57 protein-coding genes and 1 pseudogene (2 of these 58 cut by a window edge) are annotated in these 54,420 nt (G+C 67.9%); 22 read left to right on the top strand and 36 right to left on the bottom strand.

Features of this window, described 5'->3' with window-relative positions; translation table 11 throughout:
* Window positions 1-314: the 5' portion of a GNAT family N-acetyltransferase gene (locus ACO2SS_RS16010; RefSeq protein ID WP_423278711.1), read on the bottom strand. It extends 142 nt beyond the left edge of the window; only the first 314 of its 456 coding nucleotides appear in the window; its start codon is at window positions 312-314; its stop codon lies off the left edge, out of view.
* 226 nt (window positions 315-540) lie between these two features.
* On the opposite strand from ACO2SS_RS16010, the gene ACO2SS_RS16005 reads away from it, so the two are divergent.
* Window positions 541-1,788: a Glu/Leu/Phe/Val family dehydrogenase gene (locus ACO2SS_RS16005; RefSeq protein WP_423278857.1), complete on the top strand. Its 1,248-nt coding sequence runs from the start codon at window positions 541-543 to the stop codon at window positions 1,786-1,788.
* A gap of 14 nt (window positions 1,789-1,802) precedes the next feature.
* On the top strand, window positions 1,803-2,702 hold the full coding sequence (locus tag ACO2SS_RS16000) for a pseudouridine synthase (RefSeq protein WP_423278709.1): 900 nt from the start codon (window positions 1,803-1,805) through the stop codon (window positions 2,700-2,702).
* 30 nt (window positions 2,703-2,732) lie between these two features.
* Here ACO2SS_RS16000 and recQ read toward each other — a convergent pair whose 3' ends face one another.
* Window positions 2,733-4,547 carry a DNA helicase RecQ gene (gene recQ / locus ACO2SS_RS15995; protein ID WP_423278856.1) on the bottom strand — a complete coding sequence of 605 codons (1,815 nt, stop codon included), beginning with the start codon at window positions 4,545-4,547 and terminating at the stop codon, window positions 2,733-2,735.
* A gap of 253 nt (window positions 4,548-4,800) precedes the next feature.
* On the opposite strand from recQ, the gene ACO2SS_RS15990 reads away from it, so the two are divergent.
* The 4 genes from ACO2SS_RS15990 (at window position 4,801) to ACO2SS_RS15975 (ending at window position 8,277) form a co-directional block, all read left to right on the top strand.
* Entirely contained in the window at window positions 4,801-5,646 is an 846-nt protein-coding gene (locus ACO2SS_RS15990; RefSeq protein WP_423278707.1) for a hypothetical protein, read from the top strand.
* Between the two features lie 168 nt (window positions 5,647-5,814).
* On the top strand, window positions 5,815-6,582 hold the full coding sequence (locus ACO2SS_RS15985; RefSeq protein ID WP_423278855.1) for an adenylyl-sulfate kinase: 768 nt from the start codon (window positions 5,815-5,817) through the stop codon (window positions 6,580-6,582).
* Between the two features lie 18 nt (window positions 6,583-6,600).
* Complete coding sequence (locus ACO2SS_RS15980) at window positions 6,601-7,689, top strand: hypothetical protein (protein WP_423278705.1); 1,089 nt, start codon at window positions 6,601-6,603, stop codon at window positions 7,687-7,689.
* Window positions 7,690-7,914: 225 nt separating this feature from the next.
* Entirely contained in the window at window positions 7,915-8,277 is a 363-nt protein-coding gene (locus tag ACO2SS_RS15975) for a hypothetical protein (protein WP_423278703.1), read from the top strand.
* A 32-nt stretch (window positions 8,278-8,309) separates the two neighbouring features.
* On the opposite strand, the gene ACO2SS_RS15970 is transcribed toward ACO2SS_RS15975, so the two are convergent.
* The 21 genes and pseudogenes from ACO2SS_RS15970 to ACO2SS_RS15870 form a co-directional block, all read right to left on the bottom strand.
* Window positions 8,310-9,062, bottom strand: coding sequence for an ABC transporter ATP-binding protein (locus ACO2SS_RS15970; RefSeq protein WP_423278701.1), 753 nt, complete (start codon window positions 9,060-9,062; stop codon window positions 8,310-8,312).
* Window positions 9,059-10,039 (bottom strand): FecCD family ABC transporter permease, encoded by a 981-nt coding sequence (locus ACO2SS_RS15965; RefSeq protein WP_423278699.1) that lies wholly within the window; start codon window positions 10,037-10,039, stop codon window positions 9,059-9,061. The genes ACO2SS_RS15970 and ACO2SS_RS15965 overlap by 4 nt, the downstream gene beginning before the upstream one ends.
* Window positions 10,036-10,923 carry an ABC transporter substrate-binding protein gene (locus ACO2SS_RS15960; protein WP_423278697.1) on the bottom strand — a complete coding sequence of 296 codons (888 nt, stop codon included), beginning with the start codon at window positions 10,921-10,923 and terminating at the stop codon, window positions 10,036-10,038. Before ACO2SS_RS15960 ends, ACO2SS_RS15965 begins: the two co-directional genes overlap by 4 nt.
* Before the next feature lie 3 nt (window positions 10,924-10,926).
* Window positions 10,927-13,092 carry a TonB-dependent receptor gene (locus tag ACO2SS_RS15955; protein ID WP_423278695.1) on the bottom strand — a complete coding sequence of 722 codons (2,166 nt, stop codon included), beginning with the start codon at window positions 13,090-13,092 and terminating at the stop codon, window positions 10,927-10,929.
* Window positions 13,089-13,835, bottom strand: a complete 747-nt coding sequence (locus tag ACO2SS_RS15950) for a class I SAM-dependent methyltransferase (RefSeq protein ID WP_423278693.1) — start codon at window positions 13,833-13,835, stop codon at window positions 13,089-13,091. The genes ACO2SS_RS15955 and ACO2SS_RS15950 overlap by 4 nt, the downstream gene beginning before the upstream one ends.
* A 147-nt stretch (window positions 13,836-13,982) precedes the next feature.
* Window positions 13,983-14,678 carry a nitrile hydratase subunit alpha gene (locus ACO2SS_RS15945; protein ID WP_423278691.1) on the bottom strand — a complete coding sequence of 232 codons (696 nt, stop codon included), beginning with the start codon at window positions 14,676-14,678 and terminating at the stop codon, window positions 13,983-13,985.
* Between the two features lie 12 nt (window positions 14,679-14,690).
* Window positions 14,691-14,996, bottom strand: a complete 306-nt coding sequence (locus ACO2SS_RS15940) for an SH3-like domain-containing protein (RefSeq protein WP_423278689.1) — start codon at window positions 14,994-14,996, stop codon at window positions 14,691-14,693.
* Entirely contained in the window at window positions 14,993-15,328 is a 336-nt protein-coding gene (locus ACO2SS_RS15935) for a hypothetical protein (protein WP_423278687.1), read from the bottom strand. Before ACO2SS_RS15935 ends, ACO2SS_RS15940 begins: the two co-directional genes overlap by 4 nt.
* Window positions 15,325-16,425 carry an ABC transporter ATP-binding protein gene (locus tag ACO2SS_RS15930; protein WP_423278685.1) on the bottom strand — a complete coding sequence of 367 codons (1,101 nt, stop codon included), beginning with the start codon at window positions 16,423-16,425 and terminating at the stop codon, window positions 15,325-15,327. The genes ACO2SS_RS15935 and ACO2SS_RS15930 overlap by 4 nt, the downstream gene beginning before the upstream one ends.
* Window positions 16,426-16,432: 7 nt before the next feature.
* Window positions 16,433-17,233, bottom strand: a complete 801-nt coding sequence (locus tag ACO2SS_RS15925; protein WP_423278683.1) for an ABC transporter permease — start codon at window positions 17,231-17,233, stop codon at window positions 16,433-16,435.
* The gene (locus ACO2SS_RS15920; RefSeq protein ID WP_423278681.1) at window positions 17,226-18,122 is read right to left on the bottom strand and encodes an ABC transporter permease; all 897 of its coding nucleotides are present in this window, start codon (window positions 18,120-18,122) and stop codon (window positions 17,226-17,228) included. Before ACO2SS_RS15920 ends, ACO2SS_RS15925 begins: the two co-directional genes overlap by 8 nt.
* Before the next feature lie 9 nt (window positions 18,123-18,131).
* Window positions 18,132-18,650: an extracellular solute-binding protein gene (locus tag ACO2SS_RS15915; RefSeq protein ID WP_423278679.1), complete on the bottom strand. Its 519-nt coding sequence runs from the start codon at window positions 18,648-18,650 to the stop codon at window positions 18,132-18,134.
* Between the two features lie 37 nt (window positions 18,651-18,687).
* Window positions 18,688-19,218 (bottom strand): annotated as a pseudogene (locus ACO2SS_RS15910) (extracellular solute-binding protein); the annotation flags it as partial.
* A gap of 369 nt (window positions 19,219-19,587) precedes the next feature.
* Window positions 19,588-20,358, bottom strand: coding sequence for a sulfur oxidation c-type cytochrome SoxA (gene soxA, locus ACO2SS_RS15905; RefSeq protein WP_423278677.1), 771 nt, complete (start codon window positions 20,356-20,358; stop codon window positions 19,588-19,590).
* Window positions 20,355-20,675 (bottom strand): thiosulfate oxidation carrier complex protein SoxZ, encoded by a 321-nt coding sequence (gene soxZ, locus ACO2SS_RS15900; RefSeq protein WP_423278675.1) that lies wholly within the window; start codon window positions 20,673-20,675, stop codon window positions 20,355-20,357. The genes soxA and soxZ overlap by 4 nt, the downstream gene beginning before the upstream one ends.
* A gap of 1 nt (window position 20,676) precedes the next feature.
* On the bottom strand, window positions 20,677-21,129 hold the full coding sequence (locus ACO2SS_RS15895) for a SoxY-related AACIE arm protein (protein WP_423278673.1): 453 nt from the start codon (window positions 21,127-21,129) through the stop codon (window positions 20,677-20,679).
* A gap of 10 nt (window positions 21,130-21,139) precedes the next feature.
* Window positions 21,140-21,577, bottom strand: coding sequence for a sulfur oxidation c-type cytochrome SoxX (gene soxX / locus ACO2SS_RS15890; RefSeq protein WP_423278854.1), 438 nt, complete (start codon window positions 21,575-21,577; stop codon window positions 21,140-21,142).
* Window positions 21,578-21,579: 2 nt separating this feature from the next.
* On the bottom strand, window positions 21,580-22,878 hold the full coding sequence (locus ACO2SS_RS15885; protein ID WP_423278671.1) for an FAD-dependent oxidoreductase: 1,299 nt from the start codon (window positions 22,876-22,878) through the stop codon (window positions 21,580-21,582).
* Window positions 22,875-23,159 (bottom strand): c-type cytochrome, encoded by a 285-nt coding sequence (locus ACO2SS_RS15880; RefSeq protein WP_423278853.1) that lies wholly within the window; start codon window positions 23,157-23,159, stop codon window positions 22,875-22,877. The genes ACO2SS_RS15885 and ACO2SS_RS15880 overlap by 4 nt, the downstream gene beginning before the upstream one ends.
* Complete coding sequence (locus tag ACO2SS_RS15875) at window positions 23,159-25,351, bottom strand: molybdopterin cofactor-binding domain-containing protein (RefSeq protein WP_423278669.1); 2,193 nt, start codon at window positions 25,349-25,351, stop codon at window positions 23,159-23,161. The genes ACO2SS_RS15880 and ACO2SS_RS15875 overlap by 1 nt, the downstream gene beginning before the upstream one ends.
* An 11-nt stretch (window positions 25,352-25,362) precedes the next feature.
* On the bottom strand, window positions 25,363-25,830 hold the full coding sequence (locus ACO2SS_RS15870) for a (2Fe-2S)-binding protein (protein WP_423278667.1): 468 nt from the start codon (window positions 25,828-25,830) through the stop codon (window positions 25,363-25,365).
* Window positions 25,831-26,191: 361 nt separating this feature from the next.
* On the opposite strand from ACO2SS_RS15870, the gene mdcA reads away from it, so the two are divergent.
* Genes mdcA through ACO2SS_RS15830 form a run of 8 tightly spaced genes read left to right on the top strand, consistent with a single transcriptional unit; the run spans window position 26,192 to window position 33,245 of the window.
* Window positions 26,192-27,838: a malonate decarboxylase subunit alpha gene (mdcA, locus tag ACO2SS_RS15865; protein WP_423278665.1), complete on the top strand. Its 1,647-nt coding sequence runs from the start codon at window positions 26,192-26,194 to the stop codon at window positions 27,836-27,838.
* A 14-nt stretch (window positions 27,839-27,852) separates the two neighbouring features.
* The gene (gene mdcC, locus ACO2SS_RS15860; RefSeq protein ID WP_423278663.1) at window positions 27,853-28,167 is read left to right on the top strand and encodes a malonate decarboxylase acyl carrier protein; all 315 of its coding nucleotides are present in this window, start codon (window positions 27,853-27,855) and stop codon (window positions 28,165-28,167) included.
* On the top strand, window positions 28,164-29,108 hold the full coding sequence (locus ACO2SS_RS15855) for a biotin-independent malonate decarboxylase subunit beta (protein ID WP_423278661.1): 945 nt from the start codon (window positions 28,164-28,166) through the stop codon (window positions 29,106-29,108). Before mdcC ends, ACO2SS_RS15855 begins: the two co-directional genes overlap by 4 nt.
* Window positions 29,095-29,817: a biotin-independent malonate decarboxylase subunit gamma gene (gene mdcE, locus ACO2SS_RS15850; protein ID WP_423278659.1), complete on the top strand. Its 723-nt coding sequence runs from the start codon at window positions 29,095-29,097 to the stop codon at window positions 29,815-29,817. The genes ACO2SS_RS15855 and mdcE overlap by 14 nt, the downstream gene beginning before the upstream one ends.
* Window positions 29,792-30,472: a malonate decarboxylase holo-[acyl-carrier-protein] synthase gene (gene mdcG, locus ACO2SS_RS15845; protein ID WP_423278658.1), complete on the top strand. Its 681-nt coding sequence runs from the start codon at window positions 29,792-29,794 to the stop codon at window positions 30,470-30,472. The genes mdcE and mdcG overlap by 26 nt, the downstream gene beginning before the upstream one ends.
* Complete coding sequence (gene mdcB, locus ACO2SS_RS15840; RefSeq protein ID WP_423278657.1) at window positions 30,469-31,347, top strand: triphosphoribosyl-dephospho-CoA synthase MdcB; 879 nt, start codon at window positions 30,469-30,471, stop codon at window positions 31,345-31,347. Before mdcG ends, mdcB begins: the two co-directional genes overlap by 4 nt.
* Window positions 31,344-32,297, top strand: a complete 954-nt coding sequence (locus tag ACO2SS_RS15835; protein WP_423278656.1) for an AEC family transporter — start codon at window positions 31,344-31,346, stop codon at window positions 32,295-32,297. Before mdcB ends, ACO2SS_RS15835 begins: the two co-directional genes overlap by 4 nt.
* Window positions 32,298-32,306: 9 nt before the next feature.
* Window positions 32,307-33,245 carry a malonate decarboxylase subunit epsilon gene (locus ACO2SS_RS15830; RefSeq protein WP_423278655.1) on the top strand — a complete coding sequence of 313 codons (939 nt, stop codon included), beginning with the start codon at window positions 32,307-32,309 and terminating at the stop codon, window positions 33,243-33,245.
* A gap of 50 nt (window positions 33,246-33,295) precedes the next feature.
* Here the strand turns inward: ACO2SS_RS15830 and ACO2SS_RS15825 are convergent, their stop codons facing one another.
* The 5 genes from ACO2SS_RS15825 to ACO2SS_RS15805 all read right to left on the bottom strand — a co-directional run bounded on the left by ACO2SS_RS15825 (window position 33,296) and on the right by ACO2SS_RS15805 (window position 38,278).
* Window positions 33,296-34,144, bottom strand: coding sequence for a helix-turn-helix transcriptional regulator (locus tag ACO2SS_RS15825; protein ID WP_423278654.1), 849 nt, complete (start codon window positions 34,142-34,144; stop codon window positions 33,296-33,298).
* 220 nt (window positions 34,145-34,364) lie between these two features.
* Window positions 34,365-34,748, bottom strand: a complete 384-nt coding sequence (locus tag ACO2SS_RS15820) for a response regulator transcription factor (RefSeq protein ID WP_423278653.1) — start codon at window positions 34,746-34,748, stop codon at window positions 34,365-34,367.
* Between the two features lie 101 nt (window positions 34,749-34,849).
* On the bottom strand, window positions 34,850-35,515 hold the full coding sequence (locus ACO2SS_RS15815) for a response regulator transcription factor (RefSeq protein WP_423278652.1): 666 nt from the start codon (window positions 35,513-35,515) through the stop codon (window positions 34,850-34,852).
* Window positions 35,516-35,530: 15 nt separating this feature from the next.
* The gene (locus ACO2SS_RS15810; protein ID WP_423278651.1) at window positions 35,531-37,393 is read right to left on the bottom strand and encodes a PAS domain-containing sensor histidine kinase; all 1,863 of its coding nucleotides are present in this window, start codon (window positions 37,391-37,393) and stop codon (window positions 35,531-35,533) included.
* Window positions 37,394-37,543: 150 nt separating this feature from the next.
* Window positions 37,544-38,278, bottom strand: coding sequence for a sensor histidine kinase (locus ACO2SS_RS15805; RefSeq protein ID WP_423278650.1), 735 nt, complete (start codon window positions 38,276-38,278; stop codon window positions 37,544-37,546).
* A gap of 217 nt (window positions 38,279-38,495) precedes the next feature.
* Between ACO2SS_RS15805 and ACO2SS_RS15800 the strand changes: the two genes are divergently transcribed.
* Entirely contained in the window at window positions 38,496-38,774 is a 279-nt protein-coding gene (locus ACO2SS_RS15800) for a hypothetical protein (protein ID WP_423278649.1), read from the top strand.
* Window positions 38,775-38,844: 70 nt separating this feature from the next.
* Here ACO2SS_RS15800 and ACO2SS_RS15795 read toward each other — a convergent pair whose 3' ends face one another.
* The 4 genes from ACO2SS_RS15795 to ACO2SS_RS15780 all read right to left on the bottom strand — a co-directional run bounded on the left by ACO2SS_RS15795 (window position 38,845) and on the right by ACO2SS_RS15780 (window position 42,430).
* A complete protein-coding gene (locus ACO2SS_RS15795) occupies window positions 38,845-40,095 on the bottom strand; it encodes a cupin domain-containing protein (RefSeq protein ID WP_423278648.1) in 1,251 nt (416 codons plus the stop codon).
* 121 nt (window positions 40,096-40,216) lie between these two features.
* A complete protein-coding gene (locus ACO2SS_RS15790) occupies window positions 40,217-41,152 on the bottom strand; it encodes an HlyD family secretion protein (RefSeq protein WP_423278647.1) in 936 nt (311 codons plus the stop codon).
* 1 nt (window position 41,153) lies between these two features.
* Window positions 41,154-41,363, bottom strand: a complete 210-nt coding sequence (locus ACO2SS_RS15785; protein ID WP_423278646.1) for a hypothetical protein — start codon at window positions 41,361-41,363, stop codon at window positions 41,154-41,156.
* Window positions 41,363-42,430: an FUSC family protein gene (locus tag ACO2SS_RS15780; protein WP_423278645.1), complete on the bottom strand. Its 1,068-nt coding sequence runs from the start codon at window positions 42,428-42,430 to the stop codon at window positions 41,363-41,365. The genes ACO2SS_RS15785 and ACO2SS_RS15780 overlap by 1 nt, the downstream gene beginning before the upstream one ends.
* A 320-nt stretch (window positions 42,431-42,750) precedes the next feature.
* Here ACO2SS_RS15780 and ACO2SS_RS15775 point away from each other — a divergent pair, with 320 nt between their 5' ends.
* Both ACO2SS_RS15775 and ACO2SS_RS15770 read left to right on the top strand, forming a co-directional pair.
* On the top strand, window positions 42,751-43,806 hold the full coding sequence (locus ACO2SS_RS15775; protein ID WP_423278644.1) for a type III polyketide synthase: 1,056 nt from the start codon (window positions 42,751-42,753) through the stop codon (window positions 43,804-43,806).
* Window positions 43,803-44,303 (top strand): isoprenylcysteine carboxyl methyltransferase family protein, encoded by a 501-nt coding sequence (locus ACO2SS_RS15770; RefSeq protein WP_423278643.1) that lies wholly within the window; start codon window positions 43,803-43,805, stop codon window positions 44,301-44,303. The genes ACO2SS_RS15775 and ACO2SS_RS15770 overlap by 4 nt, the downstream gene beginning before the upstream one ends.
* Here ACO2SS_RS15770 and ACO2SS_RS15765 read toward each other — a convergent pair.
* On the bottom strand, window positions 44,239-45,849 hold the full coding sequence (locus ACO2SS_RS15765) for a DHA2 family efflux MFS transporter permease subunit (protein ID WP_423278642.1): 1,611 nt from the start codon (window positions 45,847-45,849) through the stop codon (window positions 44,239-44,241). The genes ACO2SS_RS15770 and ACO2SS_RS15765 overlap by 65 nt on opposite strands.
* Before the next feature lie 219 nt (window positions 45,850-46,068).
* On the opposite strand from ACO2SS_RS15765, the gene ACO2SS_RS15760 reads away from it, so the two are divergent.
* The gene (locus tag ACO2SS_RS15760) at window positions 46,069-46,284 is read left to right on the top strand and encodes a hypothetical protein (protein WP_423278641.1); all 216 of its coding nucleotides are present in this window, start codon (window positions 46,069-46,071) and stop codon (window positions 46,282-46,284) included.
* Between the two features lie 37 nt (window positions 46,285-46,321).
* Complete coding sequence (locus ACO2SS_RS15755) at window positions 46,322-46,699, top strand: hypothetical protein (RefSeq protein ID WP_423278640.1); 378 nt, start codon at window positions 46,322-46,324, stop codon at window positions 46,697-46,699.
* Here ACO2SS_RS15755 and ACO2SS_RS15750 read toward each other — a convergent pair.
* Together ACO2SS_RS15750 and ACO2SS_RS15745 are read right to left on the bottom strand one after the other, a co-directional pair.
* Window positions 46,689-47,225 (bottom strand): response regulator, encoded by a 537-nt coding sequence (locus ACO2SS_RS15750; RefSeq protein ID WP_423278639.1) that lies wholly within the window; start codon window positions 47,223-47,225, stop codon window positions 46,689-46,691. The genes ACO2SS_RS15755 and ACO2SS_RS15750 overlap by 11 nt on opposite strands.
* The gene (locus ACO2SS_RS15745; RefSeq protein WP_423278638.1) at window positions 47,176-48,852 is read right to left on the bottom strand and encodes an ATP-binding protein; all 1,677 of its coding nucleotides are present in this window, start codon (window positions 48,850-48,852) and stop codon (window positions 47,176-47,178) included. The genes ACO2SS_RS15750 and ACO2SS_RS15745 overlap by 50 nt, the downstream gene beginning before the upstream one ends.
* A gap of 177 nt (window positions 48,853-49,029) precedes the next feature.
* Here ACO2SS_RS15745 and ACO2SS_RS15740 point away from each other — a divergent pair, with 177 nt between their 5' ends.
* From ACO2SS_RS15740 to ACO2SS_RS15730, 3 genes are all read left to right on the top strand, one after another.
* Window positions 49,030-50,211, top strand: coding sequence for an efflux RND transporter periplasmic adaptor subunit (locus ACO2SS_RS15740; RefSeq protein WP_423278637.1), 1,182 nt, complete (start codon window positions 49,030-49,032; stop codon window positions 50,209-50,211).
* Window positions 50,208-53,315 carry an efflux RND transporter permease subunit gene (locus tag ACO2SS_RS15735; RefSeq protein WP_423278636.1) on the top strand — a complete coding sequence of 1,036 codons (3,108 nt, stop codon included), beginning with the start codon at window positions 50,208-50,210 and terminating at the stop codon, window positions 53,313-53,315. Before ACO2SS_RS15740 ends, ACO2SS_RS15735 begins: the two co-directional genes overlap by 4 nt.
* 167 nt (window positions 53,316-53,482) lie before the next feature.
* Window positions 53,483-53,812 (top strand): hypothetical protein, encoded by a 330-nt coding sequence (locus ACO2SS_RS15730; protein ID WP_423278635.1) that lies wholly within the window; start codon window positions 53,483-53,485, stop codon window positions 53,810-53,812.
* Window positions 53,813-54,343: 531 nt separating this feature from the next.
* Here ACO2SS_RS15730 and ACO2SS_RS15725 read toward each other — a convergent pair.
* On the bottom strand, window positions 54,344-54,420 hold the 3' portion of the coding sequence (locus ACO2SS_RS15725; protein WP_423278634.1) for a hypothetical protein. It continues 310 nt past the right edge of the window; only the last 77 of its 387 coding nucleotides appear in the window; the start codon falls outside the window, past its right edge — the gene reads right to left on this strand; its stop codon occupies window positions 54,344-54,346.

Below are 54,420 nucleotides of genomic sequence, written 5' to 3'. Positions count from 1 at the left end.
TTCGGGAGCCCGGCCGAGGCTGCGCAAGCAGCGATGCGGGCGACGATGGCTGATCCTGCGCCGCTTCCCCTCGCCTCGGGCAGCAGCGCAACATCGTGGACGTGAAGGGTCGTCGGCCGCTCTGGCAACTCGCCGAGGAGCGAGTTGAGCCGCGGCGGCTCCCCGAAAAGCCAAGGATGGCTCAACGCGTAGCCGATCAACCGCCCGGCGTCGCAAAGGGCGAAGCAGCCCTGCGGGAACAAGGCCAGGCGCTCTGCAAAGACGGAGAAATCCTCCGGGTAGTCCGGATGGACGATGGAAGCGAGGACCGCCACCGCGTCCAGGTCCCCCGCCCCCAGGAGCCTCCAGCTCCGGCCGGCCCCAGCCCTATCGCCTCGGCTTCCTGCTTCTCTCGAACCCAATCTCCCACTCCCATCGCGATCAGAAATCGGGAGCGCGGCGTCGCTCCGCGTTGCGCCATCCTCCGCAAGGCGCCATACGTCCCCGCTTTGCATGAGACATATCTACCACTAGGAGTAAGATAGATTGCATTCAGGTTCCATGCTGGATCAGGCGCTGACCCGGCTAGATGAAGCAGCCAGGCATCTCGAACTGGACGCCGACGTCCTCGAAAAGCTGAAATACCCCCGCGAGACAACCAAGGTTCGTCTGCTTATCCGCATGGACGACGGTTCGCGGAAGTCCTTCATGGCCTGGCGGTGCCGATACGACGATACACGCGGGCCGACCAAGGGCGGTATTCGCTTTCATCCGGATTCCACAGACGAGGAAGTCGAGACGCTCGCCTTCTGGATGACATTCAAATGCGCCGTGATGAACCTGCCCTATGGGGGTGGTAAGGGCGCCGTCCGTGTGGACCCGCATACCCTGTCCAAGTCGGAGCTGGAGCGGCTGTCGCGGGCCTATATCCAGGCCTTCTCGAAGATCATCGGGCCCGACCGGGATATCCCCGCGCCGGACGTCTATACGAATTCGATGATCATGGGCTGGATGGCCGATGAATATGCCTCGATCGTCGGCGAATCCACGCCGGCCGTAATCACCGGGAAGCCCATAGCTCTGGGCGGATCCCTCGGCCGGGACGATGCGACCGCGCGGGGCGGCTTCTACCTCGTCCGCCATCTCGCCGAGAAGCTCGGGCTGGCGCCGGGTGGCCGGGTCGCCATCCAGGGTTTCGGCAATGCCGGCCAGCATATCGCGCGGCTGCTCGCCTCCGACGGGTACAAGATCGTCGCCGTGTCGGATTCGGGCGGAGCGATCTCCTGCCCGTCCGGCCTGGATCTGGAGAGGCTCTTCGCCGCGAAGCGGACAGGCTCGGTGACAAGCCTCGCGGGCTCCAATGGTGTCACGGCACTACCCGGCGACGAGATCGTCTCGGTCGAATGCGACCTTCTCGTGCCTGCTGCCCTGGAGGACATGATCCACGCGGAGAACGCGGCGAGCGTCCGCGCGCGCGTCGTGCTCGAACTCGCGAACGGCCCGGTGACGCCCGAGGCGGATGCCATCCTGGCCCGGAAGGGCGTGGTCGTGCTTCCCGATATCCTGGCGAATGCCGGCGGTGTGACGGTCTCGTATTTCGAGTGGGTACAGAACCGGCAGGGCTATTACTGGCCGGTCGAGGACGTCCATGCTCGACTGAAGACCGCGATGGAGCGCGAAGGCGAAGCGATCTGGGAAATGGCCGCGAAGCACGCGACGACCCTTCGGAGCGCCGCCTACGTCCACGCGCTTTCGCGCCTGGCGCAGGCCATCGAGGCGCACGGCACGCAGCAGTTCTTCGCAAGCTAGCCTCTTCGCATATCGTGAGACGACCTTCGCCGGCCCGGGCAAATGTCCGGGCCGTTGTCAGCCTGCCGCGCGCGCTGTCGAAACTCGGCTTCTGCTCGCGCCGCGAAGCCGAGAGGCTGATCCTGGCCGGCCGGGTGCGGGTCGACGGCCGCCCTGCGGGCAGCCTCGCGCTCCGGGTCGATCCCGACTTGTCCCGGATCGAGGTGGACGGTGAAGCCGTCCGGGGCACGCGGAAGCTGTACCTGGTGGTCAACAAGCCGCGCGGCCTCGTCACCACGCGGGACGACCCTCAGGAGCGAGCGACCGTCTACGATTGCCTCGCCGGAACGGATCTGCCCTTCCTGTCGCCTGTCGGGCGGCTGGACAAGGCCAGCGAGGGGCTCCTCCTGATGACCAACGACACGCAATGGGCTCAGCGGCTCCTGGACCCGGCCTCGAACGTCGAGAAGGTCTACCATGTCCAGGTGAGAGCCGCGCCGGACGATGCCGCGCTCTCGCTCTTGCGTGCGGGAATCGTCGACGGTGGCGAGCGGCTGACCGCCCGGCGCGTCGAAGTCACCCGCCAGGGGCCCCGGACCGCATGGCTCGAGATCGTGCTGACCGAAGGGAGAAACCGGCAGATCCGCCGCATGGCGGAGGCCGCGGGTTTGAGCGTGGAGCGCCTCGTCCGGGTCGGGATCGCGGGGTTGCAACTGGGCGATCTCGGGAAGGGCGAGTTCAGGGAGCTCTCGGCCGCCGAGAAGACGCTGGTCGATCAGGCCTTGCCCGAGGCGAGCCGGACTTCCCGCGCTGTGCCGTCCGGCGAACCATCGGTGCGCCGCGACGGCAAGCCGGCAGGTCACCTGCAGCCTCGCCCGCCGCGATCGGGACGGGTCCAACCGCCACGGGCTCGGCGAGGGCGCTCCCTTGCTTGAAATGCGCTTCTCAGCCCGATCGAACTCGCGTCACGTGTGCTGCGTGATCACGTCGAGGAATGCCTCGCCGTAGGCGGCGAGCTTGCGGTCGCCGACGCCCTGGACGCGGCGCAGCTCGTCCAGGGTCGTCGGCCGCTGCTCCGCCATCTCGATCAGCGTGCGGTCGGGGAAGATGATGTAGGCCGCCACGCCTTCGTCCCGCGCGATGCTAAGGCGGACTGCCCGCAACGCCTCGAACAGCGCGGTCGTGGCCTCGTCGAGCCCTTGGAACCGGGCGTTGCGCGCCTGGCGACGGTCGCGACGCTCGGCAGGCGGCCGCGCCGGCGGTGGCCGCAGCGCGATGCGCTCGCGCCCGAACAGGATGGCCTCGCCCTTCTCGGTCAGGCAGAAGCCGCCATGCTCCTCGCTCGCCTCCGCGAGAGCCCCGGCGGCATAGAGCTGGCGGATGGTGGTGCTCCAGGCGCGTTTGTCCCGGTCGCGTCCGACGCCGAACGTCTTGATCTTGTCGTGGCCGTGGCGCGTCACGGCATCCGTCGCCTCACCGCACAGCACGGCCGTGAGATGTCCCGTCCCGAAGCGCTGGCCGGTGCGGGCGACGGCCGAGAGCACCTTCTGCGCCGCCTCCGTCGCATCCACGGCCTCGATCCTGCCGGTGCAGAGATCGCAACGGCCGCACGGCCCGGATTCCTCCCCGAAATAGGCGAGCAGCGACTGGCGGCGGCAGAGGGCCACCTCGCAGAGGTCGGTCATCGCGGCGAGGCGGCGATGCTCGATGCGACGACGCTCGTCGCTGATCTCCTTCTCGTCGATCTGGCGCCGGCGCAGCATCATGTCGTCGATGCCGTAGAGCGTCAGCGTCTCGGCCGGGAGCCCATCGCGGCCGGCCCGGCCGATCTCCTGGTAATAGCTCTCGATGCCGCCGGGCATGTCGGCGTGGACCACGAACCGGACGTCCGGCTTGTTGATGCCCATGCCGAACGCCACGGTCGCAACCATCACGATCCCGTCCTCCTGGAGGAAGCGATCCTGGTGGCGACTGCGCTGCGCCGGGTCCATGCCAGCGTGGTAGGCGAGCGCGTTGTGGCCCCGCTCCGAGAGGGCCGTTGCAAGGCGCTCGGTCGAGTTGCGCGAGGCTGCGTAGATCACGCCGCTTGCGCCGCGGTGACGGCGCAGGAAGGTCTCGATCTGGTCCCGCGGCCGATCCTTCGCCTCGAAGCGCAGCTCGATATTCGGCCGGTTGAAGCTGTGCACGACGACGCGCGGCGGATTGGGAAAGAGCTGGGCCGCGATATCGGCCCGCGTCGTCCTGTCGGCCGTCGCCGTGAAGGCGATCACCTGCACGTCGCCCAAGGTCTCGCGAACGCGCGCGAGCTGGCGGTATTCCGGCCGGAAGTCGTGCCCCCATTGGGAGACGCAATGGGCCTCGTCGATGGCCAGGCGCCGGGTGCCGGCCTGGCGCAGGCGCGCCGAAAGGGATCCGGCAGCCAGCCGCTCCGGCGAGACGAAGAGCAGGCTCAGCTTGCCGGCATCCAGCCGCGCGAGCGTGTCGAGCCGGCTCTCGTCATCCTCCGAGGAATTCAGGCTCGCCGCCGCGACCCCGAGCGCCCGCATCTGGCGGACCTGGTCTCGCATGAGGGCGATCAGGGGCGAGACCACGACCGTCAGGCCGCCATCGACCAGGGCGGGCAGCTGGTAGCACATGGACTTGCCGCTGCCGGTCGGCATCACGGCGAAGACGTCCTCGCCAGCCAGGACGGCCTCGACGATCTCGCGCTGACCCGGCCGAAAATCGTCGTAGCCGAAAACCTGCTTCAGGACGGCGCGCGCCCGATCGGCCACGATCATAGGCCCCACGGTCGCGGGCGCCTTGGAGCGAGCCCGCGCCGCTGCCGGGTGGACTCATCCAGGTTCAGCATGGGGGCGGGCTACCGAACCGGCCCGGACCGGTCAATGCGCCTCCCGGTCCCCCCGACCCGCCCGCAACGGGTTGCGGCCAAGTGTGCGGCGGCCTTGCCCGCATTCTCCGTCGCGTTCAAAGCCCTCGTAGCGTCCGGCTTGGAAGGCCGGCCGAGACGCAATCCTATCCGGGGCTGAGCAGGTGGCAGAACTCATTGTCGCGCTGGGCGACACGCGATTTCGCGTGGAACGCCCGTTTGGATCGTGGCCGGCAAACTCCGGCTTCGTGACGGACGTGACCGCCGATCCGCGCGGGCACGTGTTCGTGATGCTGCGCCATGATCCGTTGGTTCACCCAAACGACCCGCGCATCGTCGAGCTTTCGCCGGAGGGCGACTACATCCGCGGCTTCGGGGGAGACGCGATCGCCGACGCGCACTACCTGCATGCCGGCCCGGACGGCCGGCTCTGGGCCGTCGACCGCGATATGCACGAGGTCGTCATCCTCTCCGCGGCGGGCGAGCGAGTGGGCGGCCTCGGCACCCGCGGCGGCCCGCTCGCGCCTTTCAATCATCCGGCCGACGTCCATGTATCGGCCTGGGGCGACATCTATGTGGCGGACGGCTACGCCGCCTCCCTCGTCCATCGCTTCGCGGCAGACGGCACGCCGCTCGGGTCGTGGGGCGGCCTCGGCAGCCGCGAGGGCGAGTTCGGCTGGCCGCACGCCCTCTGGACGTTCGCCGACGGCCGCGTGGTCGTCGTGGACCGGACACATGACCGCGTGCAGGTCTTCGACCGCGAGGGCCGGCATCTCCAGACCTGGGGCGACTTCCTGCAGCCGGTCGCGATCTGGGGGGACCCGGAAGGCCGGAGCTACATCACCGACCTCGTGCCGAACCTCCATCTCATCGACGCCGACGGACGCCGGATCGGGCGCTGCCGCCCCATGCTCAACGGCGCGCACGGGATCTGGGGACTGCCGAACGGCGACGTTCTTCTGGCGGAGGTCAATCCGAGCCGGGTGACCCGCCTCAGACGGATATCCTAGCTGCTGAGGAGGGCGGCGGGAGGGCGGACACCAGGGCGGAGGGCCCGGACAACTGCGAAGGTCCTCGATCGGACAGTCCCCAGCCCTGCCCGGCACCCGCAACCGATTGCAGCTACATTGTGCGGGGGGTCTGACACCGGCGGCGAAGGACCCGAGACGTTGAAAAAGATGCTGATCATGGGCCTGCCTGGAGCGGGCAAGACGACGCTTGCTGGGCTCGTCGCCAAGCGGCTGAACGCGGTTCACTTCAATGCCGACGAGGTTCGCCGGCACGTCAATCGCGATCTTGGCTTCTCGGAGGAGGACCGGGTCGAGCATGCCCGCAGGATGGGCTGGCTCTGCGACCAGGTCACGAAGACGGGCGGCTTCGCTGTGGCAGACTTCATCTGCCCAACTCCCTCGACACGGGCTGCGTTCCAGGAGGGCGGGGAGGCATTCATCGTCTGGCTCGACCGGATCAAGGCGGGACGGTTCGAGGATACCAACAGGCTGTTCGAGCCTCCCGGACGGCACGACGTCCGGGTCACGGAGGAAGGCGCCCCGGAGCTTTGGGCCGAGCGGGTGTGCAGCCTGGTCCGCCCCGTCTTCGACCCCAAGGCACCGACAGCTCTCTTCATCGGCCGGTACCAGCCCTTTCACGACGGGCACCGGCAACTCATCATCGAGGGGCTCAAGCGCGTCGGGCAGGTCTGCGTCGCGATCCGCGACACGGGTGGAACGGACGCAAAGAACCCGTTCTCCTTCGAGCAGGTGCGCGCCCGCATCGAGCACGGGCTGCGCGAGTTCGAGGGCCGCTTCGTGGTGGTGCCGCTGCCGAACATCACAAACGTCTTCTATGGCCGGGATGTCGGCTACGAGGTCGCCCGGATCGACCTCGGCCAGGACGCCGAAGGGATCTCGGCCACGCGCGTCCGGCAGAGGCTCGGGCTCTCCTAGCCGGGCAGAGGTGCCGAGATGGGCCGCGCTGTCATTCACATCGGCCTGCCCCGAACCGGTACGACGACGTTTCAGGCGATTCTGGCCGACCACCGGGACGTCCTTGCCCGCAATGGCGTGCTCTATCCCGAGCTGACGCCGCGTTCGGCTACGGGGACGCCGCCTCACATCAGCCATCAGCACCTCGGGGAGACGCTGGACTGGCGGCGCCCGCGGGCCGAGCGACGCGAACTGACAGGAGCGCTCGCGGAGCAGGTCCGGGCCGCCAGGCCGGAAGTCGTCTTGATCTCGTATGAGCGGCTGGCGCTGCTTCGGCCATGGCACCGCGGACCGGCGATCTTCCGCGAGCTCTTCGCGGCCCTCGGATACAAGATCGAGGTGCTGATGACGGTTCGCCCGCAAGACGGGGCGATCAACTCGCAATATGCGTGGCGCGCGCAGTTTCTGCGCGAGGCGCGCCCGTTCAAGATCGCCTTCCAGCGAGACCTGCGCGACCAACGATACGACTACGCGCGCATCCTCGAGCCCTGGGCAGCCATCGCCCACACCCGACCCGAGGTGGTCCCGCTGCAGGATGCTCGATCCGGGGCGCCTCTCGTCGAGCGTCTCCTCGACGCCGTCCGCCTCGGCCACCTGAAGGGAGAACTGGTCGACGGCGCTGTGCCGCCGCAGCTGGAGAACCGTAGCCCCGGCCCCTTTGCGGTGGAGATATCGCGCCGGCTCCGGGCGGAGTGTGGGCCGCTCGGACTGGAAAACCGGGCCGCCAGGCAGCTGACCGAGGAGATCTCCACGCTCCTGCGAAAGCGAGATCTGGACGCGGAGTCCTTCCGCGGGCTGGACGACGGAGCTCGTGCTCGCGCGCGGGAGGCGTTCGGGAGAGCGAACGACGCTTTTGCCCATGCCGTCTGGGGCGAGCCGTGGGACGCATGCGTCGCGTCCGAGCCGGGCCGCCCCCCGAACGATCTCCAAAGAACCGCGACAGAGCGGGATGAAGCCATCATCGCGGAGATCATGACGGACCTGCGCGGCCGCTACCCGATCCAAGCGCGCGGCAGCGCCCGACTGCTGGCTCGGGCGAAGGAGGCGATCGCACGCCCCTTCCGCTGACCGACGGGCCTTCACCCGCAGGGAGACGAGCGCCTCACATGGGGTGCCCGCCCTCCTCGCAGCGGCCGCAAGTTCTGACAGTGCCCGTCGCCACGCCGGGCCGGTAGAAGCCGGGGCTCCTTCCGGGCGGCACAGGACGCAGGCTGCTGCAGGAAGCCCAAGAGCGGCAGAACCAGCCCAACGGCAACCTGAGCGCTCCGCCACTTCCTGCAATGGAGGCACGACATGAGCCGGCTAGCCCACCTCGCAAGCGCAGCGCTCCTCTCCGCCGGTTTCTGCGGCGGCGCGCTTGCGCAAGCCGGGCCGACCTTCACCCCGGGCGAAACCGGCAATCGCTATGACCTCTGCTATCCCGTCGCGGCCACCGGCCGTCCAATCGTGAGCTCGATCCCGGATTCCGCATGCAAGCTTCTGGAATTCGACCGCGAGGATTGCGAGGCGATCGTGCGCGCCTCCAACCAGCCCGTCGTAAACCAGCCCCCCTGTTTCGCTTTCAGACAGGAAGACGTCCGGCCCAAGCCGGCCTCCTCCATCGCCGCCGCGATTGCCGCCGCGCATCCCGGGTATGCGCCAGGCGAGCTGCAGTAGCGGGCTCTAACGTCAGTTCCGTTTGGCCCAGTCTAACGACCGATGCCCAGAACGAGCGGGACGGCATCGCCGCGAGCCGCATCCAGCCGCTCGAACGTGACTCCGAACACCTGGTCAAGGACCGGGCTCGTCGCCGCATGGGTCGCGTGAGCATCGAGCGCTACGCGGCCGCCATCCAGCACGATCAGGCGGTCGCAGAAGCGCAGCGCCAGGTCGAGTTCGTGGAGGACGACGGCGGCGGTTCCGCACTCCGCGTAGGATCTGAGCCGGCGGAGTGCCGCGTGGCGGTGCCGCACGTCGAGGCTCGCCCCCGGCTCGTCGGCGAGAAGGATCGGCGGGCGCGTTACCGTCACGGACGCCAGCAGCGCGCGGGCACGCTCGCCTCCGGAGAGGCTCGACCAGCGCCGGTCGAGCAGCGGCTCGAGTTCGTTCTCCTCGACGGCAGTCGCGCGGGCGCCAGGAGGTGCCATCGCGCGCGAAACGCCCATGTCGAGCACCTCCCGAACGCTGTAATCCCAGGCCGGCTCGAAGCGCTGCGGCACGTAGCCGATGAGGCGCGCCCGCTCCGGGCTCGACAACGACCGCACGGGGACGCCGCCTGCCAGGACATCTCCGTTCTCCGGGAGGATCAGCCCGGCGAGGCAACGCAGCAGGGTCGACTTCCCCGCCCCGTTCGGCCCCACGATGCCGACCAGTTCGCCCGGCCGCAAGCAGAGCGTGACGCCGTCGAGAAGCGCCCGTCCGCCGCGCCGAACGGAAAGGTCCTTGGCCGCCAGCGCCGTCACGCCCGGAGTCTCCGGACCAGCACCAGGAGGAAGAAGGGTCCGCCGAGCGCTGCCGTGATGAGGCCGAGCGGCACCTCCGCCGGCGGCAGCGCGGCGCGCGCCACCCCATCGCAGACGAGCACGAGCGCTGCCCCGATCCCGGCGCTCACGGGCAGCAATGCGCGATGGCGGGGCCCGACCCACCACCGCCCGATGTGAGGCGCGATCAGCCCCACGAAGGCGACGAGCCCGCCATAGGACACAGCGACGGCCACCACGGCGGCCCCGACCAGAACCGCAATCCCGACGAAACGGCCAGGATCGAGCCCGAAGCCATGCGCGACCTCGTCCCCGAGCCCGAGAAGATCGAGCCCGCGTGCAAGCCGCATGGCCAGCAGCATGCACGCGCTCACCAGCCCGGCCAGGACCGCGAGCCCGGTCCAGCCCGGCGTCTGGATGCCACCGAGCGTCCAGCTCAGCACGATCTGCAGGCTGACCGTCTCGTCCGACAGCGCAAGCATCAGGAAGGAGCGGACAGCGCCGAGCACGGCGGCGACCGCGATGCCTGCGAGCAGCAGTCCCGCGGCGTCGATCGTACCCGCGAGCCGCCCGACCGCGAGCACCAGCGCCGTCGCGCCCCAGGCGCCTCCGAACGAGAGGAGCGCAAGCGCATAGCCGGACGGGACGCCGAGGGGTACGAGGAGCGCGACCGTCGCCCCGATCGCGGCTCCACCGGCGGAGCCGAGGAGGTAAGGCTCGGCGAGCGGGTTGCGAAACACGCCCTGGAAGATCGCCCCGCCCAGACCGAGCAGCGCGCCGACGAGCCCGGCCGCCAGGACGCGCGGCAGCCGCCATTCCAGGAGAAGCCTGCTGCGCAGGGACTCCTCTCCTGCGAGCGCCCGCAGGAGATCGGCCGGCGTCGCCCAGTCGTGTCCCGCGGAGGCGGACAAGACGGCCGACACGACGATCACGGCGGCGAGACCGAGCGGCGGTTTCACGGCATTCCCCGCAGGGTTCTGGCCAGAGTCTCGATCCCGTCCACCGTTCGCGGTCCGGGGATCAGGAACTGCGCGCGCTCGACCGTGAAGGCCCGGCCGGCCCTGACGGCGCGCATGTCGCGAAAGCCCGGCCGGGCAATGAGCTCGGCGAGGCCCTGCTGCGAGCCCGCGAAGAGCAGCACATCGGGATCGGAGGCGAGCACGGCTTCAGGCGAGACCTGCGGGACGGCGCCTCGCCCGGCCAGCGCGAAGCAGGCACCCGACCGGACCATCGCATCGCCCGTATAGGTGTCGGGGCGCGCGGCGAGGAGCAGCCCGTTGCCGAGCTGCCCGGTGACCATCACGGCGCTCGGACAGGGACGCCCTGCCCCGCCGGCGGCGACGACTTCGAGCCGGCGCGCAAGCGAAGCGGCCACGGCCTCCCCCTTCTCCGGCGCACCGAGCGCCTGACCAAGCAGGCGCAGATTGCCGAGAACCTCCTCCATGGACCTCGCGAGGAGGACGATCACGGGGATGCCGAGCCGCTCCATGGGATCGAGCAGCTGGTGCATCGCCTGGCGGGACGGCGTGACGATCACGAGATCCGGCCGCTGCGCCGCGACCGCGTCGACCGAGAAGCCCAACCTGCCGCCGACACGCGGCCGCGACAGCACCTCGGGTGGGAAGCGCGTGTAATCCTCGATCCCGACGATCCGATCCGCGAGCCCGAGCGCCGCCACCAGCTCGACGTTGGAGGCGAAGATGGGCACGATCCGCATGGGTGGCGCCGCGATCTCGACTGTCCGGCCCACCGCGTCCGACACGGAGACGGGCCCCGCTGCGGCCGACGGCGGAACAGCGGCTCCGCCGAGCAGGGCCGCGAGCGCGAGGAGCGGGACGCGCACCGGTCAGAAGCGCGCCTGCACGCCGACCTGGACGTCGCGGCCGGGCATCGAGGTGCCGATCCCCCCGTTGTAGAAGCGCAGATCGGCAACCACTGCGCCCTTATCGTTCGCGATGAAGAGCGGATGGTTGTTGACGTCGAAGACGTTGTTCACCGCCAGGTAGAGCTGGACGCCTTCATCCAGCTGAACCTCGCCGCGAACGTTCCAGATCGCGAACGGGCTCTTTTTCCAGATGTACTCGCGATACGGCTCCACCTCAGGCACGAGCAGGTTCTCTTCGGTGTTGTAGTAGACCGGGCCGCGGATGATGCTCTGGACCTGGATGGTCCAGTCATGCGCGGTGCCGATCGAACCAAATCGTGTCCCGAGCGCCGCTTGGTACCGATACACGCGCTCGACATTGTGCGTATTCGCCGTCGCGACCGTCAGCGAGCCCTTGTCCTTCATGTCGAAATTGTAGCTGCCGTTGGCATAGAACTGCCATCGCCAAGCATCGGATTGCCGACCGATCAGCGCCAGCATGTCCTGGTCGTATTGCAGCTCGATTCCCCTGATCAGCACGTCGCCAGGGTTGTTCACGTAGTCGGACGTATTCGCGACGCCCGGGCGCAACCGCGTAGTGATCCGGTCCTGGATCACGTTCTGGAACAGGGCAGCGTCGAGGCGCCAGCCGGGCCCGGCGAACGTCGCCCCAACCTCGATCTGGTCGCTGGTCTCAGGCTTCAGATTGGGGTTGCCAAACGTGCGCCCTCCCCCGAGTGCGGTGAAATCCGCCGCGAGTTCCGTCGCGGTGGGCGCACGGAAGCCGGACGAGGCGCCGACCCGCAGCGCCAGCCAGTCGCTGGCGGTCCAGGCCGCCCCGGCCGAATAGGTCAGCGCGTCATAGGGGTTCGAGGCCGGCCGTTGCGCGGCGAGATACGGTGTCTGCTGGAAGTACGTGCGGCCCCAGGTCTGACGGAGACCGCCGCGCAAAGTCACCCTGTTGTCGAAGAGCTTCTGGATGTTTTCGAAGTAGATCGCCTGGCTGCGGTCGGTCTGGTTGTTGTCGTAGGGTGGGACCTGCGCCAGCACGTTGCCCGGCACGCCGATCCGGTAGCGATGCGAGCGCAGGACGCTCTCCTCCCAGTCGTGGCCGATCAGCAGTTCGTTGCCTTCCCAAAGGGTGAAGCGCGGTTGCAGGCGCGTTCCCGCGATGTCGAGCCCACGCTTGTTGTAGTCGGAGGAAGTTCCCGGCGCGGGCAGACTGCCGCTCCGCACGACGGGCGAAGCCCATTTGAACTGGTCGACATCCCGCACCGCGTAGAACTGCGCGAAAAGGTTCGCGCCGCCATCCAGCGCCACCCCGGAATAGGAAGCGTCGAACGAGGCGTTGAAGCGGTTGTCGCGGCTCAGATAGTTCGCGCTCGATCCCCGGAAGCCGGAATCGTAGATCCCGTCCGTGCGGAAGGTGAAGTCGAACCGGTGGTCCGGGTGAACCTGGAAACCGAAGGCGCCCGTCAGACCGTTCCGCTTCCACGAGGTGTTGATCTGGCGCCGGCCGCCGCCGGCGTCGTAATCGCCGCGCCGGCTGCCCGACACGCCGAGGTAATAGTCAACCCCCTCGACCGTGCCGCCGGTCTGCGCCCGGCCCTGCGCGAGTTCCCATAGTCCCGTGGTGCCTTCGATCAGGCTGCCCGGTGCCGTCCTGCCGGTCTTGAGGATGATGTTGATCACGCCGCCGATGTTCTGGCTGCCATAGATCACCGAGGCAGGTCCGCGCACGATCTCGATGCGCTCGACATCGGCGACGGAGAGCTTGGAGAGGTTTGCCGTGCCGGCGCGGCGCCCGTTGATGAGGACGAGCACCTGGCCCTTGAAGTCTCGCCCCTGGCCGTCGGTCGCGCCGCCCCGGATGTTGATGGAGGTTTGGCCCGGGGCCCATTCCGAGAGGAAGCCAGCAGCGTTCTCGGCCAGGAGGTCGGTCAGCGACTTGGCGCTGGAATGCCCGATCTTCTCGCGGTCGATGACCTGCGTGGTCGCGGCGACCTCGCTCTGCCGGGTCGGAATGCCGGTCGCGGTCACCACGATCTCGTCCAGGCTGGTCGGGGCCGGGAGGCCCGGCTGCGCGAGAGCCGTAGCCGTGGCGGCGAAGCCGGCCAGGGCGAGAACGGCGGGCAGGGCGAGTCTCATCTCGCCCCCCAGACCAGGATGGCGGACTCACGCGGGACGGTGAGACGGAAGCCGTCATCCACCGCCTCGGCCGCGGCGGAGAGGTGCGCGGCGAGGGCGGGGCGGCGTGGATCTTCCCCGTCCCAGCCTAGCCGGCCGGCGAGATAGGTGGCGATGGCGGGAACGCTGCGGACATGCAGCGAGAAGCACCAGGAGCTTTTCAAAACCACTTCCGGGTGGCTAGCCGGTGGGAGTTGCCCGAGCACGATGTCCACGCCGGGCGTTTCGTCCTCGCCATGCCATTCACGCGGGAGGCAGCCCGCGAGGCAAAGCCCGCGGGGCCCGTTCTGGGCCGGCACGACCCAGACGATCGAGGCCCGCGTCCAAGCCCGGCACCGGGCCAGGAATTCGGATGCGGAGGTCAGCGGCGCAGGCATGTTCGCCGCCAGCACGGTGTCGAAGCCGCCCGCCGGGAGCCGTGCTTCGGTCCACTCGACGGGAATGACTTGGGGTGGCGCCGGAAGACGACCCAGGCGGGCCAGCATCGTCGGGGACGGTTCGACAGCCGTCCATTCCGCGCCTGACATGCGCAGGGAAGCGCCGAGCTGCCCCCCACCTGCGCCGATGTCGAGAAGGTGCCCCCTGCTCGGCAGAACCTGTCGGATCAGCGGCGCGACACGTGCCACGTAGTCTGAGGTGTCGATCCCGGACGCGTAGAGCTCGAGGGGATCAATCGCGGCTTCGCCGCCTTCGGGGGTCTGCATCACCGCTCGATACGTTACGTTGTAACATTACACAAGAACAAAGGGGACGCGACGGGTCCGCCGCGCGACTGAGCCGCGCGGCCTCCCCCCGCCGGCGCCTTTGCCCGCGGGGTTCGACGCCTACTGACGCCTAGCCTTTGGAAGTCGCTACGCGCTCTGCCCCGAAGCGGTCCCCGGGAGTTCCGGACGCGTAACCCCGATCATGCAGTCCCGCGTGACGAGGGCGGCGAGAGACTCCAGGTCCCAACCTTCCGTCCCCGCAGGGCGCTCCGGGATCACCAGGTAGCGAAGGTCCGCCGTGCTGTCGTGAACGCGGATCTCCGTCTCCGCGTCCAATTCCAGCCCGAACTCGGCCAGGACCGCACGCGGCTCACGAACCACCCGCGCGCGGTAGTCCGGTGCCTTGTACCAGGCCGGCGGGATGCCGAGCAGCATGCGCGGGTAGCAGGAGCAGAGCGTGCAGACGACGACGTTGTGGATCCCGGGCTCGTTCTCGACGACCCGCAGGTCCGGCATGCCGGCGACGATCATCCCGATGCCGGTTTCCCTTTCGAGCGTCTTGAGCGGACTGGCGATCAGCTCCCGCTTGAAGGTCTCGTCGGTCCAGGCCCTTGCGACGACCTTCGCGCCGAGTGCCGGATTGCGGCTGTCCATGGTGTCGATCTGACGCTGGACCAACTGGGCGCTGATGACGCCTTTCTCGATCAGCAGCTCCCGAAGGGCCTGTTCGAGAAGCCGGGCTTCGGTCGGCGGCGCAGGATCGTCGGCGGCCGGAGCGTGGGGGTGATCGTGGTCATGATCGTGGTCATGCCCGTGATGATGATCGTCGTGGTCGTCGTGCACGGTCGAAGCTCCTTACGCCGCGCGAGTCTCGGCCGTCACCGGGGTGAGCCAGTGCTCGTAGAGATCGGCAAGCAGTATGTCCTTGGGTCCCTGGTAGCTGGGCCAGAGATCGGCCTGGCGGAAGCTGACCCGGTAGAGCCGGCGGCAAGGGAGGCCAGGCTTATGGAAGGCGAGCAGCGAGGGATCATGGAACGTCCCGACTTCCGCCAGAACCGTCCCGACCCTGCCGCGAAGATACGACGGGGTGCGGCAGTGCCGCTCCGGCGGGCCGGGCCGAACCACCACGCGCGTGCCGGGAAGGAGTGTGGAGGTGGTCACGCCGCAACGCCCCCCTGTGCGGCTGCGCGCAGAGCGCTGATGCGCGCTTCGATCTCGGCCGGGGCGAGGACCTCCTGCTCCACCAGCAGGTCGCGCACCGCATAGAGCCACTTCTCGTAGTAGCCGCGGCTGGCGTACGTCTCCGGCGAGTTCGCCTCGATGGCGCGGCGGAGAGCATCGACCCGGAAGGCGCCGATCGACGGGTTCGTCATCAGCATCACGAGGGCATCGACGCGCTTCTCGAACAGCGTCAGGGGATGCTCGTGGCGATCGACAGGCCCACCGTCTAACCCACCCAGGTCGTTGACGGCTCTTTCCGGGATTCCGCTCACTGCTTCACTCCTTCCGCCGGGCTCGGCTTCGCGGGATAGACGAGGATGCTGCCCGGTGGGAACCGGGCCCACACCTCGGAGCCCGGTGCAAAGCGCTGCTCGATGCCTGGCTCCGTGATCGAGATCTGAGCCCTCACCGAGAAGCCCGGATTGTCGACATAGACATCCGCCACCGGCCCCTTGAAGACGATCTGGTTGATGCGGCCGCGCACGGCGTTCTGCTCCGGCTGCTCTCCGGTGGACAGCGCAATCTTCTCCGGACGGAGCGCTAGCAGGACCTCGGCGCCCGCAGGGGCGTCGATTCCAGGGCCGGACAGCACGATCCCGCCATCGACCCGGTAGCCGGTATCGCGTCCGCTCCGCTCCACCTTCGCCCGGATGACCGAGCTCGCGCCGAGGAAGTCCATCGCCCGGGCACTCCGCGGCTTCTCGTAGAGGCTCCCCGGGCGGCCGATCTCCGCGATGTCGCCATCGAACATGAGCGCGATCCGGGAGGCGAGCGAGAGCGCCTCCTCCTGGTCGTGCGTCACGATGATGGACGTGATCCCGAGATTCGCCTGCAGGCGCTTTAGTTCGAACTGCATCTCGTCCCGCAGCTTGCGGTCGAGAGCGCCGAGCGGCTCGTCGAGGAGCAGGATGTCGGGCTCGATCACCAGGGCCCGCGCGAGCGCCACACGCTGGCGCTGGCCACCGGACAGGGCGAGCGGATAGCGCTCGGCGAAGCGCTCCAGCCGCACCATCCGAAGGGCCTCGGCGACGCGCCCGGCGATCTCGCTCTTGCCGACGCCGCGCCGGCGGAGGCCATAGGCGATGTTGTCCGCCACCGTCATATGCGGAAACAGGGCGTATTCCTGGAACACCAGCCCGATGTTCCGCTTGTGCGGGGGCAGTTCGGAGATGTTCCGCCCGTCGATCCTGATCGATCCGGAGGTCGGCCGAGCGAACCCGGCGACCGAGCGGAGCGTCGTCGTCTTCCCGCAGCCGGACGGGCCGAGGAGCGCGACGCATTCCCCATCCGCGACGTCCAGGGACAGGTCCGGGATCACGCGCACCGGCCCGTAGGAGACGGCGAGATGCTCAATTTCGAGGCGAGCCATGGCGATCCTAGCGGGGCAAAGCCAGTGAGATGATGCGGAAGCGCTTCTCGGCCAGCGCGATGATCAGCGTCACGACGACGATGTAGACCGAGGAGAACGCGGCCGGGGTCGGGTCCAGGTTCTGGTTGATGTAGTTGAACAGCTCGATCGGCATCGTCGTGTACTCGCCACGGACGAGGAAGAGGCTGATCGGATAGTTGTCGAACGAGATCAGGAACGCGAACAGGAAACCCGAGACGAGGCCCGGCGCTATCTGGGCCAGGGTGACGGTGAAGAAGACCACGATCGGGGTTGCACCAAGCGAGGCGGCTGCCTGCTCCTGCGTCCTGTCCGAGAGAACCAGCGCCGAGACGATCGTCCGGAGCGGATAGGCGAGGACGAGCACCACGTGGCCGATGATCAGGCTGGTCAGCGAAAAGGCCATGCCCGACATGATGAAGAACTGGATGAGCGCCATGCCGATCGCCACCATCGGCAGCGCCGCCGGGGAGGCCAGCAGCGCCGCGATCGCGGAGCCGAACGGCACCCCGCCCCGGACGATCGCGAGCGCGGCTCCGGTTGCGAAGAGAGTCGCGAGCGTTCCGGAGATGAGCGCCACCTTGAAACTGGTCAGGGTGGCTTCCCCGATCCGCGCGATCGACCCGATCTCGCCGTACCAGTGGAGGGACAATCCGGTCGGCGGGAAGGCGATGAAGCTCGACTTCTCGAACGACCCCACCATCGTCACGACGACGGGGAAGACCAGGAAGGCGAGCCCGAGCGCCGCCAAACCCGAGAGAACGACCGTGTAGGAGCGGGACTCAAACACGGGCGACCCCTATCCGGCGGACCGAGAAGGTATAGGCGGCGAGCGCCGCGAAGGTGCACACGGTCAGCACCACCACGATCGCCGCCCCACGCGCGAAGTTCAGCTGGACGAGCATCTCGTCGGCCGCCACCTGGGACACGAAGGCCGTCGATGGGGCGCCCAGCATCAGGGGCGTGACGAAGGCGCTCGTTGCGATCGCGAACGTAAGGCTGACACCGCCATAGATGCCCGACATCGACAGCGGCAGGACGACCGTTCGCAGCGCCGTCACCGGCGAGGCGCCCAGGGATTGCGCGGCCTCCCAGGTCGACGGACTGAGGCGAACCAGGGAACCGTATATCGGCAGGATCATGAAGGGCAGCGCGTAGTGCACGAGGCCCACGAGGACTGCGCCCTCGCTATACGCCATCCGGACGGGCGCCTCGAAAATCCCGAGTGCCAGCATCAACTGGTTCACGGGTCCCGCATCCGCCAGGACGATGAGCCAGCCATAGTTCCGGACGATGAGGCTCGCCGCCAGGGAGGCGAAGGTCACCACGAGGATCGCGGTTCGCAACCTGCGGCCGCAGCCGATGAGGAACAGCGCGATCGGGTAGGCGATCAGGAAGGTGATCGCGGTGGTTGCCACCGACAGCCGCATCGTGCGCTCGAGCGCGGTGAGGACACGCCGGCTCGAGAGAGCCGACGCGTAATGGCCGAGTGTCAGCGAGCCGGCCTGGTCAAGAACGCTGCCCGCGAAGAGGTTCGCCAGGGGCGCGAAGTAGAACGCGGCCATGAAGGCGACCGCGGGCACGATCAGCAGCCCATTGCGGCCGAGCTTGAGCGTCCAGGCGGGCCAGGCGAACCCGCCTGGCGCCTGACCCGGCATCGTTTGCGCGATGCTTGCCATCGTCGGATGTCAGCCGAAGATGTCGTTCCACTTTTCCGCGATCTTGGGCCGCTCCTTGGCCAGGAAGGCCCAGTCGGCATAGAACGTCTTGTCGAGCGATCCGATGAGCTTCAAGGTTTCAGCAGACGGCTCGACGTCCTTGTGGCCGCAGCGCGCGCCGAGAACCTTGTCGATCTTCGTCTGGAAGTCCTTCGACAGCGACATGTCGACGTATTTCTGGGCCAGTTCCACGTTGCGAGCGTTGAGCGGCATGTTCAGCCCCACGATCTCGCCGTGCATGCCCTCCTTGAGATCGACGACCGGGGCGATGTTGGCGCCGGAGGCGATCACCGGATTGATGAAGCAGCCATAGAACGGCACGACCGGCACCTGGCCGCTCTGCAGCATCTGGATGGCCTGCGGCGCACCCGTGTAGACGACCGCACCGTTCTGCTTGAGCTTCGCGAGATGGGCGAGGCCCGCGTCGAGGTCGTACTGCGCGTCCTTGAACGGCTTGCCGGTCGCGACCTGGGCGGCCGTCGTGATCATGCGAGACGCCGTTGTTCCACGAGATCGGCGGGATCGCGATCTTCCCCTTGTAGGCGGGCTCCCACATGGCAGCCCAGCTATCGGGCCGGTCCTTGATGCGCTGCGTGTTCACGTGGAGCGTGTTCATCGCGTCGATGCAGCCGGCGGAGAAGTCGTCCGCGAAATTGAACTCCGGCCGGAGGTTGGCGAAGTTCGGGATCTTGCTCCGATCGTGCTGCTTCAGGAGCCCCTCTGCCCGGGCGAGCAGGACGCCCGCATCGGAGAACTGCATCAGGTCGGGCGGATTGTCCTTCTGCGTCTTGAGCATCCCCAGCATTGCGGCCGTGGCGGATTGCTGGACGATGACCTTGGCGCCCGTCTCCTTTTCGAAGAGGGGATTGAGCTCGTCGATCCAGAGCTTCGCGAGCAGGCCGTTGTTGAGAATGACGTTGATCTGCCCGGCAGCGCGCGCCTTCGTGGTGACCCACGGCGCGGCAAGCGCGACGGAGGACACAGCCAAGAGCTTCGTCAGGGCGCCACGGCGAGTGTCGCCCGTGGCCGGCGCGTTTACGTCGTCCCGTTTCGTCATCTTCGACCCCTCTTTATGCCTGCCTTGGTGGCAGCTTTGACGCCCTGGACGGCCAAGTGGCCGGCTGGATCGGAGAGCCTGTTCCAATCCGCCCGAACCGGTCCCGATGGCTCCGGCGCTTCTGAGGCGCCGGACCTATCGCCAGGAGACGGTCCTGCTCCGTCCATGTCCTGCAGGTTGCGCAATCCGCGTGCCACCGGAACGCGCCTCCTGTGGAGAGGAGAGATATGTCAGCAATCCTGACCTGAAGCACGCTACGAAACGTTTCACACCGTCACATGAAACGCGCGTCGGAGGATTCCAGCGCGGTCGAGCCAATCTGGTGATCGTCGGGCGGCTGCTCCGTCATGCCTCACGGGAACAGCAGACTCACGGCCGGACTGCGGGAGTTTCGATCGCCAGGCCGGCCGCGCGCTGCATGAGGAAGGCCTCGAGCTCGATGTATTCGGGCGCATCGAACGGATAAGGCTCCGCCCGGACGCCGCTCATGCAGTTGCGGAAGCGACGTTGCAGGGAGCCGACCGACTGCCATTCCAGCCGGTAGATCGGATAGCCGACCGGGTGGGCCTGCGGGATTGGCGCGCCCGCGAGCCGGCGTCCCCAATTGTCATCGTGGCAGGCGGCGCAAGATAGGTCCAGTTGGCCCATGCGGGCCGAGAACAGCTTGCGCCCGCGCTCGCGGACCGCTGCCATGTCAGATCCCCCGGGGGGCGTGATCGGCATCCCGCGGGACTGGTGCGATACGAAGGCCGTGACGGCTAGGCGTTCCGGGCTTTCAGGCTGCCAGGCTTGCGCCCCCTGGCGCTCGCTTCGGCACAGGTCGATCTGGCCGGCGAGGTCGAGGGGCGCCTTTCGGTCGCCGCTCCAGGCCGGATATCGCGCGGCGACGCCCTTCATCGAACTCCTCGCGTCGCCGTGGCAATCGGCGCAGGATTTCGCGGCCGATCCGGCCCGCACACCCCAGAGCGCCTCGCCGTCCAGGACCGCGAGCATGCCCGGATTGGCCATGTCGTCGGTCTGCATGGCCCGGGTTTCCGGGCTCATCCGCTCGAAGTCGGAGCGGCGATCCCCCGGCTTTATCTCGGCCCCCAGGGGTAGGGCGACGAGACAGACGAGCAGCGTGAGAGCAAGACGCCTCACGCCACCTCGATCGAGGCCGTCTCGGTCTGTCTGAAGCCGTTATCGCCCGTCCAGGTGAGCGTGATGGTGCCGCTCTCGGTCGCAACGGTCGTGAAGACCAGATACGGGTTGGCCGACATCGCGGGATGAAGCTCGGCGCTGAAGACCTCGACGCCATTATAGGCGCAGGCGAAGCGCGTGATGATGTCCCGCGGCAGGATCGTGCCGTTCGGGCCGGGCCGGTAGCCGGTCTCCATCGGGTGGGAGATCAGCGTCCGGATCTCGATCACCTCGCCGCGCCTGGCGGTCTTTGGGACATTGATGAGCGCGCGCGCCATGTCACGAGCCCTCGATGCAGGCGGCGAGCGTGACGATCACGTCCGCGGTGCCGGACCAGAACGACCCGTCGTTCATCTCCGCAACGGCCGTGATCCGCTGCGAATTGGCGAGCCGGATGCGGGTCGCGAGGGTGGCGCGGCCGGAGCGCGGCCCGAGATGGGCCGTGATGACGTTCGGCTGCGGGTTCTTCTCGTTGAACACGGCGATGCGGCGGACATGGTCCGCCTCGATCATCGGGCTCTCGACCGCCACGGTGAGCGGCGCCGCGTTGCCGTTCTCGACCAGAGGCGGCAGGTCGAGCTTCACCCGGCCCGGCTTCACCTCCGCCCCTCCGGTGAAATGCCGGACGGCGCCGGCCATCTCCTCGGGCGTGGCGAGGGCCGGCACAGTGAGGACAAGCGACGCAGCACCGCCGGCGAGCAGGGCTTCACGCCGGGTCGGGCCTAGCGGCATAGAGTGCTCCTCACGGCTCTCCCCTGAGGGTGACGAGATAGGCCACGATATCCTCGATGTCCTGCGGCTCCAGCACCGATCTTCCACGCCAAGCGGGCGCGACACGGTTGAAGCCGTCGCGGCGGAGATAGGACGGCATGATCGTGTCCGGATTGAGCCGGTGCGCATCCGCCACGCGGAGCCGCAACTGGCCTTCCGACCAGCGCGCGCCAGCCCCCGCGAGGGGCGGCGCGAGATCGCCCTGGAAGCGCTCCTCCGGGATCGGGGCTGAATGGCACAGCAGGCAAAGCCCGCGCGTGCGGTCGGCCACGATGGCGCGCCCCCGCGTTGCATTTCCCGGTACGCCGGTCAGCGAGTTCGGCATCGCGTCCCCGATCACCTCCTGGGCGACCGAGAAGCCGGATCCCACGAAGAGCGCCAGCACCACCGCTCCGAAGCCACGCCACATCGTCACCCGAACACTTCGGACGTGATGGTCCGGAACCAGTCTGCCGCATAGGCCGCCTCGAGTTTCCGGGTCTCCGGCGGCGCGTCGAGCGGGCTGACGCCGCCCGCACCTTCCACATCGGCCAGCACGCCGCTCTGCGGCCGGTACACGCCCGCGATCGATATGCCGTAATCCGGCGCCACCAGGCTGTAGCAGGTGTTGATGAGCTTCGGCGCCGTGGGGTCGCGGCCCGCGAGGAGCTCCGCCACAGCGGCCGCGCAAACCTTCGCCTGGGCGTTGGCGGAAAAAGCGGATTTCGGCATGCCGCCCGCGATGATGGCATCTCCGACGAGATGGATGTTCGGCCGGAGCCGCGACTCGAAGGTCACCGGATCGACGGGGCACCAGCCGGAACGATCCGCCACGCCCGCGATCTGGGCGATCGAACCCGCCCGCTGGGGTGGAATAACATTGGCGACCGAAGCGCTCTGCCGGCCGAAATCCGTCACGAAGGTTCGGGTGGACGGCTCGACACCCGTCACCTGCCCTCCCGCGGCGAGCGGCACCCACTCGAGATGGTCGGGGTAGAGGGCCTTCCAGCCCTGCTCGAACAGGCGCTGCTTGGAGAATGTGTCCTTCGCGTCGAGCACGATGAGCTTCGAGCGAGGTTTCCGGGTCTTGAGGTAATGCGCGATCAGGCTCGCCCGCTCATAGGGCCCGGGCGGGCAGCGATAGGGGTTCGCCGGCACGGACATCACCACCGTCCCGCCATCCTCCATGGCGTCGAGCTGACGCTGGAGAAGGAGTGTCTGCGGGCCTGCCTTCCAGGCGTGCGGCATCGCCTCGGCCGCATCCTCGCCGTAGCCTCGGAGCGCATCGAAGCGGAGATCGATCCCGGGCGCGAGGACGAGCCGATCATAGGTCAGCCTGGCGCCGTCGCCGAGCGTCACGCGCCGTGCCGTTGCATCCACCCCGGTCGCACTCGCATGGACGACGTCGATCCCCTCGGCTCGCACGCCGTCATACCCGAAATGCTGCGCCGTCATGGGCCGCAGGCCGGCGATCACCTCGTTAGAGAACGGGCAGGCCGCATAGACCGGATTGGCCTCGACCAGAATGACGTCCGCACCGGCGCGCTTCAACTCACGCGCCGCTGTCGCGCCACCAAATCCGCCCCCGATCACGACGACCTTCGGTCGGGCCTGGGCGATCGCGGGTCGGGGGATCGCCGCCGCGAGGGTCGAGCCGGCGAGGCCCGCGAGAACGGTGCGGCGCCGCGGGTGAGAGTCATTCCGGGAGGAGCAAGCGCGAAAACCTCTCACCGCTGCCGCTCCAGCCATTCGGCAATCGCGAGCGTCTCCTCGGGAGAGAAGCCACGGGCGATCGGGGTCATGACGGTCCCGGGCCGCTCACCAGCCCGGAAGGCGGCCATGGCCTCGGTGATCTCAGGGGCCGGCCTGCCGGCGATCGGCGGCATGACAGCGCCCTGCCCGGGATGCGGCGCATGACACCCGCTGCAGGACGAAGCCCCGGGCGGAGCACTCTGCGCCTTCACGGCGACGGACATCGCCGCGATGGCGCAGAGCAGCCAGACGGGCCGCATCACGCGCGGCGCAGATCCGTGTTCTTGATCGGGATCTGCCGGACGCGCTTGCCGGTGGCCGCGAAGATCGCGTTGAGGACCGCCGGGGCCGCCACCGCGATGGTGGGTTCGCCGACCCCACCCCAGAACCCGCCGGACGGCATCACGATCGTCTCCACCTTCGGCATCTCGTCGAGGCGCAGCACCTGGTAGCTGTCGAAGTTCTGCTCCACGATCTTGCCGTCCTGCACCGTGCACTCGCCATAGAGCGCTGCGGACAGGCCATAGACGAACGAGCCCTCCACCTGCGCCTCGATCTGCTGCGGGTTCACGGCGTAGCCGGGATCGGTCGCGGCGACGATGCGGTGGATCTTGAGCACGCCGCCGTCGCTCACGGACACCTCCGCGACCGCCGCCGTGTAGCTGCCGAAGCCCATGATCTGCGCGATGCCGCGCCCGCTCCCGGCCGGCATCGGCTTGCCCCAGCCGGCACGCTCGGCGACGGCGTTCAGCACGGCGAGGTGCTTCGGGTGCTTCGTCATCAGCTTGCGCCGGAACTCGAGCGGGTCCTGCCCGGCCGCATGGGCGAGTTCGTCCATGAAGCTCTCGAGGTAGATCGCGTTCGGGTTCGTGTTCACGCCGCGCCAGAAGCCCGGCGGCACGTGCGGGTTGCGCATGGCGTGGTCGATCAGGATGTTCGGCACCGTATAGCCGATCGCCGCCTCCGCCCCGCTCGGGTTGAGACCCTGGAAAGTGACCGGGTCGCGCCCGTTCTGCAGGTTCTGCGGCAGCAGCCCGGCCAGGATCGACTGGCCCGAGATGCGCATGTGCAGCCCGACGAGACCGCCCTTGTCGTCCAGCCCGCCGACCAGCTTGCACTGCGTGATCGGGTGGTACTTGCCGTGGACCATGTCCTCTTCGCGGGACCAGATCAGTTTCACGGGCGTGCCCGGCATCTCCTTGGCGATGAGCACGACCTGGCGCACCCAGTCATGCGCCGCGCCGCGCCGGCCGAAGCCGCCGCCGAGATGGATCTTGTAGACGTCGCACTTGCTTGCGGGCAGGCCCGCCGCCTCCGAGGTCGCGGCCAGCGCCGCCTCGCCGTTCTGGGTAGGCGTCCAGAGCTCGCACCGGTCCGGCGTCCAGATCGCAGTGGCGTTCATCACCTCCATCGTGGCGTGGTTCTGGAAGGGATAGCCGTAGACGGCCTCCACCTTCTTCGCCGCGCCGGCAATCGCACCGGCCGCGTCGCCGCTCTGGTTGCCGATGAAGGCCTCCTTGGCGTCAAGCCCCTCCTTTAGGGTCGCCATGATGGTCTCGCTCGAGACCTTGGCGTTCGGGCCCTCGTCCCAGGTGACGGGAAGCGCATCGAGCGCCGTCTTCGCCCGCCACCAGGTGTCGGCGACCACCGCGACCGCCGTGTCCCCGACCTGGAGGACCTTCTTCACCCCGGACATCCCCTCGACGGCCTTGGCGTCGAAGCTCGCGACCTTGCCGCCGAAGACAGGGCAATCCTTGATGGCGGCGTTCAGCATGTCCGGCAGCTTCAGGTCCATGCCGTAGACCTGCTTGCCGGTGAGCTTCTCGGCCGTGTCGAGCCGCGGCAGCGGCTTGCCGGCGATCGTCCAGTCCTTCGGGTCCTTGAGCTTGATCTCCTTGGGCGGCTCGATCTTCGCCGCCGCCTCGGCGACCTTGCCGTAGGTCGTCGTACGCCCGGAGCCCGGATGCGAGATGACGCCCTTCTGCACCCGGCACTCGGCTGCCGGCACGCCCCAGCCATTCGCGGCTGCCTGGACCAGCATGATGCGCGCCGCCGCGCCGCCCTGGCGCATGTACTCGTGCGATTCGCGCACCCCGCGGCTGCCGCCGGTCGAGAAGTTTCCCCATACGCGGTTGCGCGCGAGGCTCTGGCCGGGCGTCGGGTACTCGGTCGTGACCTTCGACCAGTCGCATTCCAGCTCCTCGGCCACGAGCTGTGCGAGGCCGGTGAGCGTGCCCTGCCCCATCTCGGACCGCGCGACGCGGACCACGACCGTCTCGTCCGGGCGGATTACCACCCAGGCATTCACCTCGGGGGAGCCCGGGATGGTCTGCGCCGCCGCCTCGTCGAGCGGCAGGTGGAAGCCGAGGCTGAGGCCGCCGGCCACGGCGGCCGTGCTGGCCAGGAAGCCGCGCCGGGAGAGCGCGCCGGCGGATGCGTGAAGCTCGGTCATCTCGCCCTCCCTCAGCCGCGGCCGACCTCGCCGCCTTCGGCGGCGAGCTTCACCCCTGCGAGGACCCGGTTGTAGGTCCCGCAGCGGCAGATATTCGTGATCTCCGAGCGGATCTGCTCGTCGGTGGGCTTGGGCGTCTGGGCCAGCAGCGCCGAGGCCGCCATGATCATGCCCGGCTGGCAGAAGCCGCATTGCGGTACGTCCAGCGCGAGCCACGCCTTCTGGACAGGGTGCGAGCCGTCCGGCGACAGGCCTTCGATCGTGACGATTTTCTGGTCCTCGGTGATCGCCGAGACCGGCATGGTGCAGGCGCGGATGGCGGCGCCGTCGATATGCACCGTGCAGGCACCGCATTGCGCGACGCCGCAGCCGTACTTGGTGCCCGTGAGCCCGATCTGCTCGCGAATGACCCAGAGAAGCGGCGTGTCCGGCTCCACCTCGATGTCCCGAACGGTCCCGTTGACGTTCAATCGCGGCATTCGGCGTCTCCTCAGGTCTCGGGGATCATCAGTTGGATTTGGACGAAGTCAAATCCGAGTTGTGGCGACGGCGAGGCACGGGCGAAGGATCGTCGCCCCGGGCGAGCCGGATCCGGGATCCCCGGCTCCGTAGAGCTCCGCGCAAATCGCGCTCTGCACCATCGGCGTAGTGCGAACCGGCAATCAGAGTTCCATTGCACAAAACAAGCCGCGTCCCGCGCCCCAGATCTCGCTGCGTGAGCACCGGGAGCCCGGCGATGACGGCCTTCAGACCTGACCTTGCGGACACGGCCTGTACCCCGCCGACCTCTCCGGCGGAGCACCGGGGGATCGTCGTCTCGCGCGCCTCAGGAGCAGCAGCATGAGCATCTGGAACCAGCGCCGCGTCGAGCGGGATGCCCGCCTCGAGGCGGGTTCGAAGGTCGCGCAGGGCAAGATCGTTGCAGCTGAGGACAGGACCCTGCTTCTCGAAGCGGTCCTGCGTCCGGGCGATCGCGTCTGCCTCGAAGGCGACAACCAGAAGCAGGCGGACCTCCTCAGCAGCGCCCTACTCGCGGTCAATCTCGCGAAAGTGAACAACCTGCACATGGTGCAGTCCGGGGTGGTGCTGCCCGACCACCTCGATCTCTTCGAGCGCGGCGTCGCCAAGAAGCTCGACTACGCCTATTCCGGCCCGCAATCGGCGCGCATCGCGGCGATGCTCTTCGGCGGCAAGATCGAGCTCGGCGCCGTCCATACCTACCTCGAGCTCTTCGCTCGCTACTTCGTCGACCTCACGCCGAACGTCGCCCTGATCGCGGCCGTCAGCGCCGACCGGGACGGCAACCTCTATACGGGCCCGAATACCGAAGACACGCCGACTGTGGTCGAGGCGACGGCCTTCAAGGATGGCATCGTCATCGCGCAGGTGAACGAACTCGTCGGTCGGGTTCCGCGCGTCGATATCCCCGGTGACCGGGTGCATTTCGTCGTGCAGGCGAAGAAGCCGTTCTTCGTCGAGCCGCTCTTCACCCGGGATCCGGCGGCGATAACCGAGACGCAGATCCTCACCGCCATGCTGGCGCTCAAGGGGATCTACGCGCCCTACGGCGTGCGCCGGCTGAACCACGGCATCGGCTTCAGCACGGCGGCGATCGAGCTGCTCCTGCCGACCTACGGCGAGAAGCTCGGCCTCAAGGGCAAGGTCGCCACGCACTTCGCCCTGAACCCGCACCCGGCCCTGATCCCGGCGATCGAATCCGGCTGGGTCGAGCAGATCCACTGCTTTGGCTCGGAAGTCGGGATGGACGATTACATCCGGGCCCGCACGGACGTCTTCTTCACCGGCCCGGACGGATCGCTGCGCTCCAACCGCGCCTTCTCGCAGACGGCGGGCCTCTACGCCTGCGACATGTTCATCGGATCCACCCTGCAGATCGACCTGCAGGGGAATTCTTCGACCGTCACGACCTCACGCATCGCGGGCTTCGGCGGGGCGCCGAACATGGGCTCCGACGCGCGCGGCCGGCGCCATCCGAGCGAGCCCTGGCTGCAGGCCGGCAGGGAGGCCGACCCCGACGGGCCGGCGCCGCTGCGGCGCGGACGCAAGCTCGTGGTGCAGATCGGCGAGACCTTTGGAGAAAAGAACGCGCCGCTCTTCGTCGAACAGCTCGATGCACTCGCGCTCGCCGAGAAGCTGAAGCTCGAGCTCGCGCCCGTGATGATCTACGGCGACGACGTCACCCACATCGTCACCGAGGAAGGCATCGCGAACCTGCTGCTCTGCCGAAGCGTGGCGGAGCGGGAGCAGGCGATCCGCGGGGTCGCCGGATACACGGATGTCGGCCGGGCGCGGGACCGCGCGATGGTGCAGCGCCTGCGGGAGCGCGGGGTGATCCGCCGGCCGGAAGATCTCGGCATCGATCCGCTCGACGCGGACAGAAGCATGCTGGCCGCACACTCCATCAAGGATCTCGTCCGCTGGTCGGGCGGCCTTTACGCGCCCCCCTCGAGATTCCGGAACTGGTGAGGAGACGAACCGCCATGGAAGATCTCAGCTTCCGCCACAGCACGAGCCGGCCGGCCCGAGGAACGAAGCCGAGCGCCATCACGGGCGTGGTCGCATCCGGCAATCTCGAGGTGCTCGCCGAGCGCGTCCTGCCTGGGACCGAATGCCAGGTGGAGATCAGGACGGCTGCCGAAGGCTTCGGCGAGGTGTGGGAGGCCGTCATCTCGGACTTCGTCGAGCGCTATGCGCCCGGCGGCCTGCGCTTCTCGATCAACGACGGCGGCGCCCGCCCGGACACCGTTTCGCTCCGCCTCGCCCAGGCGGCACGCCTCATGGAGGACGACGCATGAAGCCCGCCGAACGGCCAGCGCCGAACGACACGGCCGAACCGAACCGCGCCATCAGCTGGTACGAGAGCTCCGCCCGTGCCCGGGTCGGGCTCCTGCTCGATCCCGGGAGCTTCGCGGAGTTCGTCGGACCCGAGAAGCGGGAAGTGAGCCCGCATCTGCGCGTCTTCGACCTCCCCGAACAGTTCGATGACGGGATCGTCGTCGGACGGGGCATGCTCGCCGGCAAGCCCGTCTTCGTCGCGGCCCAGGAGGGACGCTTCATGGGCGGCGCCTTCGGCGAGGTCCACGGCGCGAAGCTGACCGGGCTGCTCCAAGCCGCACGGGACCTCGGCTCCGTCCCGGTGCTGATCCTGTTCGATACGGGCGGCGTCCGCCTCCAGGAGGCGAATGCGGGCGAGCTCGCCATCGCCGAGATCATGCGGGCCGTGATCGAGGCGCGCCTTGCCGGCGTGCCCGTGGTCGGGCTGATCGGCGGCCGTGCCGGCTGCTATGGCGGCGGCGGTCTCATCTCTGGCTGCTGCTCGGCGCTGGCCGTTTCCGAACAGGGCCGCATCGCGGTCTCCGGCCCCGAGGTGATCGAGACGAACCGCGGCGTTGAGGAATTTGATTCCCGCGACCGCGCCCTCGTCTGGCGCACCATGGGCGGCAAGCATCGGCGCCTCCTCGGCGCCGCCGAGATCTTCGTCGACGACACCGTGGAGGCCTTCAGGGAGGCCGCGCTCCACCTGCTGGAACCGTCCGGCCATTTCGGCCTGCAGGCCGTCGAGGCGGAGCAAGCCCGGCTCGAGGATCGTCTCGCCCGCTTCGGCGCCTGCGCGGACGCGGTCGACATCTGGCGCGCGGAAGGCGTGCCGGAGCCGGAGGCCGTGCCGGCGCTTCCCGCCGAAGAGTTCATCGCCCTCGCCGACAAGGTCCGGAGGCCCAGCCATGACGCTCGCTGAGATCCTCGCCTCGCTCTTCCCGGACGGGCACGACATCGCCACGGAGCGTGGCCTCCTGCTCGGCTCCGCACCGCTCCCATCCGGTGGCGCCGCCACCGTGATCGGGGTCGCTGACCGCACGCCACTCGGCGTCGACGAGGCAATCCGGCTGTCCAGGCACGTCCTGGCTTCGATCCAGGGCGGCAGCAGCCCGATCCTGGTGATCGTGGACAGTGACAGCCAGCGCATGAGCAAGCGCGACGAGTTGCTCGGGCTGAACGAATTTCTGGCCCACCTCGCAAAGACCCTGATCTACGCGGACCTGCAGGGCCGTCCGACAATCGGGATCCTTTACGGCCACTCGGCCGCCGGGGCGTTCCTCGCGACCGCCCTCGCCACGCGCGTGCTGGTCGGCATCCCCGGAGCCGACCCGGCCGTCATGGACCTGCCCTCCATGGCCAAGGTGACGAAGCTCTCGATCGAGGTGCTGACGGAGAAGGCGAAGTCCACGCCGGTCTTCGCGCCCGGGCTCGACAACCTGAAGCGGACGGGAGCCGTCCATCTCGTCTGGGACCCAGCGAGCCCACTCGCCGACCAGCTCGCCGCCCTCTTCGGCGACCTTCCGGATGCGCGCGACCGCCGCGCCGCGCTCGGCAAGGAACGCGCCGGTCGTCCCAAGGCAGCCGACATTGCGGAGCGCGTCCGTGAACTCGCCGTGCAATCGCTCTGAGCGGCAACTCCAGCGCCACCAGCTCGTCTTCGTCAGCCCGGAAGGCTGGCGCGGAGCGCTGAGCGCGCATGCCAGCTGGCCGGTCGAGCCGCTCGTCATCTCCTGGGCGAGACGCGGCCTGCCGCTGGTCACGCGCCGCGCCCTTCCCGGGGAGGCGCCGGGCGTCACGCTCGGCCTGCCGCTCCCGCCTTCTGCCGGCAAGCGGCGGCTCTCGCTTCGCGTACGGCCCGGGGACATCGAGGCCGTCTGTCCGCCCCCGGCGCTCGGCGGGGTCATCCGGGACGCTCCGATCTCCTGGTGGCCGACCCTCGAGCGGCTCGGCAGGCTGGCATCGCGGCATGGCGCGGAGGCACGGGTCTTCGGCGGCCTGGCGTGGCAGAGCCTTACGGAGCTCGATTACCTGACGGCCAGCTCCGATCTCGACCTCCTCCTCTATCTCGGCCGCGGGACGGATCCCGAGGCACTCGCCGAAAGCCTCGCCGCGATCGAAGCCGCAGCCCCCATGCGCATCGACGGCGAGCTGATCCGGCCGGATGGCGCAGCCGTGAACTGGCGCGAGTTCCTTGGCTCCTCGCCGGAGGTCCTCGTGAAGACGATGGCGGGCGTGTCGCTCCTCCGTCGCGAAACCTTCGGCGACACGAGGATCGTCCATTGACCGCCGCCCTTCCCTCCCGAGCCGTTCTCGTCCGGCGGCGTCCAGCGCGCCCGACCGAAGCGGCGGAGATCGCGGCCTGCGCGGCGCAATGCCTTCTCCTGGAGGTCGAGACCTACCCGAAGCCGGGTCTCGTGAGCCATGTCGATGCCGGCAGCCATTCCGACATGGACGCGGCGACCTTCCGGGACAGCGCGGCGGCGATCACGCCGTACCTCGCAGACCTGGCGGAGGCCGGCGCCGCGGGGTGCGGGATGAGCCGGCTCCGCGTCATCGGGCTCGAGGCGGAAGCCGCCATGAGGGCTGCGACCTCGGGCGTGAACACGCATCGCGGCGCGATCTTCGGCCTGGGCCTGCTCTGCGCCGCCGCAGGCGCCCGGGCGGCGCGACGGATCCATCCTATCCTGCCGCTCGGCGAGATCGTCGCCCGTCTTTGGAGCGACGGGATCGTCGACGGCCCTACCCTCCTGCGCAGCCACGGCAGCATGGCTCGCCTCCGCTTCGGCGCGGGCGGCGCCAGGGTGGAAGCCGCGTTCGGCTTCCCGAGCGTCTACCGGATCGGGCTACCCGCCCTGCGACGAGGCCGGAGGGCCGCGCCAGGCGACGCCGAGGCCGCGCGCGTCGAGGCGTGCTTCGCCCTGATCGCGGCGGTCGAGGACACGAACCTCCTGCATCGCGGCGGCCCTGACGGCCTCCGCTTCGCGCAGGCGGCGGCGCAGGACTTCCTGGACCAGGGCGGCGTCTGCGCCTCCGGCTGGCGGGATCGCGCAAGGTCCATTCACGACAGCTTCGTCGCCCGTCGGCTCAGCCCGGGCGGCTCGGCGGATCTCCTCGCCATGACGCTGTTCGTCGATCTCCAGGAAAGGACGATCCCATGACCTTCGACGTCATCGTTCTGGCGCTCGCGCCGGTCTTCTTCGTCCTGGGATTGGGCTACGTCGCGGGCCGCCGCGGAATGGTCGAGAACCACCATGTCGAGACGCTGAACACCCTCGTCATGAGCTTCGCGCTTCCCGCGTCGCTCTTCGTGGCCACGGCATCCGCGACCCGGAGCCAGATGCTCGGTCAGGCGCCCCTGTTCGCGATCTTCGGCGGCGTGATGGTCCTGGTCTATGTCGGCTGGTACCTGATCGCCCGCTTCGTGCTGAAAGCCTCCCGGGCAGATGGCTCGCTGCAGGCGCTGACGATCGCCTTTCCGAACCTCGCCGGGGTCGGGCTTCCGATCTCCTCCTCCGTCCTCGGGGCAACCGGCGCGGTGCCGGTCGCGGTTGCGCTGGCGGCCGGATCGATCCTCGTGACGCCCCTGACCCTCATCATGCTGGAGATGACCACCGGCAACGGGGACGGAGAGGAGATGGGGATGACGCGGCGGATCCTCCGGGCGATCCGGCGTGCCGTCACCAAGCCCGTCGTCCTCGCACCGGCGCTCGGGATCGTGCTCTCCCTGTCCGAACTGCCTCTCGACCCGGTCCTGAAATCCTGCCTGATGCTGATCGGCCATGCGGCCGCGGGCGTCGCCCTGTTCCTCACCGGGCTGATCCTCTCCGCGCAGACATTCGAGATCGACTGGAAGGTCGCGGGCGCGACGGGTGTGGCCGACATCGCCCGGCCGCTTATCGCGGCCGCGATCGTGCTCCTCCTGCCGGTCTCGTCCGAGACGGCCAAGATCGCGATCCTCCTCGCGGCAATTCCCTCCGGGTTCTTCGGCATACTGTTCGCGGTGAACTACCGGCTCGATTCCGCCACGACCGGCTCGATGGTGACGGCCAGCACGGCGTTCAGCATCATCCCCATGGCGATCGCGATCGCCTTCCTGTTCCCCAGTTGAGCGCGCGGCATGACCCTGGCCATCCTGTGCTCCGGACAGGGCCCCCAGCACCGGGAGATGTTCGCGCTGACCGGCGATGCTCCGGAAGCTTCAGGCCTCTTCGCACATGCGGCAGGCCTCCTCGGCGGCCGCGATCCCCGCGAGCTCGTCCGGACCGCGTCGGATAAGGAACTCCACACCGACCGCACCGGCCAGATCCTCTGCACGCTGCAGGCCCTCGCGGCACAGACAGCCCTGCATCCGGCCCTCCCCGACCGGATCGTGGTCGCCGGCTACAGCGTCGGCGAGGTCGCCGCCTGGGGCGTGGCCGGTGCGTTAGACCCAGCCGATACCCTCGACCTCATCGCCCGACGGGCCGAGACGATGGACGCGGCCTCATCGCCCGGGGACGGCCTCGTCTTCGTTCGCGGGCTCCCCCGCGCCGCCGTCGAGCAGTTGTGCCTTCGTCATGACGCGGCGGTCGCCATCATCAATCCGGGGGATGCCTATGTGGTCGGCGGCCACCGTCCGCAGCTCGACGCCTTCCAGCAGGACGCCGCGGCGAGCGGCGCCGCGCATGTGGTCGCTCTGCCCGTCCAGGTCGCCTCGCATACGCCGCTCCTGGCTCCCGCCTCGAGCGCCTTCCGCGAGACCCTGCGCAAGGCACGGGTCACCCTCCCGGTACCCGGGCGGATCCGGCTCCTCAGCGGGATCGATGGCGCTCCGGTTCTCTCGGTGGAGACCGGCCTCGACAAGCTTGCTGCCCAGATCTCGCAGACCGTCAGATGGAGCGATTGCCTGCAGGCCTGCGTCGAGGCAGGCGCGACGGTCTTCCTGGAACTGGGGCCGGGTGCCGCGCTCGCGAAGATGGCCGCGGGTGCGTATCCGGACATCCCGGCGAGGTCGCTGGAAGATTTCAGGACGCTTGCCGGCGCGCGCACGTGGCTGGCGCGCTCCGCGAGGTCATGAGCACCTCCGGCGAGGTCATGACCCGGCGCTGCTGACCAGAGCGCATCCAGCTAAGCGGCGCGGCGGTCCCGGCGGACAGTCTCGCGCCAGCGATGCGGCGTCGTTCCCGTCAGCCGCTTGAACACCGTCGTGAAGTGGGCCTGGCTCTGGAAGCCGACCTCCAGGGCGATCTCGATCAACCGGTCCGTGCTGGCGATCATCCTCTCCTGAGCGCGCTCGATCCGCCGCGAAAGCAGGTATTCGTGCGGGGAGATCCCGCGCGCGGCCCGGAACTGCGCGGCAAAATACATGGGGCTGAGCCCAGCCGCGCGCGCCAGGTCGGCGAGAGCGACGCAACGTCCGAGATGATCGTCCAGAAAGGCATCGACACGTCTCAAGCGCCACTTCGGGAGCGGAGAAACGCTCCGCTTAGGGGCCGCGTCACCGGGCCGGCCAGCGCTGATGGCACGCGCCGCGATCATCAGCGCCAGCGAATGCGCGTAGAGGTCGCGGACGGACTCGTCCTGACCCTCGCCCCTGAGCGTGCTGACGAGCGTGCCGATCGCGTCGCTCGCCGCAGGTCGGGGGAGCACGATCACGGCGCCGCGGGAAGACTGAAGCGCACCACGAAGCTGTTCGGCGAGCGCTCCTTCGAGCGAGACCGCGAAGAGCCCCGTCTCGCGCTGCTCCCTGCAGCCCTTCCCTTCCGGCGCCAGGGCAAGCGTCGCAACGCGTCGCTGTTCCGAAAGCCGAAGCTCCAGACGGGTATGACCGAGGTCCATCGCCACGACGCAGCCCGCGGCGGCTTCCGCGCCATCGTCCACCTCGAGGCGATCGAGTGAGAGGGAGGCAAGCAGGCCGTCCGGCCGCGCTCCGGAGAAGCGGTTCGTGTCCGGGCCGTGGATGAAGTTGACGGTCATCTCTCTGCCTCGCTTCGCTGGTCACGGTCGAAGCTAGGCTTTTCGTGAAGAGCCAAGTATTGAACCGAGTGTTCGTTGCGTCCTGCCTTGGTTCGCAGGCCTCATACTCTGGTTTAGGATCGGTGGGAGGCCTTGTGGCGGCCGCGGACAGGCCGCCGGATCTGGCTGCGCCAGGGCCAAGGCGCCGCATCGAGCACTGAAGATCGCGTTGGGTTTCGGCTCAGTGCAGCGGCCGGCGGGCGGCCAACGCCTCTTCGAGGCATTGGATGATCGTGTCGCCATCGGCGGGCTTGCTCAGGAAGCAGTGGGCTCCGTTGGCCATGACCCGCCGGCGCACGGCATCGGTCGGGAACGCGGTCATGAAGATGATTGGGAAGCTTCGGCCGGCGGACACCAGGTTCTGCTGCAATTCGTCCCCCGTCATGAGGGGCATCTGGATATCGGCGATCATGCAGGCCGGCTCCTCCTCGAGCCGGTCGTGCAGGAACTCGGGCCCTGACCCATAGGTCCGGGCCTCGTAGCCGAGGGATCGCACCAAGCTCGCGAGGGACGTTCGCACTCCCTCGTCGTCATCGACGATCGCAATCGTTGGCGCCTGCGCCATGACAGTCCTCTGGCATCACTCTCGACGACAACGCCCGATGCTCGGCTGCGTTCTATATAAGCCTGCTGTCGGGACGCCGGAAATCATACGCAGGTTTGCTCTCAACGGGTCCGCGAACTGGAAAGTCCTAATGCCTGAGCCATTCGAACAAGGTCGGCGAGGGACTTAGCCTTCATCTTGCGCATGACGTTTCCCCGGTGGATTTTCACCGTGATCTCGCTCAATCCGATCTCGCCGGCCACTTGCTTGTTCATCAGCCCGGCAGTCACGTAGCCCATGACCTCGCGCTCGCGCGCCGTAAGACTGGCGTATAACGACTTCAGGTCGTTCTCCGCATCCAGCTCGCTCCGGCGTCGGGCATCGCGCTCGATGGCGCCCATCACGGCATCGAGCATGTCCTGGTCACGAAACGGCTTGGCCAGGAAATCGATCGCCCCTGCCTTCATGGCACGGACCGACATCGGGATGTCGCCATGCCCGGTCATGAAGATGATCGGCAGGTGGATTCCCATGCCGGTGAGTTGCTGCTGGAAATCCAGTCCGCTGACACCCGGCAACCGTACGTCGAGGACGATGCAGCCCGGCGTCTCCGGCATCGAGTCGCGAAGGAGGTCGGCCGGAGAGCCGAAAAGGAGGACGTCCAGGTCGACCGAGCGAAACAGGCTCCCGAGCGCATCCCGAATCCCGGGATCGTCATCCACGACCAGAACGGTGGGTCGCGCCGGCTTGGACTCGCCCGCCGTGCTCTTGCTGACATGCCGGATCATGGCGCTGGCATCCTGTCAGGCGACCGGTAGGGTGAAGGTGAAGCGGGCTCCCTCGCCTGGCCGGCTCGCGACCGTGAGGCGTCCGCCATGGGCTTCGATCGTTGATCGACAGATCGCGAGGCCCATGCCCATCCCCTGCTGCTTGGTGGTGTAGAAGGGCTGGAAAAGCCGCTCCATGTCCGCTTCGACGATGCCCGGTCCGGTATCCTCCACGACAACGGCCACCCGGTCCGCCCTCTCCGCGACCGCCCGAATGGTCATCCGCCTGGGGCCGTCCTGTCCAGCCATGGCTTGTGCTCCGTTGACCAAGAGGTTCACGAGCACCTGCTGCAGCTGAACGCGGTCCCCGATGACGTCGGGCAGGTTCTGATCGGCCCGCACCTGCAGGATCACCCGGGATTTCGCCAGTTCCCGCTCGACGAGGATCATGGCGTCCTGGATCAACTCCGAAAGCTGGAGCGGGTCGCGCCTGAGCGGACCCTTGGTCAGGAACGACCTGATCCGGCTCACGATGGCACTGGCCCGCTTGCCTTCCTCGATGGCGCGCGTGAGGGCGCTCGAAACCTCGCCGAGGTCGGGCACATCGCGCCGAAGCCACCGGCGGGCAGCCTCGCCATTCGTCACGATCGCGGCCAGCGGCTGATTGACCTCGTGAGCGATCGAGGCCGTCAGCTCGCCCAAGGTCGCCACGCGGGACGCATGGGCGAGCTCTGCCTGGGCGGCGAGCAGCGCGTTCTCGGCGTCCTTCCGCTCGGTCACGTCGATGACGAAGGCCAGGACCTCGCCGTCGGATCCTTCCTCGGGAGCCGGGAAAGTCAGCCCGAACATCACCGGGACGCGCCGCCCGTCGAGGGTCAGGATCGCCGTCTCGCCCTCGATGGAGCTATCACCCCGGGCGAATGCGAGAAGCGCCTCGTCGAACGTCTGGCCGGTCTCGCTGAGGAGATCATCAAAGTGTTGCGCAACTGCGGACGGGCTCTCCGCCGCGGCGAGCTCGAGGAAGGCCGGGTTCACGTCGACGATCCTGACCTCCGCCCTCATCCGGTCGACGAAGTCGGGATTCTGCTTGAGGTAGCTCGCGAGGTCTCCCGCCCCGTTGGCCGAGACGCTCTGGAGCGCCTCTCGAACGGCCGACCAGTCCTCCTGTAGAAGCCCGACGCGGCTTCCATCGAACATGCGCCGGTATCGCCGCTCGCTTTGAGCAAGCGCGAGGTGGGATGCCTCACGTTCCGTCACGTCCCGGTGAGTCTCGAGGACAGCATGCGGGCGTCCTTGGCGGTCCCGCTGCAGGACCCAGCGGCTCTCCACGACGATCGCCGCCCCGTCCTTCGTCTGCTGCCGAAGCATTCCCTCCCATTGGCCGGCCCGCAGGAGTTCGCCCTCCACCTCGGAACGCCCGGTCGGGTACTCCGTCCCAAGCAACCTGTCGGCATTCCGGCCGATCGCGGCGTCCTTCGTCCAGCCGTAGGACTTCTCGGCGCCGCCGTTCCAGAACTTGATCGTCCCCGCCCCATCACGGACGAAGATCATGTCGTGCGAGAGATCGAGCAGTTGAGCCTGCTCGATCAGCCGCTCCGTCGCGATCTGGTTCTGGAGAGCAAGAAACGTGACGACGCCAATCGCCGAGAAGCTGACGAAGAGGCGCAAGGTCGGCGAGCCGACATGCTCGAACCCGTGCATGCCGACATAGGCGAGCGCGGCGAGCGCGGCGCTCGCGCCCGACGCGATGAGGAGGTCGAGGCGCGAGACCATCGCGGCGATCAGGACGACGGCAACGTAGAAGACCGCTACGGCGCCCTCGAGCGGAGTCAGTACGTCGACGAGAAAAACCGATGCCGCCAGAACGGCGGCGAGCACCCTCAGTGCCAGGCGCGTCATGGACGCGGTCCAGGTGAGACCCGGTCGCCCCGGGTCGATCGCGGATGTCGCCACCGTGCTCCGTCCGTGGGAGTGATCGGGCCTACCAGTGCGCCAGACCTTAGCACCACCGGCTACATTCCGCATCGCATCCGCAAGCTCGCATTTCGCTCACGCACGACCCGACGGAATCCGGCCGGCCAGGGGAACCGTGACGGAGAAGGTGGATCCCCGCTCCTCGACCGAACGGACCGCGATGGGATGCCGGAGCATCTCTGCCGTCTGCCGGACGATGTGGAGCCCGAGTCCGAGGCCATCCTCGGCGCCCTCGCGCCCGCCGCGGTCGAAGGCATCGAAAATCGCGGCGACGCGATGGGGCGGGATACCCCGACCGGTGTCGTGGATCTCGATCACGACGTGCTCTCCGCGCGCCCTGCACCCGACGAGGACGCGGCCTCCGGTCCGGGTGAACTTGATGGCGTTCCCGACGAGGTTCCGCAGGATGGTGCGCAGCATCACGGGGTCCGTCTCCACATGCAGGGCACTCCGCCTCACCTTGAGATCAACCCGGGTCGCCTGCGCGTAGCGCCGCCAGTCGTTCTCGACCTGGTCGAGCACGTTTCGCAGCGGGAAGCTCGCCGGCCGCGGCTGCAGGCCCGATCCTGCCTGGGACGATCGTGCGAGATCATCGAGCTCACAGCCGAGCCGCTCCAGCGCATCGAGCGCCACGTTCAGGCGAGCCGCCACGCCCGGGGCGATCCCGTCCTTCGCGGCGCGGGCAATGGACATCACGGCGACCTGCAGCGGCTGCTTGAGGTCGTGCCCGGCGACGGCCATCAGGCGGGCCATCGCAGCACGGGCCGCCTCCGCCCGGACAACTGCGTCAGCTTCTCCGTGGTGCATCATCGTCAGCCCTCTTCCCCGCTCACCGAAGCGGCGGACGATGGGAGTTTGGGCCGACAGACCGTATCGGGTGAATCATACGCAGGTTTAGGCCATTGATCGGTTGGATGAGCCCCGACGGATCCGCCGCGATCATACAGGGGTATGAGACCAGGCGACCACCGTTTGATGGCAGTGGGCACCGCCCAATCGCAGATCTGCTCCCAGAAGGAGATCAGACATGCGCGAACGATCTTTCCTGTCGACCCTCGCCATCGGAACCACTGCCGCTGCCCTCCTGATCGGGACGGCTGCCGCCGAGGCGCGGCCAGTCCGCGAGAGACACCACGCCCCCGCTCCCGTCTGGCGCGAGCAGATCCCGCAGCGTTGGGACCGGGGGCGAGGCATGGATCTCTACTCCCGGGAGCCCGGGACGGAGGGCATCATCACGGCGACGACGCCCAATCAGTGGGGCGATTTCGGCGGGCCGAGCACCGGAGGAGGAAACGGCAGTCCCTAGCACCTGTCAGCGGAGGCGCCCCGAGTGGCGGGGCGCCTCGATGGCCAGTGTCGGCCCCGCTGCGAACCGCTCAGAGCGGCAGGATGCCGGGCGCCTGGGAGGGAAAGCGCGCGATGGTGGCAGGATCGATCTGCAGGTGCTGCGCCACGAGCGCGGGAGGCGTCCGGGCCAGCCATTGCGATAGGCTGATCTCCTGGTATTCCGGCGCCCTGAAGACTGCCAGAAACACGAGATCTTCCTTGCCCGTATTCTGGACGTAGTGGCCGTTGCTTTTCTTCACGAGGCCGATATCGCCAGGCCTGAAATCCATCGTTTGCGCCCGCGGACCCGCCCCGAACACGGTCATCCGGGCTTCCCCCTTGATGTAGTACTGCCACTCGTCCGCGTTCGGATGCCAGTGCATCTCCCGGACCGCGCCGGGCTTGATCGTCTCCAGCGCGGCCGCGATCGTCTTGGAAATGCGGAAGGTGCGGCTGTCTGCGAGCAGCAAGCGTCCTGAAGCGTTTTCCTTGACGGGCGGCGTATCCGCCAGCGCGAATGTGAAAGGATCCGGCGGGCTACCACCGGATGCCACGGAGGCCTGATCGGCTGCGAGCGGGCCGGGCTCCTTGCCCTGGAAGATCCAGAGATCATTCAGCGGGATGTTCTTGAAGGTGTCGGCCGGCAGGCCGAAATTGGCCGCCAATATTTCCGGCGGCGTGTGGGCGAGCCAGTCAGTCACGAGCAGCGTCCCGAACTCGGATTGCGTCCCGTCATCGAACACGATGACGAATTCGCATCCGTCAGGCCCAAGCCCCTGCAAGGAATGCGGCATTCCTGCGGGGAAATACCAGAGCCCGCCCTCCTGGACATCTTGGACAGAGGCGCGGCCGTCCGTGTCGAGGACGGTGATGCGGCAGGTGCCGTTCGTGACCAGCGCCCATTCCGAGGCGAGATGCCAATGCAATTCTCGGATACCGCCCGCGGACAGGCGCATGTTCACGGAGGATACCGCCGTCGAAAGCGGGAAGTCGCTCGCGGTGACCTCCCGCGCCCAGCCGCCGTTCTGAATGCGCTTGTGGGCCGTGTTGAACGAGGACCAGAAGAGAGGCATGTCGCCGACATCGGTCGCCGGCGGATTTCCTGCCGAAGGCAGTTGCGAGGCGATCCCGGGGTTGCCCGGCCCCGGATCGCTTACCGAGCCGGGATTGGCATTGATCGCCCCCTGCGGAGGCAGGTCAGGGTTGCCAAGACTGGCCGCATTGGCGTGAGAGGCCGCCATGATGCCTCCACCGAACGCGGCGGCTGCCAGCAATGTGCGACGTGAAACTGGGTCCGACATGGATCGCCTCCTAGCTCTTCGCCCCCTCGTGGTGATGCTCCGCTTTGATGCGGCCGCGGATCCGGCCCGGATGTCGGTGGCGGCTCCGGAGCTCAGCTTTGCCTAGCTCGGCACGGGTGCCTCACTTCGGATTGACGTGCACGGTCGCCGTCATCCCGGCAGAGACCTCGATGGTGCCCGGCCACTGCGCGACTGAGATGCGGACGGGCATGCGCTGTGCGAGCCGGACCCAGGTGAAGACCGGATTGACGGCGGGCAGCCCTGCGACACCTGGCGCGGCGTTCGGATCCGTGATGCCCCGGCCGAGGCTCTGCACCTCTCCCGCGATCGTGATGTTCGGATAGCCCATCAGGACCAGGGAGGCCGGATCGCCGACTCGGATGCGGCCGATCTGGGTCTCCTCGAAATAGCCGGTCACCCAGAAGCTATCGGTATCGACGAGGGTCAGGGCGGCCTGCCCGGCGGTCGCGAAGGTTCCGGCCTGGAGCAGGAGGTTCGTCACATAGCCGTTGACGGGAGAGCGCACCTCGGTCCGCTCGAGCGCCAGCTTCGCCTTGTTCAGGTCTGCGATGGCGCCCTGATACGCTCCTTGGGCGGCATCGGCATTGGCCTGGTAGGTCTCACGTTCCTCGGCCGAGACCGCGAGGTCGTTCAGCTTGTTGCGGCGCGCGGCCTGGGCAAGGCTGTTTCGCATCTGCGCCTGGGCCCGGACGAGGGCCGCCTGCGCCTGGTCGACGGCGATTCGGTAATCCCGATCGTCGAGGCGAAACAGGACGTCGCCCTTCCGTACTGCCTGATTGTCCACGACCAGCACGCCCGTCACACGCCCCGAGACCTCGGGGGCGACTTGGGCCGTGTAGGCACGCACCGTGCCGTCGCGCGTCCAGGGCGTATAGACGTAATAGGACCAGGCGAGCCATCCGAGCAGGCCGCACACGGCCAATGTGGCGGCGGTGCCGAAAATGCCGAAGATCGACGGGGTCGCTGGTGCGGGTTGCGACGGCGCCCGGACGACGTTCGGGTTGGCGATCACCTCGAGCTTCTGGACCTGGGGCATTTCAGAACCTCCCGAGAAGGAGAACAAGGCCAGACAGGAGCCCGACGAGCAGGGACAGCTCCGATGACGGCGCACGCGTCCAGGCGGCGGCCGCAGGAATGCGTCGGAGGGCCATCAAGCTCGCGAAGGTCAGCAGGAGCGCGATCGGGACGCACAAGGCGAAGGGAGCGACCAGGACTCCCAGGATGTCGATCTCTCGTAGCGGCAGCATCAGGGCAGCCTCCAGACCAGTTCGGGGCGGATGAACCTGAAACCGGCGACCACGAGCGCGACGCCGAGGAAGATGGCCAAGGCTTCGTTGAGCGAGGCCGCGAGGTCGTACTGCATGGGGTTGAGCGGCTCGACCGCGAGCAGGAAGGAGATGTTGAACCCCGTCGTCGGCAGCAGCGAACGGCGATCGGTCATGCCGACGCCGCCCAGGAAGAGGAACGGGAACAGCGCTCCGGCGAGAACCCCGAAGGCGGGCGTGGTGGTTAGGACAGCGTATTTGAGGATCAGCCCCAAGGCCTGGCCCAGGCCGACGCCCCACAACGCTCCCCAAGCCGCCCGGTCCACGTTGGGCACGGTCGTGAAGTTCACCACGAGTGCCCCGACCAGGACGATGAAGATCGGCCCCGAGCTCCAGGCCGTGACGACCCAGATGATCCAGCCGATCGCGAAGGTGACGAAAACCCGCTCCGCGTTGGCCCTGATCGTCGCTGGCGACGGTTGCGGGAAGACCACCGGCGCAGCGTTATCGGCAGCGCCCTGGAACACCTCGCTGAGGGCGCTCGCCGCGTAGGCGCAAACAATCCCGAGGGCGATCGAGGAGGTGCGCTCCAGCGCCAGGGCGAATGCCGACAGGGGTGCGCCGGAGCTTTCGAGCGCAATCAGGCAGGCCGTCAGCCCGGCAAGGGCAGCACCATAGGCCGCGAGCGCCGGAAGGCGGCCGCCCACAAGGGCAGCCAGCGACATCCAGACCGCAAGAAAGAGCCCCATTCCCAGCGAGTTCTGGGAGAAGAGCGCCACTCCCACGAGACCTGCGGCGAGGCCCAGCAGAGTGCCCACCATTCGCCACAGGCCCTTCAGGGCGATCTGTCCCCTCGTCGGCAGGGCGAGGGCCATGACGGTCCAGGCGGCCCAGCGCGGGTTATCAAGCTGCAGCCACATCGCCAGCCAGAGGGCTACCAGCGCGGCCGCAGCGGTTCGCAGGCCGAACAGAAGCGGAGCGAGGTCGCGCGCCTGAAAGCGAACCGGAGTTCCGCCTGCCGGCATCTCGGCGCCAGTGCGCTTCGACATCGTCCTGCTCCCCGCCGGCCGGCCCGCCTTCCGAAGCAAGCCCGAGGCTGCTTCCAAGGCGATTGGCCGTCTCAGGATCTTGTACGGCTTCGCCCTGAGGTGATGCGATCAGCCAAAGGGCAGGCCTGATCATGCAATCGTTGTCCGACCCCAGACCTCCGTATGGTCCGGGCCGGAACCCGGCATCCGACAGCCACCAGGGCGCTTCGAAACCTGGAGGGCGCAGGCGAACGCTCCGAGCCGGCACATCTTCCAGGCTGATCGACCGCACGCGCATCCCACCTCGGGATCGGGGACGGCTTGTCACGGTGGATGGCAAAATGACCTATCGACCCGCACTCCTCTCGATCGGCACGGCCGTGCCGCCGAACAACCTCGACCAGAGACAGGCCGCGGAGATCGCTTACGCGGTGTTCGGCGACAAACTCGGCGGCTTCCGACAACTGGCCCGCGTCTTCGCCAATGCGGGCGTGAAGCATCGCCGTGCGGTGATGCCGATCAACTGGTACCTCTCACCTCACGGGTGGCTCGACCGCACGGCGGCGTATCTTCAGGGCGCGAGCGACCTCTTCGTCGACGCTGCCCGAGAGGCGCTCGACAAGGCCGGCATTCCCCCCGCCGAGGTGGATGCCGTCGTGACGGTCTCATCGACCGGTATCGCGGCCCCCAGCCTCGAAGCGCGGCTCGCGGATCGGCTCGGCTTGCGTCCCGACGTGCTGAGAGTGCCGGTGTTCGGCGTGGGCTGCGCCGGCGGGGTCATCGGACTCGATCTCGCCGCTCGGCTCGCCGGCGCCGAGCCTGGCTCGACCGTGCTCTTCGTGGCGGTGGAAACCTGCACGCTGGCTTTCAGGCTCGACAGGAATGAGAAGGCGGACGTGATCTCGACGGCCCTGTTCGGCGATGGCGCGGCAGCCTGCGTGATAAGGGCGAGTGACGATCGCGGGCTCGCGGCGATCGGAAGGGGGGCCGAGCATACCTGGCCGGATACACTCGACATCATGGGGTGGAGCGTGGACGCCGAGGGGCTCGGAGTGGTCCTCGCAAGGGAGATTCCCCCCTTCGTGGCAACGCAGCTCGCACCCGCCGTCGCCGGCATGCTGGAAAGGTTGCACATTCAGCCCGAACAGGTCGGCCGCTACATCTGCCATCCAGGCGGAGGCAAGGTCATTCCGGCGCTCGAGCAGGCATTGCACCTGAACCAGGGCTCGCTCGACCACGAGCGGATGGTCCTCAGCGAGCACGGCAACATGTCGGCTCCCACCATCCTGTTCGTCCTCCAGCGCGCGATCGCGGAAGGGCTGCCCCAGCTCTCGCTTCTCCTGGCGATGGGGCCGGGCTTCACGGCCGCCTCGATCCCGATCGAGCGCTGCGCATGACGCTCTCGATCGCTCTCCTCGCTTTCGTGACGCTCCAGCGGCTCGGGGAACTCGTGCTCGCCCGGCGGAATACGCGACGCCTGCTCGCCGAGGGCGCCTACGAAACCGGCCAAGAGCACTATCCGGCAATCATCCTCCTGCATGCCTGCTGGCTGATTGGCCTGTGGTGCCTCGCCTGGGACAGGGAGGTCTCCCTACCGTGGCTCGCGATCTACGCGGCACTCCAGCTCCTGCGTGGCTGGACCCTCTGGAGCCTGGGCCGGCGCTGGACGACCCGCATCATCATCCTGCCCGGTGGATCCCGGGTGACGGCCGGCCCGTACCGGCTCATCCGTCATCCGAACTACGTCATCGTGGCCGCAGAGATCGCGGTGCTGCCACTCACCTTCCACCTTCCCGTCTATGCGCTCGTCTTCTCGATCCTGAACGCCATTATTCTTCGGATCCGGATAGGCGCAGAGAATGCGGCGCTGGCCGCAGCCGGCCCGACGCCCTAGCCGGCTCCGAACGGGGCTTCGACGCGAAGGGAACCAGGATCACGGCCGCGACTGCGACGGCGCCGATGAGGAGCCACGCTTCGCCGATGGCCTGTGTCAGCGCCGCGCGCTGGATCAAGGGCGCAACGAGCGCCTGCGTGGCCGCATCCACCCCGGTGTGCAGCTTGCTGGCCAACAGCTCGGGCGAGATGCCGATCGTCGTGGCCGCCAAGGGATCGCCGGCCCGCAGGCGCGAGCTCAGCGCCGCGGCGTAGCCAGGGGAAAGCCCGTAGACGACCGTATCGATGAGCGCGAGCCCGATCGCGCCTCCGAGGTTGCGCATCAAGTTGAACAGGCTGCTCGCATCCCCAACCTTGTCGGGCGGCAGGTCCCCGAGCGCGATGCGGGTCGGCGGAAGCAGGCAGAACATGATCGCGGCGCCACGCACGACCTGGGGCCAGAACATGCCGGCCGCGTCCGTACTCACGGTCTGGCCAACGCTGAGGAGCGATCCTGCGGCGAATGCCGCGAAACCGAAGGCGGTGAGCCAGCGCGCGTCGAGCCGCCGCTCGGCAGCCACCGCGATCGGCGCGACAAGCAGCTGTGCGAGACCGGTCGTCAGCATGATCGAGCCCGTCTCGAGCGCATCGTGACCGCGCACGTAGCCCAGGAAGACGGGCATCAGGTACACGGCGCCGAACAGCCCGAATCCGCAGGCGAAGCTCAGCGCGCAGCCGAACACGAAGCGCCGCTCCCGCAAGAGCCCGAGATCGACGACCGGAACGGCGGCCTTCCGGCTCCTGCGGACGAAGATGGCGGAGGCAAGGGCCGCAACAAGCAGAAGACCGAGTACGGGAACCGATAGCCAGCCCCGGCCGGGAGCTTCCTTGAGGCCGACCTCCAGCGCGGCAAGTCCCGCGCCGAGACCGAGCAGCGACCCGGGATCCACGGATGCGAGTTCGCCGAGCTCGGTAGAGCCGGCCGGGAGAAAGGCGGCGGCGGAGACCGCTGCGAGGATACCCGGCGCGACGTTCACCAGGAAAAGCCAGTGCCAGGAATAGGTCGCCGTGATCCAGCCGCCGGCGATCGGCCCGACGGTCGGCGCGAGCACCGCAAGCACCCCGGCGAGCGTCGTTGCCAAGCCCTGCCGCCGGAACGGGAAGAGCAGAAACACGGCCGAAAACACGGCCGGGATCAGCGTCCCGCCGGCGAAGCCCTGGATCACCCGCCATGCGACCAGATCCGTAAAGCCTTCACTCGTCGCGCATCCCAGCGACGCAGCCGCGAAAGCCGTGACCGCTCCCACGTAGAGCCAGCGCATGGAAAGCGCGCGGGTCAGCAATCCAGTCGTCGCGATCGCGACGATCTCGGAGACCAGATAGGCCGTCTGCAGCCAGCTGATCCTGTCCGGCTCCACGGCAAGGGCATTTCCGATGGTCGGGAGCGATGTCGCGACGATCTGGACGTCGAGGATCGCCATGAACATGCCGATGCACATTGCCGCGAAACCGAGCCAAGTCGCGACCGCAACGGCTTCCGGCGCCGCCTCCTTGCCCTGGCGATCCATTGCCCGGCTCCTTCCGAGAACCGGCCAGATCTATTCACGCGCCAGGGGCACTCCGGCTGTCAGAAATCCCGGCCGGAAGCGGCGCCATGGATCGGGGCTGGGAAACGCCCGAGCCAGCAGGCTCCGGTATCGAGCTTCGCGACTTCTAGCAGGCTGACGCAGGCCGGCTCACCCCTCACCTTTTCAGCACGGTATCACCCCGATCGAAAGGTCCCGCCGATGTCCGAACGCTCGATGATCTTGTCCTTCGTGCAGGCTCTCAGCCGCAGCGAGGGGCCCCTTCTCGCGTCATTCCGCAATGCGCCCGATTTCCAGCGGCTGCTGCTCGGGGAGCCGGAGAACCTCGTGCCACGGATGGCAGAGGCCGGACCGTCCGGTCGTGCGCGGGCCAAGCACCGTGCGGCCTCCGCATCCTCGAAGCCGAGCCTCGACTAAACGCCAGCCGCCATGCTCATAGCAGAGGGAGAGCACCATGATCCTCGTTCCCTTGATGCTCGCTGCGGCGACGCATTTCACGCCTGTGTCGTCCTCGTCGGTGCCGCAGCTCGACATCCGGCCGAGCTGTCATTCCGCGTCGGTCCTGATCCCGGAGATCCAGAGCACGGAAGCCTGCCTGCGCGACGAAAACGAGGCTAAGGGCGAACTCGCCCAGAACTGGTCGAAATACTCGGCGGGAGCGAAAAGCCGCTGTTCGGCAGAGGTGATGGTGGGCGGGGACCCGAGCTATGTCGAGCTCCTGGTCTGCCTGGACCTCGACCAGAACCTCCTGCCCGAGCGCGCGACCGGAGATCCAGCGCAGATGATCGCGCCGGCTCTGGAAAGCCCGACCTCCACCGGCATCACACGTTGATCAGGCGAAGGTTCATCGCCTTTGCAACGGCCTGCGTGCGGTTCATGACGTCGAGCCGCCGCATCGCCTGGTCGCAGTGGAAGTTCACCGTCCGCTCGCGCAGACCGAGGATGATGCCGATCTCCGACGAGGTCTTGCCGCGTCCGACCCAGGTCAGGACCTCCTTTTCCCGCGGCGTGAGACGGATGGACGGATCGGGCGTGTGCCGTCCGTGCAGCCGGCTCTCGACGATGACCCCCAGCATCTCGAAATCGACAGGCTTGGTCAGGTAGTCGTCCGCACCGAGCTTGCGGCCGGCGAGTTCGTTGTCGCGATCGGCGAGAGCGGTCAGGAAGACGAACGGCACGTCGCCGACCGGCGGCCCAGCCGCCGCAACCTTCTCCAGCAGCTCGAAGCCGGTCATCCGCGGCATCCGGATGTCGGAAATCACGAGGTCGGGCTTCAGCCTCATCACGGCGGCGTAGCCCTCCTCCCCGTCATTCGCTACCTCGACGTCGTGTCCGAGTTCGGCCAGCGCTTCTGACAAGAGACCCGCTGTCTCCTGGTCGTCCTCGACGCATAGGATCGTGGCCACGGCTCTGCTCCTGTGAGTTATCCCTGAATGCATTCGGCAGGGTGATGCTGACGCTTGTTCCGCTGCCTTCCTGGCTTCGGATGTCCAGCTTTCCCCCATGCTGACGAACGATTTCGTCCACGAGATGAAGGCCCATCCCCGTGCCGGAAAGCGTTCCGACATTGCTGGCACGGAAATAGCGCTCGCGCACGTGCCCCAGTTCTTCGAGTGGTATCCCAAGCCCTTGATCTTCCACGGTGACGTGGAGCGCGCTGCCGCTCGCGCTCGCCGAAAGCCGCACCTGTGCGCCCTCCGGTGAATATTTGAACGCGTTCGACAGGAGGTTGCTGACCGCCTGGTTCAGCAATTCCGGATCGCCGACCGCCTCGCCGGGCAGGTCCGCGATATCTTCCTCCACGCTGCCGATCCCAATATCCCGGTAATACGCCGCCAGGCCCGAGAGCATGGCGCTTGGATTGAAGGGCACCGCGCGTGCTCGCATCTCGCCGCGCGCGACCTCCATCGCGTTCACGAGGCTGCCGACGAGACTCGTCATCCGGAACACCGCAGCGCGGATCTTCCCGGCACGGTCCGCGATCTCCGAAGGATCCGCCCGCTCTTTCCGGGCGATCAACCGCTGGGCATTGCCGTCGATTGCATTCAGCGGCGTGCGGAACTCGTGCGAAATCGTGGTGATGAAGTTTCGTTGGTCCTTGGCGATGGCTCGCGCCTCGGCAAGCGAGCGGGACAGGGCCTCGGCCTGGTCGGCCAGGAGCTTCCGCGATTCCAGGAGTTCGATCGTATTGCATCGAAAGACCGCCAGCGATCGCGCCATGTCGCCGATCTCGTCGCGCCGGCGGACGAAGGGAACGGCGAAGTTGGTCTCCTGGCCGGCGAGACGCAGCATGAGCTGTTTCAGCCGAAACAGCGGGCGCGACACCGCCAGCCACAAATAGGCCGCCAGGACGACAAACAGGATGAGGATGCCAAAGCTCAGCGTGGAGAGCCAGCGCTCGGTTTCCTTGAAGGCGGCCGCCACCCGGTCACGCGCCGCCTTGGCCCGCTCCTCCGTGGAGACGCTGAGCTGGAACATCGCGTCGCGAGCCTTGTCGAAACTCCGCGCCGCCTCCCCGGTGAAGATGCTGACAGCCTCATCCCGCGCGCCCACCTTCAGGGCGGCAGTGACCCTGGACCAGTCGGCAAGATGCCGGCTCCACAGCCTCAGGAAGGATTCGAGCGCCGCAAGCTCATTCGCATCGTGATGTACACCACGGTACCGGTCGACGCCGGCCCGGACCGCGTCGAGGGCGGCATCGATCGCCGGCGAGCCCGAGGCATCGCCGGTTGTCTGAACATGGCTAAGCAGCATCTCCGCCTCGGCGGAGCGCAGGTCGGAGATGCGGTGGTTCAGGTCGCCCAGATACCGCACCGAATCCAGCCACTGGTTTCGCGCCTGGTCCGACATCAAGCTGACATGCCCGATGCGTCCGAGCATCTCGTACCGCACCGCGCCGAGGGCGCAGAAGAAGGCGAGCACGATCAGCCCGACCTTGATGAGGAGGGGGCCGGGCAGCCGGACAAGATCTCTGTTGAACCTCATCCTGTCATTTCACCCGCAAGCCGGTCGCGGTACCTGGTAGCGTGAACGGCCCGCCCTGAACCCTGACGAAGCTGACAGTTGGGGTAAGGGGGCGAGCTTCGCTGCTGCAAGAAGTTCCAGGCTGTTTCGGCGCAGGCCCTGCCGACCTCTCCTCGGGATCGCGTCGCGGAGGGGTCGATGCTCCAGAACATCTTCAGGGCCGGCGCACTCCGCAGGGCGCCGCTGCTGCTCGTGGGTTTGCTTGTGCTGCTGGGCGGAGCCTACTTCACCTGGGCGAGCCTCTTCGGCCGATCCGCTTCATCCGGCGCCGTAACGCCATCGTCGGTTCCCGTGTCCACCGTGGTCGCCGGGCGCTCTGCCATCGATATCACCCGCACCGGGCTTGGCACCGTCACCGCATGGAATACGGCGACGATCACGCCCCAGGTGTCGGGCCAAATCATAGAGGTCGCGTTTCGAGAAGGCGCCCTCGTGCGAAAGGGAGACGTCCTGGTCCGCATTGATCCGCGGCCGTTCCAGGCTGCGCTCGACCAGGCCAAGGCGAAGCTGGAGCAGGATCAGGCCAATCTCATCGCGAGCCAGAAGAACCTCGTTCGCGACCAGACCCTGCTGACCAAGGGCGGGTTTGCAACGCAGCAGACGGTCGACAACGAGATCGCGCAGGTGGACGCCCTGAAGGCCTCCATCGCGGGCGACGAGGGCGCCATCGAGACCGCTCGGCTGAACCTCGAATGGTCCACCATCCTGGCGCCTTTTCCGGGCGTTGCGAGCCTGCGCAACGTCGATGTCGGCAACGTGGTGAGCCCCGTCAGCAGCCTGCTGACCATCACGCAGATCGAGCCGATCGCAGTCGATTTCACCCTGCCCCAGGCGGATCTGGCCGCCGTCACGGCCGCCTTCGAGCGCGGCAAGCCAGTCGTCATCGCCTACGACCAGGAGGGCAAGACGGTTCTCGATCGCGGCGTGCTCGACGTGATCAACAATCAAGTCGATACGACCACCGGGACGATCAAGCTCAAGGCGAGGTTCGACAACCCGGGCCACAGGCTCTGGCCCGGCGCCTTCGTGCAGATCCGCGTCGTCGTCGAGAGCCGCCCGGACGCGATCGCGATTCCGAATCAAGCCGTGCAGCGCGGTCCGGACGGGTTTTACGCGTGGGTCGTGCAGGATGGCCGCGCGCACATGCATCCGCTCACGATCGGGCCGATCCAGGACGATCGGACCATCGTCGAGGCGGGTGTCGCGCCGGGCGACCACGTCGTCGTGAGTGGTCAGTACCGGCTCCGCGACGGCATCCCTGTCGCCGAGAACTCGCCCTCGAGCGAGCACTCGTCAGACCGTGTGGAGGCACGCCGGTGAACCTCTCCGCGATCTTCATCCGTCGTCCGATCGGCACCTCGCTCCTGATGCTGGCGATCGCCGTGATCGGGCTGTCCGCCTACCCGCTCCTGCCCGTCGCGCCGCTACCGACGGTCGATTTCCCGACCATCCAGGTCTCGACGAACCTTCCGGGCGCGAGCCCGGACGTGATGGCGTCGGCGGTCGCAACTCCGCTGGAAAAGCAGCTCGGCACGATCCCCGGGGTGGTCCAGCTCACATCGTCGAACACGACCGGCAGCAGCCAGATAACGGTCCAGTTCGATCTCAGCCGCAACATCGACGGCGCCGCCCAGGACGTCCAGTCGGCAATCACGGCCGCCAGCGGCCAACTCCCGACGAACCTGCCGAACCCACCGACCTTCCGGAAGGTGAACCCGGCGGATCCGCCCATTCTCGTGCTGGGCGTCCAGTCGGACGCGCTTCCCATCACCCAGGTCGACGATCTAGCCGAGAATCTCCTGGCACAGCAGATCTCGCAGCTTTCGGGCGTGGCGCAGGTGGTGATCGGCGGCCAGCAGCAGCTTGCCGTCAGGGTCCAGATCGATCCGGCGAAGCTTTCCGCAAAGGGTCTCACGCTCGACGATGTCAGGGGCGTGATCGCTGAGGCCACGGTCGACGGCGCGAAGGGCACGCTGCGTGGCGACAAGCAGAGCTTCACCATCTTCGACAACGACCAGCTGACGAAAGCCGCCCCCTACAACGATCTCATCATCGCCTATCGCAACGGCGCGCCGATCCGCGTGCGTGACGTCGGCCAGGCCGTCGAAGGGCCGGCCGACACCACCACCGCCGCTTGGGTCAACGGCAAGCGCGCCATCGGGCTGATCGTCTTCAAGCAGCCGGGCGCGAACATCGTCGAGACGATGGACCGGATCCAGGCGGCATTGCCGCGCCTCCAGGCGAGTCTGCCGGGGAGCGTCAAGGTGGTGACGGTCGTGGACCGCACGACCAGCATCAAGGCCTCGGTCGCCGACGTTCAGTTCACGCTGATCCTGACCATTGGCCTCGTAGTCCTGGTGATCCTGATCTTCCTCCGGGACCTTCGCGCGACGATTATCCCCGCGATCGCCGTCCCGATCTCGATCCTGGGCACGTTCGCCCTGATGTACGCCCTCGGCTACAGCCTCGACAATCTCTCGCTCATGGCGCTCACGGTAGCGGTCGGCTTCGTGGTCGACGACGCGATCGTGGTCCTCGAGAACATCACGCGGCACCTGGAGGACGGCATGCCGCCCCTCGAGGCTGCCCTCAAGGGTGCTGGCGAGATCGGCTTCACGGTGGTGTCGATCAGCTTCTCGCTCGTGGCCGTCTTCATCCCGCTGCTCTTCATGGGCGGCATCGTCGGCCGGCTGTTCCGCGAGCTCGCGATGACCTTGACGATTGCGGTGCTGATCTCGGCTTTCGTCTCGTTGACGCTGACCCCGATGCTGGCGAGCCGCTTCCTGAAGGTGACGCATGGGCGCCAGCCAGGCCGGTTCTTCGCGATGACGGAACGAGCCTTCGATGCCCTGGTCAGCGGCTACGCCAGCACGCTCGATATCGGGCTGCGGCACCAGCGGCTGGTGCTTGGGACCTTCCTGGCCACCATCCTTGCCACGGGCTGGCTGTTCTATGAGGTCCCAAAGGGCTTCTTTCCGATCCAGGACACCGGCTACATCCTCGGCCAATCGGAGGCGGGGCAGGATGTCAGCCCGGCCGAGATGGCGCGGCTGGAACAGGCGCTTACGGCCATCGTCAGCCAGGACCCGGATGTGGAGAAGGTCATCTCCGTCATCGGCGGGGCCAGGACGACCAACCAGGGACTGGTCTACATAACCCTCAAGCCGCGAGACGACCGCAAGGCAAGCGCCTCGGAGATCATCGACCGTCTCCGCCCCAGGCTCGCCCAGGTGCAGGGCGCGCAGCTCGTGCTGCAGCCCGCGCAGGATCTCAACGTGGGTGGGCGCCTCGCCCGAGCCCTCTACCAGTACACCCTTCAGGATACCCAGGCGGACGAGCTCAATATCTGGTCCGGACGTCTCTTCGCCCGGCTGAAGCAGCTGCCACAGCTTGCGGATCTCACGACCGACCAGGAAGCGAACGGCCCGACCCTGACGCTGGACATCGATCGCGATGCCGCCGCGCGCTTCGGCATCCAGCCCTCCGCGATCGATGGGGTGCTGGCCGACGCTTTCAGCCAGCAGCAGGTCACCCAGTTCTTCACGCAGTTCAACACGTACAAGGTGATCCTGGAGGTGCCGCCCGACATCCAGGGCACCTTCGACACGCTCTCCAAGCTCTACGTGAAGAGCCCTATCACGGGCGCCCCGGTGCCGCTCACGACCTTCGTCAAGATGGACACCAAGCCGGTGCAGCCGCTGGTGATCGCGCACCAGGGCAGCTTTCCTGCCGTGACCTTCTCGTTCAACCTCAAGGCAGGCGTATCCCTCGGGCAGGCGGTCGACGCGATCAGCGCCGTGCAGCGGGAGATCGGAATGCCGGCCACCATCCAGACCGGTTTCCAGGGCAATGCGCAGGCGTTCCAGGACTCGCTTTCCAGCGAGCCGCTTCTGATCGCGGCTGCGATCTTCGTGATCTACATCGTGCTGGGCATGCTCTACGAGAGCTACATCCACCCGGTCACGATCCTGTCGACGCTGCCCTCCGCGGGCCTGGGCGCCCTCCTGATCTTGTTCGCGATCGGTGAGCAGTTCTCGATCGTCAGCCTGATCGGGCTCGTGCTCCTGATCGGCATCGTCAAGAAGAACGGGATCATGATGGTCGACTTCGCGCTCCAGGCCGAGCGCGAGGAGCATCTGCCACCCCTGGAAGCGATCCGGCGCGCGTGCCTGCTGCGGTTCCGGCCGATCCTCATGACGACGATGTGCGCCCTGCTTGGCGGTCTCCCGCTGATGCTCGGCCACGGTTCCGGCTCGGAGCTGAGACAACCCCTCGGCTATGCGATCGTCGCCGGCCTCGCGGTGAGCCAGATCCTGACGCTCTATACGACCCCCGTGGTCTATCTCGCCCTCGAGCGGCTGCGCGGCCTGCGCGCCGGCTCGCATGGCGCAGCGGGGCGGGGCGAAGAGCCTCGCCCGGCCTGAGCGAGAGGCCTTCCCGCCAGCCCGTACGATCTCCGCTGGGACATGTCCCAGGATGCGCACGGCCCCCACGGCCCCGATCTCAAGAAGTGGCGGGGCCGTTCCGCGGCTCCGAATGCCTCCCGAAAGTGGGGACGTCACATTCCGCAGATCAACCGAAGGAGATCGTCATGAAGAAGCCGCTGTATTCCGTCGCCGCACTCCTGCTCATGTCCGGCGCAGCGCTCGCCGCTCCGGCCGATCCGGCCTACCGCTACCTTGGCACCCATGCGGGCGGCCCCGCCGACGACCTCATCCCGGAGGGACGGCCTGCGCCGACGGTTCGCGTGGTGAAGGACCCCGCCTACCTGTACGGCGGCACCCATGCGGGCGGACCGGCCGACGAGCTGATCCGGGAGGGGCGGCCGGCACCGACGGTCCGCGTCCTCCGAGACCCGGCCTACCGGTATGGCGGCACGCATGCCGGCGGACCGGCGGATGCCCTGAACCCGACCGAGTAGTCCGCATTTCAAAGGCGACGAACCCCGGGACCGCCACGCAGTCCCGGGGTTCGTGTTTCAAGACCATCGCCCGCGACCGTCCTTCAGCCAGCAGCATCGCAAAAGCAGAGCGGTGCGTCCCCGAGCGCATTCAGCTTGGCCAGTTGACCAAAGGTCCCTGTGCTCACCCGCGCTTCCGTCGACCACCATCGGGAATGGCATCGTTGGTCCGCGATCGAGTTGCCGTCGCTCGATACGCCGAACTCAATGTCCGCGAAGGAGGCTGATTGTACGATGCCGCTCCTCGTCAATCCGGCCCGAGCGGGCGGAAACAGGCCGAGAAGGTACGGCCGGATCGGGCGGCGTGAGGCTGCGTGCCCGGGACCGGAAAGCCAACCGTGCCGGGCGATGCAAACCGAAAACTCGCCCTCCCCGGATGTGAGCACGAGGCGTGTGGCCTGCTGGTGCCCATCCAGGCGCTTCGCGGCACGACATCCTGGCCCCCCCAAAGCCGGTTCGGTCGGCCCGGGAGGGCGCCACGTTCAAGGCCCCTCAGGCACGGAAGATGCGCCCGAACAGCGACGACACGGTCGACCTCAGCTTCCTCCGCCAGGCATCCCGCTGGAGGA

The sequence above is a fragment of the Enterovirga sp. CN4-39 genome, from assembly GCF_049446235.1.
Taxonomy (GTDB): domain Bacteria; phylum Pseudomonadota; class Alphaproteobacteria; order Rhizobiales; family Beijerinckiaceae; genus Enterovirga.
This window is presented reverse-complemented; position numbering and strand designations above follow the sequence as displayed.

What these genes read in the sequence shown, in the direction of transcription:
- ACO2SS_RS16005 (WP_423278857.1), top strand. Translation starts at nt 541, where the DNA reads ATGCTGGATCAGGCGCTGACCCGGCTAGATGAAGCAGCCAGGCATCTC.
- recQ (WP_423278856.1), bottom strand. Translation starts at nt 4,547, where the DNA reads ATGATCGTGGCCGATCGGGCGCGCGCCGTCCTGAAGCAGGTTTTCGGC.
- ACO2SS_RS15985 (WP_423278855.1), top strand. Translation starts at nt 5,815, where the DNA reads ATGCTGATCATGGGCCTGCCTGGAGCGGGCAAGACGACGCTTGCTGGG.
- ACO2SS_RS15980 (WP_423278705.1), top strand. Translation starts at nt 6,601, where the DNA reads ATGGGCCGCGCTGTCATTCACATCGGCCTGCCCCGAACCGGTACGACG.
- ACO2SS_RS15975 (WP_423278703.1), top strand. Translation starts at nt 7,915, where the DNA reads ATGAGCCGGCTAGCCCACCTCGCAAGCGCAGCGCTCCTCTCCGCCGGT.
- ACO2SS_RS15955 (WP_423278695.1), bottom strand. Translation starts at nt 13,092, where the DNA reads ATGAGACTCGCCCTGCCCGCCGTTCTCGCCCTGGCCGGCTTCGCCGCC.
- ACO2SS_RS15950 (WP_423278693.1), bottom strand. Translation starts at nt 13,835, where the DNA reads ATGCAGACCCCCGAAGGCGGCGAAGCCGCGATTGATCCCCTCGAGCTC.
- ACO2SS_RS15930 (WP_423278685.1), bottom strand. Translation starts at nt 16,425, where the DNA reads ATGGCTCGCCTCGAAATTGAGCATCTCGCCGTCTCCTACGGGCCGGTG.
- ACO2SS_RS15920 (WP_423278681.1), bottom strand. Translation starts at nt 18,122, where the DNA reads ATGGCAAGCATCGCGCAAACGATGCCGGGTCAGGCGCCAGGCGGGTTC.
- ACO2SS_RS15915 (WP_423278679.1), bottom strand. Translation starts at nt 18,650, where the DNA reads ATGATCACGACGGCCGCCCAGGTCGCGACCGGCAAGCCGTTCAAGGAC.
- soxZ (WP_423278675.1), bottom strand. Translation starts at nt 20,675, where the DNA reads ATGGCGCGCGCGCTCATCAATGTCCCAAAGACCGCCAGGCGCGGCGAG.
- ACO2SS_RS15895 (WP_423278673.1), bottom strand. Translation starts at nt 21,129, where the DNA reads ATGCCGCTAGGCCCGACCCGGCGTGAAGCCCTGCTCGCCGGCGGTGCT.
- soxX (WP_423278854.1), bottom strand. Translation starts at nt 21,577, where the DNA reads ATGTGGCGTGGCTTCGGAGCGGTGGTGCTGGCGCTCTTCGTGGGATCC.
- ACO2SS_RS15880 (WP_423278853.1), bottom strand. Translation starts at nt 23,159, where the DNA reads ATGCGGCCCGTCTGGCTGCTCTGCGCCATCGCGGCGATGTCCGTCGCC.
- ACO2SS_RS15875 (WP_423278669.1), bottom strand. Translation starts at nt 25,351, where the DNA reads ATGACCGAGCTTCACGCATCCGCCGGCGCGCTCTCCCGGCGCGGCTTC.
- ACO2SS_RS15870 (WP_423278667.1), bottom strand. Translation starts at nt 25,830, where the DNA reads ATGCCGCGATTGAACGTCAACGGGACCGTTCGGGACATCGAGGTGGAG.
- mdcA (WP_423278665.1), top strand. Translation starts at nt 26,192, where the DNA reads ATGAGCATCTGGAACCAGCGCCGCGTCGAGCGGGATGCCCGCCTCGAG.
- mdcC (WP_423278663.1), top strand. Translation starts at nt 27,853, where the DNA reads ATGGAAGATCTCAGCTTCCGCCACAGCACGAGCCGGCCGGCCCGAGGA.
- ACO2SS_RS15855 (WP_423278661.1), top strand. Translation starts at nt 28,164, where the DNA reads ATGAAGCCCGCCGAACGGCCAGCGCCGAACGACACGGCCGAACCGAAC.
- mdcE (WP_423278659.1), top strand. Translation starts at nt 29,095, where the DNA reads ATGACGCTCGCTGAGATCCTCGCCTCGCTCTTCCCGGACGGGCACGAC.
- ACO2SS_RS15835 (WP_423278656.1), top strand. Translation starts at nt 31,344, where the DNA reads ATGACCTTCGACGTCATCGTTCTGGCGCTCGCGCCGGTCTTCTTCGTC.
- ACO2SS_RS15830 (WP_423278655.1), top strand. Translation starts at nt 32,307, where the DNA reads ATGACCCTGGCCATCCTGTGCTCCGGACAGGGCCCCCAGCACCGGGAG.
- ACO2SS_RS15825 (WP_423278654.1), bottom strand. Translation starts at nt 34,144, where the DNA reads ATGACCGTCAACTTCATCCACGGCCCGGACACGAACCGCTTCTCCGGA.
- ACO2SS_RS15820 (WP_423278653.1), bottom strand. Translation starts at nt 34,748, where the DNA reads ATGGCGCAGGCGCCAACGATTGCGATCGTCGATGACGACGAGGGAGTG.
- ACO2SS_RS15815 (WP_423278652.1), bottom strand. Translation starts at nt 35,515, where the DNA reads ATGATCCGGCATGTCAGCAAGAGCACGGCGGGCGAGTCCAAGCCGGCG.
- ACO2SS_RS15810 (WP_423278651.1), bottom strand. Translation starts at nt 37,393, where the DNA reads ATGACGCGCCTGGCACTGAGGGTGCTCGCCGCCGTTCTGGCGGCATCG.
- ACO2SS_RS15805 (WP_423278650.1), bottom strand. Translation starts at nt 38,278, where the DNA reads ATGATGCACCACGGAGAAGCTGACGCAGTTGTCCGGGCGGAGGCGGCC.
- ACO2SS_RS15800 (WP_423278649.1), top strand. Translation starts at nt 38,496, where the DNA reads ATGCGCGAACGATCTTTCCTGTCGACCCTCGCCATCGGAACCACTGCC.
- ACO2SS_RS15795 (WP_423278648.1), bottom strand. Translation starts at nt 40,095, where the DNA reads ATGTCGGACCCAGTTTCACGTCGCACATTGCTGGCAGCCGCCGCGTTC.
- ACO2SS_RS15790 (WP_423278647.1), bottom strand. Translation starts at nt 41,152, where the DNA reads ATGCCCCAGGTCCAGAAGCTCGAGGTGATCGCCAACCCGAACGTCGTC.
- ACO2SS_RS15785 (WP_423278646.1), bottom strand. Translation starts at nt 41,363, where the DNA reads ATGCTGCCGCTACGAGAGATCGACATCCTGGGAGTCCTGGTCGCTCCC.
- ACO2SS_RS15780 (WP_423278645.1), bottom strand. Translation starts at nt 42,430, where the DNA reads ATGTCGAAGCGCACTGGCGCCGAGATGCCGGCAGGCGGAACTCCGGTT.
- ACO2SS_RS15775 (WP_423278644.1), top strand. Translation starts at nt 42,751, where the DNA reads ATGACCTATCGACCCGCACTCCTCTCGATCGGCACGGCCGTGCCGCCG.
- ACO2SS_RS15770 (WP_423278643.1), top strand. Translation starts at nt 43,803, where the DNA reads ATGACGCTCTCGATCGCTCTCCTCGCTTTCGTGACGCTCCAGCGGCTC.
- ACO2SS_RS15765 (WP_423278642.1), bottom strand. Translation starts at nt 45,849, where the DNA reads ATGGATCGCCAGGGCAAGGAGGCGGCGCCGGAAGCCGTTGCGGTCGCG.
- ACO2SS_RS15760 (WP_423278641.1), top strand. Translation starts at nt 46,069, where the DNA reads ATGTCCGAACGCTCGATGATCTTGTCCTTCGTGCAGGCTCTCAGCCGC.
- ACO2SS_RS15755 (WP_423278640.1), top strand. Translation starts at nt 46,322, where the DNA reads ATGATCCTCGTTCCCTTGATGCTCGCTGCGGCGACGCATTTCACGCCT.
- ACO2SS_RS15745 (WP_423278638.1), bottom strand. Translation starts at nt 48,852, where the DNA reads ATGAGGTTCAACAGAGATCTTGTCCGGCTGCCCGGCCCCCTCCTCATC.
- ACO2SS_RS15740 (WP_423278637.1), top strand. Translation starts at nt 49,030, where the DNA reads ATGCTCCAGAACATCTTCAGGGCCGGCGCACTCCGCAGGGCGCCGCTG.
- ACO2SS_RS15730 (WP_423278635.1), top strand. Translation starts at nt 53,483, where the DNA reads ATGAAGAAGCCGCTGTATTCCGTCGCCGCACTCCTGCTCATGTCCGGC.